Source organism: Bacteroidota bacterium (genome assembly GCA_013360915.1).
Taxonomy (GTDB): domain Bacteria; phylum Bacteroidota; class JABWAT01; order JABWAT01; family JABWAT01; genus JABWAT01.
Genome location: JABWAT010000010.1, coordinates 1 through 56709, shown reverse-complemented (window position 1 = coordinate 56709; position 56709 = coordinate 1). Strand labels below are relative to the sequence as shown.

61 protein-coding genes (1 of these 61 only partly in view) are annotated in these 56709 nt (G+C 49.9%); 15 read left to right on the top strand and 46 right to left on the bottom strand.

The genetic code is table 11. From position 1 onward, the window contains the following. The 5 genes from HUU10_11300 to HUU10_11280 all read left to right on the top strand — a co-directional run. On the top strand, positions 1–1847 hold the 3' portion of the coding sequence (locus HUU10_11300; GenBank protein NUQ82184.1) for a cation:proton antiporter. It extends 28 nt beyond the left edge of the window; the window shows 1847 of its 1875 coding nt (coding positions 29–1875); its start codon lies off the left edge, out of view; it ends in the stop codon at positions 1845–1847. Positions 1848–1949: 102 nt separating this feature from the next. Continuing rightward, the gene (locus HUU10_11295) at positions 1950–3140 is read left to right on the top strand and encodes a mannosyl-3-phosphoglycerate synthase (protein NUQ82183.1); all 1191 of its coding nucleotides are present in this window, start codon (positions 1950–1952) and stop codon (positions 3138–3140) included. After that, complete coding sequence (locus tag HUU10_11290; GenBank protein ID NUQ82182.1) at positions 3130–3945, top strand: HAD-IIB family hydrolase; 816 nt, start codon at positions 3130–3132, stop codon at positions 3943–3945. Before HUU10_11295 ends, HUU10_11290 begins: the two co-directional genes overlap by 11 nt. A 26-nt stretch (positions 3946–3971) precedes the next feature. After that, complete coding sequence (locus HUU10_11285; protein NUQ82181.1) at positions 3972–4469, top strand: nuclear transport factor 2 family protein; 498 nt, start codon at positions 3972–3974, stop codon at positions 4467–4469. A 112-nt stretch (positions 4470–4581) separates the two neighbouring features. Further along, positions 4582–6213: a HAMP domain-containing histidine kinase gene (locus HUU10_11280; protein ID NUQ82180.1), complete on the top strand. Its 1632-nt coding sequence runs from the start codon at positions 4582–4584 to the stop codon at positions 6211–6213. 9 nt (positions 6214–6222) lie between these two features. On the opposite strand, the gene HUU10_11275 is transcribed toward HUU10_11280, so the two are convergent. Next, the gene (locus HUU10_11275) at positions 6223–8508 is read right to left on the bottom strand and encodes a TonB-dependent receptor (GenBank protein ID NUQ82179.1); all 2286 of its coding nucleotides are present in this window, start codon (positions 8506–8508) and stop codon (positions 6223–6225) included. A 151-nt stretch (positions 8509–8659) separates the two neighbouring features. Between HUU10_11275 and HUU10_11270 the strand changes: the two genes are divergently transcribed. After that, a complete protein-coding gene (locus HUU10_11270; GenBank protein ID NUQ82178.1) occupies positions 8660–9745 on the top strand; it encodes a hypothetical protein in 1086 nt (361 codons plus the stop codon). Positions 9746–9852: 107 nt separating this feature from the next. On the opposite strand, the gene HUU10_11265 is transcribed toward HUU10_11270, so the two are convergent. Continuing rightward, the gene (locus tag HUU10_11265) at positions 9853–11328 is read right to left on the bottom strand and encodes a potassium/proton antiporter (GenBank protein ID NUQ82177.1); all 1476 of its coding nucleotides are present in this window, start codon (positions 11326–11328) and stop codon (positions 9853–9855) included. 116 nt (positions 11329–11444) lie between these two features. Continuing rightward, entirely contained in the window at positions 11445–12308 is an 864-nt protein-coding gene (locus HUU10_11260; protein ID NUQ82176.1) for an SPFH/Band 7/PHB domain protein, read from the bottom strand. A gap of 104 nt (positions 12309–12412) precedes the next feature. On the opposite strand from HUU10_11260, the gene bshB1 reads away from it, so the two are divergent. Next, positions 12413–13147, top strand: a complete 735-nt coding sequence (gene bshB1 / locus HUU10_11255) for a bacillithiol biosynthesis deacetylase BshB1 (protein NUQ82175.1) — start codon at positions 12413–12415, stop codon at positions 13145–13147. 77 nt (positions 13148–13224) lie between these two features. Next, on the top strand, positions 13225–13995 hold the full coding sequence (locus tag HUU10_11250) for an inositol monophosphatase family protein (GenBank protein ID NUQ82174.1): 771 nt from the start codon (positions 13225–13227) through the stop codon (positions 13993–13995). Between the two features lie 3 nt (positions 13996–13998). Here the strand turns inward: HUU10_11250 and HUU10_11245 are convergent, their stop codons facing one another. Next, positions 13999–14301 carry an ATP-dependent Clp protease adaptor ClpS gene (locus HUU10_11245; protein NUQ82173.1) on the bottom strand — a complete coding sequence of 101 codons (303 nt, stop codon included), beginning with the start codon at positions 14299–14301 and terminating at the stop codon, positions 13999–14001. 165 nt (positions 14302–14466) lie between these two features. On the opposite strand from HUU10_11245, the gene HUU10_11240 reads away from it, so the two are divergent. Then, entirely contained in the window at positions 14467–16425 is a 1959-nt protein-coding gene (locus HUU10_11240) for an ABC-F family ATP-binding cassette domain-containing protein (protein NUQ82172.1), read from the top strand. A 72-nt stretch (positions 16426–16497) separates the two neighbouring features. On the opposite strand, the gene HUU10_11235 is transcribed toward HUU10_11240, so the two are convergent. The 4 genes from HUU10_11235 to HUU10_11220 form a co-directional block, all read right to left on the bottom strand. Then, on the bottom strand, positions 16498–18045 hold the full coding sequence (locus HUU10_11235; GenBank protein NUQ82171.1) for a hypothetical protein: 1548 nt from the start codon (positions 18043–18045) through the stop codon (positions 16498–16500). Between the two features lie 18 nt (positions 18046–18063). Next, entirely contained in the window at positions 18064–19269 is a 1206-nt protein-coding gene (locus HUU10_11230; protein NUQ82170.1) for an outer membrane protein transport protein, read from the bottom strand. 117 nt (positions 19270–19386) lie between these two features. Beyond that, positions 19387–19962, bottom strand: a complete 576-nt coding sequence (locus tag HUU10_11225) for a PepSY-associated TM helix domain-containing protein (GenBank protein ID NUQ82169.1) — start codon at positions 19960–19962, stop codon at positions 19387–19389. Then, positions 19952–20419 carry a DUF4920 domain-containing protein gene (locus HUU10_11220; GenBank protein NUQ82168.1) on the bottom strand — a complete coding sequence of 156 codons (468 nt, stop codon included), beginning with the start codon at positions 20417–20419 and terminating at the stop codon, positions 19952–19954. Before HUU10_11220 ends, HUU10_11225 begins: the two co-directional genes overlap by 11 nt. A 291-nt stretch (positions 20420–20710) precedes the next feature. Between HUU10_11220 and HUU10_11215 the strand changes: the two genes are divergently transcribed. The 3 genes from HUU10_11215 (at position 20711) to HUU10_11205 (ending at position 25413) form a co-directional block, all read left to right on the top strand. Then, complete coding sequence (locus HUU10_11215; GenBank protein NUQ82167.1) at positions 20711–21814, top strand: CapA family protein; 1104 nt, start codon at positions 20711–20713, stop codon at positions 21812–21814. Positions 21815–21961: 147 nt separating this feature from the next. Beyond that, positions 21962–24427 carry a glycogen/starch/alpha-glucan phosphorylase gene (locus HUU10_11210; protein ID NUQ82166.1) on the top strand — a complete coding sequence of 822 codons (2466 nt, stop codon included), beginning with the start codon at positions 21962–21964 and terminating at the stop codon, positions 24425–24427. 260 nt (positions 24428–24687) lie between these two features. Then, positions 24688–25413, top strand: a complete 726-nt coding sequence (locus tag HUU10_11205; protein ID NUQ82165.1) for a hypothetical protein — start codon at positions 24688–24690, stop codon at positions 25411–25413. Between the two features lie 42 nt (positions 25414–25455). Here the strand turns inward: HUU10_11205 and HUU10_11200 are convergent, their stop codons facing one another. Beyond that, positions 25456–25821: a helix-turn-helix transcriptional regulator gene (locus HUU10_11200; protein ID NUQ82164.1), complete on the bottom strand. Its 366-nt coding sequence runs from the start codon at positions 25819–25821 to the stop codon at positions 25456–25458. A gap of 131 nt (positions 25822–25952) precedes the next feature. Between HUU10_11200 and HUU10_11195 the strand changes: the two genes are divergently transcribed. Both HUU10_11195 and HUU10_11190 read left to right on the top strand, forming a co-directional pair. Further along, positions 25953–26570 carry an NAD(P)-binding domain-containing protein gene (locus HUU10_11195; GenBank protein ID NUQ82163.1) on the top strand — a complete coding sequence of 206 codons (618 nt, stop codon included), beginning with the start codon at positions 25953–25955 and terminating at the stop codon, positions 26568–26570. Then, a complete protein-coding gene (locus HUU10_11190; protein NUQ82162.1) occupies positions 26567–27292 on the top strand; it encodes an SDR family oxidoreductase in 726 nt (241 codons plus the stop codon). Before HUU10_11195 ends, HUU10_11190 begins: the two co-directional genes overlap by 4 nt. A 33-nt stretch (positions 27293–27325) precedes the next feature. On the opposite strand, the gene HUU10_11185 is transcribed toward HUU10_11190, so the two are convergent. From HUU10_11185 to HUU10_11010, 36 genes are all read right to left on the bottom strand, one after another. Beyond that, complete coding sequence (locus HUU10_11185) at positions 27326–27757, bottom strand: VOC family protein (GenBank protein NUQ82161.1); 432 nt, start codon at positions 27755–27757, stop codon at positions 27326–27328. Between the two features lie 60 nt (positions 27758–27817). Then, positions 27818–28192, bottom strand: coding sequence for a DoxX family protein (locus tag HUU10_11180; GenBank protein ID NUQ82160.1), 375 nt, complete (start codon positions 28190–28192; stop codon positions 27818–27820). Then, positions 28189–29160 carry an SRPBCC domain-containing protein gene (locus HUU10_11175; protein ID NUQ82159.1) on the bottom strand — a complete coding sequence of 324 codons (972 nt, stop codon included), beginning with the start codon at positions 29158–29160 and terminating at the stop codon, positions 28189–28191. Before HUU10_11175 ends, HUU10_11180 begins: the two co-directional genes overlap by 4 nt. After that, entirely contained in the window at positions 29157–29477 is a 321-nt protein-coding gene (locus HUU10_11170) for a winged helix-turn-helix transcriptional regulator (GenBank protein NUQ82158.1), read from the bottom strand. Before HUU10_11170 ends, HUU10_11175 begins: the two co-directional genes overlap by 4 nt. Positions 29478–29574: 97 nt before the next feature. Next, a complete protein-coding gene (locus tag HUU10_11165) occupies positions 29575–30231 on the bottom strand; it encodes a DNA alkylation repair protein (protein NUQ82157.1) in 657 nt (218 codons plus the stop codon). Between the two features lie 10 nt (positions 30232–30241). Further along, positions 30242–31171: an NAD(P)-dependent alcohol dehydrogenase gene (locus HUU10_11160; protein NUQ82156.1), complete on the bottom strand. Its 930-nt coding sequence runs from the start codon at positions 31169–31171 to the stop codon at positions 30242–30244. A gap of 114 nt (positions 31172–31285) precedes the next feature. Further along, entirely contained in the window at positions 31286–31822 is a 537-nt protein-coding gene (locus HUU10_11155) for a hypothetical protein (protein NUQ82155.1), read from the bottom strand. Beyond that, positions 31819–32898, bottom strand: coding sequence for a ribosome small subunit-dependent GTPase A (gene rsgA, locus HUU10_11150; protein ID NUQ82154.1), 1080 nt, complete (start codon positions 32896–32898; stop codon positions 31819–31821). The genes HUU10_11155 and rsgA overlap by 4 nt, the downstream gene beginning before the upstream one ends. Positions 32899–32940: 42 nt before the next feature. Next, entirely contained in the window at positions 32941–33411 is a 471-nt protein-coding gene (locus tag HUU10_11145; protein ID NUQ82153.1) for a hypothetical protein, read from the bottom strand. 178 nt (positions 33412–33589) lie between these two features. Beyond that, entirely contained in the window at positions 33590–34633 is a 1044-nt protein-coding gene (locus HUU10_11140; protein ID NUQ82152.1) for a hypothetical protein, read from the bottom strand. Between the two features lie 38 nt (positions 34634–34671). Further along, positions 34672–35034: a nuclear transport factor 2 family protein gene (locus tag HUU10_11135; GenBank protein ID NUQ82151.1), complete on the bottom strand. Its 363-nt coding sequence runs from the start codon at positions 35032–35034 to the stop codon at positions 34672–34674. Continuing rightward, positions 35031–35705: a class I SAM-dependent methyltransferase gene (locus HUU10_11130; GenBank protein ID NUQ82150.1), complete on the bottom strand. Its 675-nt coding sequence runs from the start codon at positions 35703–35705 to the stop codon at positions 35031–35033. The genes HUU10_11135 and HUU10_11130 overlap by 4 nt, the downstream gene beginning before the upstream one ends. 3 nt (positions 35706–35708) lie before the next feature. Then, positions 35709–36443: a class I SAM-dependent methyltransferase gene (locus HUU10_11125; GenBank protein ID NUQ82149.1), complete on the bottom strand. Its 735-nt coding sequence runs from the start codon at positions 36441–36443 to the stop codon at positions 35709–35711. A gap of 89 nt (positions 36444–36532) precedes the next feature. Beyond that, complete coding sequence (locus HUU10_11120; protein ID NUQ82148.1) at positions 36533–37120, bottom strand: M23 family metallopeptidase; 588 nt, start codon at positions 37118–37120, stop codon at positions 36533–36535. Positions 37121–37173: 53 nt separating this feature from the next. Then, positions 37174–37791 carry a DUF2238 domain-containing protein gene (locus HUU10_11115; protein ID NUQ82147.1) on the bottom strand — a complete coding sequence of 206 codons (618 nt, stop codon included), beginning with the start codon at positions 37789–37791 and terminating at the stop codon, positions 37174–37176. 75 nt (positions 37792–37866) lie between these two features. After that, the gene (locus tag HUU10_11110) at positions 37867–38364 is read right to left on the bottom strand and encodes a hypothetical protein (GenBank protein NUQ82146.1); all 498 of its coding nucleotides are present in this window, start codon (positions 38362–38364) and stop codon (positions 37867–37869) included. Between the two features lie 30 nt (positions 38365–38394). Beyond that, on the bottom strand, positions 38395–39510 hold the full coding sequence (locus tag HUU10_11105; GenBank protein NUQ82145.1) for a hypothetical protein: 1116 nt from the start codon (positions 39508–39510) through the stop codon (positions 38395–38397). 18 nt (positions 39511–39528) lie between these two features. Then, complete coding sequence (locus HUU10_11100) at positions 39529–40971, bottom strand: SDR family oxidoreductase (protein NUQ82144.1); 1443 nt, start codon at positions 40969–40971, stop codon at positions 39529–39531. A gap of 223 nt (positions 40972–41194) precedes the next feature. Further along, positions 41195–42130 carry a GGDEF domain-containing protein gene (locus HUU10_11095; protein NUQ82143.1) on the bottom strand — a complete coding sequence of 312 codons (936 nt, stop codon included), beginning with the start codon at positions 42128–42130 and terminating at the stop codon, positions 41195–41197. A gap of 210 nt (positions 42131–42340) precedes the next feature. Further along, complete coding sequence (locus HUU10_11090; GenBank protein NUQ82142.1) at positions 42341–42730, bottom strand: VOC family protein; 390 nt, start codon at positions 42728–42730, stop codon at positions 42341–42343. Next, positions 42727–43308, bottom strand: coding sequence for a dihydrofolate reductase family protein (locus HUU10_11085; GenBank protein NUQ82141.1), 582 nt, complete (start codon positions 43306–43308; stop codon positions 42727–42729). The genes HUU10_11090 and HUU10_11085 overlap by 4 nt, the downstream gene beginning before the upstream one ends. Next, positions 43305–43790: a DUF2975 domain-containing protein gene (locus tag HUU10_11080; protein ID NUQ82140.1), complete on the bottom strand. Its 486-nt coding sequence runs from the start codon at positions 43788–43790 to the stop codon at positions 43305–43307. The genes HUU10_11085 and HUU10_11080 overlap by 4 nt, the downstream gene beginning before the upstream one ends. 57 nt (positions 43791–43847) lie before the next feature. After that, positions 43848–44984, bottom strand: a complete 1137-nt coding sequence (locus tag HUU10_11075) for a glycosyltransferase family 4 protein (protein ID NUQ82139.1) — start codon at positions 44982–44984, stop codon at positions 43848–43850. 388 nt (positions 44985–45372) lie between these two features. After that, positions 45373–45945, bottom strand: coding sequence for a dihydrofolate reductase family protein (locus HUU10_11070; protein ID NUQ82138.1), 573 nt, complete (start codon positions 45943–45945; stop codon positions 45373–45375). Positions 45946–46180: 235 nt separating this feature from the next. Continuing rightward, complete coding sequence (locus tag HUU10_11065) at positions 46181–46981, bottom strand: DUF4349 domain-containing protein (GenBank protein ID NUQ82137.1); 801 nt, start codon at positions 46979–46981, stop codon at positions 46181–46183. A 240-nt stretch (positions 46982–47221) separates the two neighbouring features. Continuing rightward, entirely contained in the window at positions 47222–47563 is a 342-nt protein-coding gene (locus tag HUU10_11060) for an alkylphosphonate utilization protein (GenBank protein ID NUQ82136.1), read from the bottom strand. Positions 47564–47621: 58 nt separating this feature from the next. Then, positions 47622–48506, bottom strand: coding sequence for a hypothetical protein (locus HUU10_11055; protein ID NUQ82135.1), 885 nt, complete (start codon positions 48504–48506; stop codon positions 47622–47624). Between the two features lie 85 nt (positions 48507–48591). Then, the gene (locus HUU10_11050; GenBank protein ID NUQ82134.1) at positions 48592–49149 is read right to left on the bottom strand and encodes a nuclear transport factor 2 family protein; all 558 of its coding nucleotides are present in this window, start codon (positions 49147–49149) and stop codon (positions 48592–48594) included. 81 nt (positions 49150–49230) lie between these two features. Then, entirely contained in the window at positions 49231–49716 is a 486-nt protein-coding gene (locus tag HUU10_11045; GenBank protein NUQ82133.1) for a hypothetical protein, read from the bottom strand. A 5-nt stretch (positions 49717–49721) separates the two neighbouring features. Further along, on the bottom strand, positions 49722–50090 hold the full coding sequence (locus HUU10_11040) for a VOC family protein (protein NUQ82132.1): 369 nt from the start codon (positions 50088–50090) through the stop codon (positions 49722–49724). Between the two features lie 88 nt (positions 50091–50178). Beyond that, positions 50179–50994 carry an AraC family transcriptional regulator gene (locus HUU10_11035; GenBank protein ID NUQ82131.1) on the bottom strand — a complete coding sequence of 272 codons (816 nt, stop codon included), beginning with the start codon at positions 50992–50994 and terminating at the stop codon, positions 50179–50181. Between the two features lie 90 nt (positions 50995–51084). Further along, entirely contained in the window at positions 51085–51513 is a 429-nt protein-coding gene (locus HUU10_11030; GenBank protein NUQ82130.1) for a VOC family protein, read from the bottom strand. Between the two features lie 104 nt (positions 51514–51617). Further along, positions 51618–52367 (bottom strand): hypothetical protein, encoded by a 750-nt coding sequence (locus HUU10_11025; GenBank protein NUQ82129.1) that lies wholly within the window; start codon positions 52365–52367, stop codon positions 51618–51620. A 20-nt stretch (positions 52368–52387) separates the two neighbouring features. Then, a complete protein-coding gene (locus HUU10_11020) occupies positions 52388–52534 on the bottom strand; it encodes a glycine zipper family protein (GenBank protein ID NUQ82128.1) in 147 nt (48 codons plus the stop codon). A gap of 504 nt (positions 52535–53038) precedes the next feature. Continuing rightward, the gene (locus HUU10_11015) at positions 53039–53659 is read right to left on the bottom strand and encodes a DUF2306 domain-containing protein (protein NUQ82127.1); all 621 of its coding nucleotides are present in this window, start codon (positions 53657–53659) and stop codon (positions 53039–53041) included. Between the two features lie 264 nt (positions 53660–53923). Continuing rightward, the gene (locus HUU10_11010) at positions 53924–54289 is read right to left on the bottom strand and encodes a hypothetical protein (protein NUQ82126.1); all 366 of its coding nucleotides are present in this window, start codon (positions 54287–54289) and stop codon (positions 53924–53926) included. 231 nt (positions 54290–54520) lie between these two features. Here HUU10_11010 and HUU10_11005 point away from each other — a divergent pair, with 231 nt between their 5' ends. Continuing rightward, a complete protein-coding gene (locus HUU10_11005) occupies positions 54521–56149 on the top strand; it encodes an IS1182 family transposase (GenBank protein ID NUQ82125.1) in 1629 nt (542 codons plus the stop codon). A gap of 274 nt (positions 56150–56423) precedes the next feature. On the opposite strand, the gene HUU10_11000 is transcribed toward HUU10_11005, so the two are convergent. Further along, a partial coding sequence (locus tag HUU10_11000) for a cation-transporting P-type ATPase (protein ID NUQ82124.1) occupies positions 56424–56709 on the bottom strand: 286 nt, incomplete at its 5' end.

Sequence of the window (56709 nt, the reverse complement as noted above, 5' to 3'; positions counted from 1 at the left end):
TCTATCTGGCAGCGGCTGTTCTGTCGGTACCCATTGCCCACCGTCTGGGTCTGGGCTCGGTTCTGGGTTATCTCATTGCCGGAATGATCATTGGACCCTCGGTCCTGTCACTGGTGGGCGGAGATGGGCATGATGTGATGCATGTGGCCGAGTTCGGTGTGGTCATGATGCTGTTTATCATTGGTCTGGAACTCGAACCGCGGCTTTTGTGGAGAATGCGCGCTTCCATTGCCGGTCTGGGTGGTTTGCAGGTTCTGGTCACCATGCTGGTTGTGGCAGCCGGATGCATACTGCTCGGTCTGGACTGGAAACCGGCACTTGCCATCGGGATGACGCTGGCCATGTCCTCAACAGCGATTGTTCTGCAGACCATGAATGAAAAGGGGCTGATGAAAACGGCCGCGGGTCAGAGCAGTTTTTCCGTCCTGCTGTTTCAGGATATTGCCGTCATTCCCATTCTCGCCGTTTTTCCGCTTCTGGCAACGGGTGAACCGGCCGGAGCGGGTCATTCCAGCCTCATTGCCCATTGGCCGGCCTGGTTGCAAACGCTTACTGTAATCGGAGCCGTGTCTGTGATCGTACTCGGAGGCCGGTTTCTGGTTCAGCCCGCCTTCAGGTTTATTGCAAAGACCCGGTTGCAGGAGCTCTTCACAGCATCAGCTCTTTTTCTGGTGATTGCCATCGCCATGCTCATGAGTCTGGTGGGCCTCAGTCCGGCACTCGGGACCTTTCTGGCGGGAGTGGTGCTGGCAACCAGCGAATACCGCCATGAACTCATCAGCGATCTGGAACCCTTCAAAGGGTTGTTGCTGGGTCTGTTTTTCATTTCGGTGGGTGCCTCCATCGACTTTGAACTGATTGCCAGCTCGCCGGGCCTCATTTTTGGACTGGTGATCCTGCTCATGGTGGTCAAAGGATTGATTTTGTTTGCACTTGGCCGGTTGTTCGGAATGACAACCAGTCAGAATCTGGTCTTTGCTGTTGGTCTGTCACAGGTGGGCGAGTTTGCCTTTGTTCTGATTTCCTTTGCCATGCAGAGTTCCATTTTCACTTCAGACCTGGCAGGGACGCTGATTGCCATTGTGGCCATCAGCATGGCACTGACTCCGCTCGCCATCCTTCTGAACGAGAAGGTGATTCTGCCCAGGTTCGGAACCACCGAAACACCCTCACGGGAAGCCGATATGGTTCATGGGGAAACCCCGGTGATCATTGCCGGCTACGATCAGTTTGGAAATACCGTCGGGCGCCTGCTGAAGGCCAATGGAATCGATCTGACCGTTCTTGATGATGATGCGGACCGGGTTGATCTGATCAGACGACTGGGGTTGCAGGTGTTTTATGGCGATGCGACCCGTCTGGAACTGCTCCATGCGGCCGGTGCCCATCATGCATCGGTGATCATTATTGCATTTGACGATGCCGATAAAAACCAATCGTTGGTACATACGGTTCAGCAGCATTTTCCTCACCTGAAAATTCTGGTCAGAGCCATTGACAGGCCCGATGCATACCACTTTATCAACGCCGGTATAGACGGTGTTTACCGCGATACCCTCGATACGTCCCTTCGGATGGGTGTAGATGCATTGCGTCTGCTCGGATTCAGAGCCCATAAGGCTCACCGGGCGGCACAAACGTTTCTTCGGCATGATGAGATTTACCTTCGGGAACTGGCTGCCGGATCGAAAGATCAGGTCGGATATATTCGGGCCGCCCGTGAGAAAATTGCAGCGCTGGAACGGATCATTCAGGCCGATGGCCAGATAGAAACCACCGACGCGGGTTGGGATCCCGATAGTCTGCGCGATGAGGTTACCCGGGGAGATTTCAGGATTCACCGGTAAATTAATTTTCACAAATCCCATTTCCTGTTTTTCTTCCTCCAATTGAATTGGAAAGTCCCTCTGGTTACATTCTTTAAGAATCAATGACCAGAGGAGGCTTTCATGCTGATCGAACTTCCCCGATCATTTGAGCGGGTGGGAAACGCCCTGATCTACGATACCCAGAAAATTTACGGATTCGACTCTTCCCCCATTCCTTCCCGCCGGGCCATCGACCGGTATTTTGTTGTTAAATCGGTTGACTATGAACGCCTGAGGTCTGTGGAAGAGACCATGGCCATTGTGATACCGGTAAAAAACGAACGACTTCGTTTGCTCGAGGGTGTTCTTTGCGGCCTCCCCCAGCACTGCCTTCCCATCATAATTTCTGCCAGTGCACACGAACCCATCAACCGGTTTCAGATGGAGTGTAACACGGTGGATAATTTCTGCCAGTTTTCAAAACGACCCTATCTGATGATTCACCAGACCGATCCGCACCTGGCTGAATTATTCACCCTGATGGGATATCACGAGGTGGTTAGCGGTCAGGGGTCTCTGCGGATGGGCAAGGCAGAAGGAATGCTTGCAGGAATTCTGCTGGCACAGTTACTCGGTAAATCACACATCGGATTTATTGATGCAGACAATTATTTCCCGGGTGCCGTCATGGAGTATGTCAGAATCTACTCGGCTTCCTTTAACATGAGCAAGTCGCCCTTTCACATGTCACGGATATTATGGCATTCGAAACCAAAAGCCATTGACTCCTCACTGGTTTTTTCCAAATGGGGAAGGGCCAGCCGGCATACCAATCAGGTGCTGAACCGGTTAATCAGCCTGATCACCGGTTTCGAAACCGATATTATCAAAACGGGAAATGCAGGGGAACATGCGATGAGCATGAATCTGGCAACCCGGATCGGGATTGCATCGGGCTTTGCAGTGGAAACGTATAATTTTATCGGAATTTTCGAAAAATTCGGGGGAATTCAGGGTTTAAATCTTCCGGCAGAATCGTTACAGGATCCCATCGAAATCTTTCAGGTTGAATCCAGAAATCCACACCTCCACGAATCAAAGGGGTCTGAACATGTCCGTGATATGATTCATCAGTCCATGAGCGTCATTTATCACAGTCCGGTTACCTCGTCTACCCTGAAAACTGAAATCACGGGACTTTTGAGAAAGGAACGGATTCTAAAGAAAGATCAGGAACCCGACCGGCCTCGTATTTATCCGGCCCTGATACAGTATCCAATGGAAAAAGCAAAGGTTATTTTTCAGCAGGATCGGTACCTTCATGACTTCTGAGGTCCCCATCCTGCTGACCGATCTGGATGGTACCGTGTTAAACCGGTTTACGTACCAGTGGGATGGTAATGATGCATGCCTCCGGTCTTTAATCCGGGCCGGAATTCCAGTTGTTTTTTCTTCTTCAAAAACCGCAGCAGAACAGCAGGCATTGTGTGAGGGCCTTGCTCTTCCCGTTCCCTTCTTTTCCGAAAATGGCAGCGCCTTTCACGTTCCGGATAGATGGACGATTCTGTCGCCCGATGCGGGTGAATTTGAGTGGAAGGAAATCCCGCTGGTTCCGGCTGGATTTTCCATCCAGCCCGTCAGAGAAGCATTGATCAGCCGGTTACCTGCCGATATCAGACTGATGACCAGATGTTCTGCAGAGGAGCTGGCTTCAGCAACAGGATTAACCTTGGGAATGGCAGAAAGAGCCCGCCAGAAAAAATATTCCGAAACGTTGTTGTTCCCTTCCGGTGATGTTAACAGGTCTTTGCCTGAAGAATGGCTCAGATCAATGAAAATGATTGCAGATCCGGGAACCCGATACATCACCCTCCGGCATGAATCGGCCGGAAAAGAAAAGGCCCTTGAGTTTCTGCGGGTCTGGCTGGAGCAAAACAGGGTAAAATCGTTTTTTCTGGTTGCGGCAGGTGATGGAGAAAATGATCTGGGTATGCTGGCATCCGCTGATGAAGGCTGGTGGCTGGGTGGGGAACCGGTTCCTCCAGGGCTCGCTTCCACCACGGAGGAGGGGCCGGCTGGTTTTTCTGAGGTGACCGGTCGTCTGCTGAATTGGCGGGGAACAAACCCGGCCTCCTGACTGTTTTCTTCAGCAGGAGGTGTAAAATGAAACTGTATATTCTTTCCGGTTTACTGGTATTAACGGCATGCACGGCTCCCGAAACCCCCGTTCAATCCGATGAAGAACTGAAAGCAGGAGTCACCGCCACTTTTACTCAATACTTCAGGTATCTGAATGATGCAAACTACGATTCCGCCTTTACCTACCTGGCCGATGATAAACGTTTTCATTGGATCGAGGATGGCCGGATCCGTTACGTGGCCCCTGAGGGGATGAAAAGGGCATACTCGCAATATAAAACCCGCTATCAGTATCAGCGGCTGACCATCGATACACTTGATGTTCAGTTGCTCGACCCCAAAACCGCAGCAGTCACCGTCGAGTATGATCATCTGTACCGGCTTAATACCGGTGACAGCCTGTATGATCACGGAACGCTGTCACTCACCATGAAACAGTACCCCGCCGGCTGGCGGATTCTCCATGGACATTCGTCGATTGAAAGAAAGCCGCTACCCTCAACATTAAGACCACCGAAATAACCAGGGGTTCAATCACGGAATCTATTGGAAAACTAGATTGGGCTTACTACCTTACCTGCCGGAATGGATCGGTTCATGATCCATCCCGGACAGGCAGGGAAAGGTCATCAATTTGGAATCCTTCTTTCTTGATTTCTCTGTTGCCAATCATCTGAGCGAGGCCATGCTCCTGATTGGACCAGGCAATCAGATTCTGGCAGCTAATCACGAAGCGGACCGGCTGTTCGATACTCCTCCCGGTGGTCTCCCCGGTCACTCCATCGGTCAGTTTCTGGTGGCAGGTTCACCGATGAATCTGGCTCTTCCCGATCTTGTTTCTCTCGAAAATGTACCTTGGTTTGGTACATTAAAAATCAAAGCCCGTTCCGGTTCGCCGGTAACGGTCATGGTGACCGTGGTTTCTTCAGGCCACCAACACCTGTCTGTAAAAAGAGCATGTCTCATTGCCCGGAAAATTCATTTTGAAAAGCCTGAGGAAGAGTCCCTTCAGGACCGGATCCGGTATGAAACAGCCATCAGTCAGGCAGCGTTTCAATTATCCCACGATACACCCGATGCTGTGAATAAAACCCTCATGAGTATGCTCATGATTTCCAAAGCTCATCGGGCTTATATTTTCGAAAATTTTTCCGACGAGGATGGGGACCTGTTGTGCAGACAGACGTTTGAACAGTGCGTGCCCGGGGTTGAACCTCAGATTGACAACGAGATTCTTCAGAAACTATCCTATGAAAAGTCCGGACTTGGCCGGTTAAGGGACCAGCTTTCCTCTCATCAGGTTATGAGCGGACATGTACGCGATTTCCCGCAAATGGAACGGGAAATTCTGGAACCACAGGGTATTAAAACCATTTTGATTTTCCCCATTTTTCTTCAGAATGAGTGGTTTGGGTATATCGGATTTGACTATCTTTTCTCTGAAACTCTCCTGCCCGAAACCGATGTGGTTCTGCTTAGCACCGCAGCCGAATTGCTGGGTAATTATTTCCAGAAAAAACGTCAGTTTCTTTCCATTCAACAAAAAAACGAAGAACTCATCCGGCTCAATCAGGATAAGGACCGGATCATGAAAATGTTGTCGCATGACCTCAAAGGTCCGGCAGGAAGCCTCATGGCTCATCTGGATCTGATCATGACTCATTTGGGAGAGTATGACACGGCTCATCTGAAAAAACAAATGAGTAAGGTTTATGCGGCCGCACAGGCAGGACATCAATTACTGACTGATCTGCTTTTATGGACACAATCCCAATCGGGCGGTCTGACTTTCAAACCCGGCACGGTTGATCTGAGGGGAATTGTTGATGCTGCTCTGAAGGATGTGAACGGAAGCCTGATCACCAAATCCATCGACATGGATGTGCAGATAGATCCTGACCTGTTGGTAGTGGCCGATCAGAATACGCTGAGGATTGTTTTCCGGAACCTGCTCAGCAACGCCATCAAGTATTCCTGGCTCGGAGGAACCATCCGTGTGGCAGCAGTCAAAAAGACTGATGCAATACAGGTGGTGTTTGAGGATAACGGTACCGGCATGTCACCCGATACGTTGCAGAGCCTGTGGAGCGAAGAAGGGTCTCTTCAAAAACCCGGGACCGGTAACGAACCGGGCACCGGAATCGGACTCATTCTGTGCCGCGAACTGGTGATGAAAAACCGTGGTACTATCCGCGCTGAAAGTGAACCCGGAAAGGGCAGCCGGTTTTTTGTCACTTTGCCGGCCGCCATAAATGAATTAAACTGATCCCGTTTCTCAGAATTCTGCTGAAATGCCGATTACAGGCAGGATTCCAATACCGGCGGAACGGGACACTTCATTTTTCTCAATATCCCAGCTTGCAGAAAATTCATTATTCCGGTTGTACAGATTCTGCACATCCAGATAGGTGATCAGATTCCATCCCGTGAAATTCCACCGGCGGTCCACCCGCACATCGAGCTGATGGGTGACAGCCAGCTGATCCTGATTGTACCGGGCCACATCACGGGTTCCATCCGGATTAAACGGTGTGTAAGGAAGTCCGCTGGCCGCCCTGAATTTCAGCGCCACCTCCCAGTGATTGTCGATCTGGTATCCGCCGGAAAGATTGAACAGAATCGGTTGCATATATGAACTCTTATACTCCTTCCCGTTGACCGCTGTAAAGTAAGCCTCGCTGATGGTAAGAGAAGCAATTCCGTAACACCGGACCTCGCTCAGTTTTTTCTGGACGGAAAATTCAATTCCCTGTGAGTAGCCTTTCCCTTCACTCACCAATGGCTCAAAACCAAAATTGCTGAATCCATCCTCACCGCCACCAAATCCGGCACCTGCATTCGACAACACCAGGTATGGACGGACGGTGCTGGCAGGATAGTTCCGGTAATTTTTCTGGAAAACTTCCACCCGCAAACGGGTATCGAACCGAAGCATCCGTTCAAAACCAAAAACAGTCTGAACCACACGGATCTGATCCAACTGACGATTGGTTGGATTATTGGCCAGCCAGGTCAGCTGCGGGGTCTGATGGTACAATCCGACCGATCCGGTAAAGCGGGTCAGTTCGTTCATGTTGAAACCGGCTGCCAACCTGGGAGAAAGGGACCACTCATTGCGCAATTCCGAAAAGTAATCGGTTCTGAGTCCGACGGTGTAATCAAACTGGTTGCTCCATTCATGCGCTGTTTGAAAGTAACCGGCCCATTTCCATCCGGTAAGGGTGTTGTCCGAATTAATACCGTTAAAGGCCGTTCCGAACCGGTCGGAGAAATTGTTCAGAAACAGTTTCGAATTGGTTTCGACCCGTTTGATCTGGCTTCCCACCGTAAGTTCCACCACGGGTGTCAGCCGGGTGATGTACTCTCCGCGGAGGGAAGTCTCAGCTTCAAAGGACTGGTTGTCAAAGAAGATGGCACCGGTGGTATCGGCCTGCTGTGAGGAAAAATCAACGTACGTGCGACCGCCGGTCAGTGTGAATAGTCCCGAGGACGACACACGGCGCCAGGTAAGACCCGTGACGTACTGATTCTGATCACTTCCCAGAATCTGACTGTTGGATAGACGCTTCTCCCGCGTATCACTGTTAAAAATCACATCATCCAGTGCGCCGATTGCAAAGAAATCGAGCCGGTCGGTATTTGAAATCGGGTAAACCACTTTGGTCTGAAAGTCCCAGTATTGGGGAATGAATCCGAACCCGGCCGCTTTGAATATCCAGTCAAGGTAGGAACGGCGGACACTCAGGTGCATGTTGCTGCCGGCTGTCCCAAGCGGACCTTCTGCATTTGCCCCAAACTGAGAGCCCGAAATAGTTGCCTTGCCACCCCACCGGTCGGTCCGTGCTTCCCGAAGAGAAATGGAAGTCACCGAAGACAGCCGGTCACCGTACCGGACACCAAATCCGCCGGTGGAGAAGTCGGTTCCATCTACAAAATCCAGATTGATCAGCGACAAGGGTCCGCCGGTGGCACCCTGCGTCCCAAAGTGGTTGATGTTCGGGACTTCGAGTCCATCGATCAGAAACAGGTTTTCGGTCGGACCTCCGCCGCGGACGACCAGGTCATTGCGGCCGTTAGCCTGTGCGGCGACTCCCGGTACCACCGAGATAGCGCGGATCACATCCTCATTTCCACCTGGTGCACGACGGATTTCTTCATAGGAAAAATTCTGAAGGCTGGTAACAGCATCGGTGCTGGTCCGGTAATAGGATGAGGTGATTTCGACGGCTTCCAGTTCCAGATCCTGCGGTTCCAGATCAATCGTCAATTTCGTAAAGGAAACATTGCTGACCACAATGTCGGTTCGGGTGACCGACTGATACCCCAGATAGGACACCCGGATGGAATAGATGCCTGGTTCCAGACCCGAGATGGTAAATGTCCCGCTGGCATCGGTGGCATCTCCGGTGCCGGTTTCAACCACCAGAATGTTGGCACCCAGAATCGGCTGCCGGGTGATTTTATCGGTTACCTGCCCGGTAATGATCCCTCCTGCATTTAAGGCAAGGGTGGTCAGCGGAACAGCAGTCAGAAGCAGCAATGGCAAAAGTCTTTTTAACATGGTTTTCCTGTAAAGTTTGATGCTATAACAAACAAGTCGGGTCTCCGGGTTCGGATTTCTAATGATTGGAACCGGTTTTTGTACGGCGCTACTCTTGTGTGTCAGATTAAATCCGTCTTATCTTGTTCGGAATTATTCACAGGAGGTACACATGAAGCTCGTGGTTGGTTTATTGGTGATGTTGGTTTCCGTAACCGGGTGGGCGCAGGAGGATGATTGTGATCCCTCCATTTCGCACAATGTGATGTTTCAATCCGATCGGGAAGAGTTTGGTCCGCGGTGTATGCAGTATGCGATTAACCGGTCCATGTCTCTTGATTATAATTCTGCGCTGGTTCTCGATGACGGAACCCAGTTACCGGCCTATCTGGCAGAACCAGCCGATTCGCCGCTTCCCGGAGGTGCGTGGAATGTGGTGATTGCGGCCACTTACGGGTGGGAAGGGGCGAAAGACGGGCAAATCCGGTACTACAAACGACCGGGTTCCATTATGAATCTGGGTCCGATGATTACCATGGAATTTTTCACGCTCGAAGCCGATACGCTCATCAAACCGGCAGATCCTGAAAAACTGACCAAAACGATCCGCGATGAGTTCGATAAATTCGAAGACCTGGATGTAAAGGCTGAAAAATACTATGAAGAGGGAAAACTCTATCTGAAAGTGACTGGTAACGTTTTATTTGCCGGTAATGAAATGACGGCTTCTGATCTGGGTGAGCGGATTGCCTATTTCTTTGTTACGCTTGGTTGGAATTACAACTACTACCTCAAGTGGGAAGAACTGGAAACCAAAAAGAAACTGATGAAGAACAAGCAAAGCACCTGGAATAAACCGCAATTTGCGTATGTGATGCAACTGGAAGGGTATGAGGCGAAGGACGATAAATCGGCTGGCGGGCGTTGGAACTGGAGCCAGAACGAAGGCACCAAATCGGTCCAGCTCGACAATTTCGGAACCACGTGCGTGGTATCCATTCAGGTGAAAAACACCAGCGATGCCAACCGGCAGAAAGTGGTGGATGAACTGAATAAATGGGTGGCGAAAAAGAAACCATCCAAATCGGAATCGGCCGCAGTAAAATTGTTTGGAAACACTCCCTGGGTTGAGGTGAAAATTCCCATCGGTGGAATGGATGGGGAAGATGTGTACGACCTGGTTTATGAAGACATCATCAAGGATTGGGGAAATGATTTCGTCGATGAAGCTCAGGATGTGGTAAAGTCTGCGAAATAAGTACCAGTTTTCAAAAAGGAATCTGGCCGGCCTGAACTTGAAGAAGAACCGATTCCGAAAATATGTGGGGACTGTCTGATTGGCAGTCCCTTTTTTTTGAAATGGGTTCAGGAAGCGGGAGGATTATACCCAAGACAATCGAATACATTTAAGAGTGATTCTTCATTTTCGGCCAGAATAAAAAGTTTGTCATGTGGCTGAAGCACGGTGTTCCCGCCAGGTGTCAGATAGTGGTTATTCCGCTGGATGATGGAAATGGTGGTGGTCTTCGGGAGCCCCAGCTGGACAACCTGCTTTCCCACGGCCAGACATCCTTCCGGCAGACTGATTTCAGTAAGGGTATTCATCACCCCCTCATTCATCACCAGATCGGTCTGTGTACGTTGTTTAAGCTTGACCGGTAATGTAAGACGCAGCCATCGGGCAACCATGGGCAGGGTGGTTCCCTGAATCAGTACCGATGTGATGGAAATAAAAAAGACGATATTAAAAATCATCGATGCTTTATCGGCACCCGCAATCATCGGGTACGTGGCAAATACGATGGGCACAGCGCCACGCAATCCCACCCAGGAGACCAGCAACCGGCTGCGGAGCTGAAGGTTGAACGGCGCGAGTGACAGAAAAACGCTGAGTGGCCTGGCCACCAGAATCAGAAATACTGATAGAAGCAACCCGATTCCGATAACGGGAATGATCTGCTTGGGAAATACCAGCAGACCCAGTGTCAGAAATAGAATAATCTGCATCAGCCAGGCAAAACTATCGAAGGATTTCAGGATTTTTTTCTTGTGGATTAATTCCTGGTTTCCCAGATACACTGCAGCGATGTACACAGCCAGAAATCCGTTGCCGCCAATGAAATCAGTTGCTGAAAAACTGAAGAACATCAGTGCAATAACCAGAACGATGTACAATCCTTCATAATCCAGTGTGATTTTGTTGATAACAAGTGTGCTTACTTTTCCAAAAAGAAATCCAAGTAACGCCCCGATCAGCAACTGCCGGATAAACATGGGAAGGATGGAAATAAATGACGAGTCCTGATTGATCACCAATCCGGTAAAAACGATGGTCAGAATATAGGCCATCGGGTCGTTGCTTCCGCTTTCCAGTTCCAGGGTGGGACGCAGGTTTCCCTTTAGTGCCAGGTTTTTTGATCGAAGAATGGAGAAGACGGCGGCCGAGTCGGTCGAAGAAACAATCGATCCGAGCAGAAGGCCTTCATAAATGGTGAAATCGGTGATGGCCCAGACGAAAATTCCCACAAAAGTGGCTGTGAGGACAACACCAACGGTGGAAAGCGACAGTCCTTGCCACAAGATGGGTTTGACTGTTTGCCAGTCGGTGTCCAATCCACCCGAGAAAAGAATAAATGTCAGGGCTACAATACCGATAAACTGGGCGGTTTTTGGATTATCAAAATGAATTCCTCCGATCCCATCTGATCCGGCCAGCATGCCGATTCCGATAAAGAGAATCAGCACAGGAACGCCGAACCGGGATGTGGTTTTTCCTGCCAGTAGCGAAAGGAACAGCAGGATAGAACCAATCAGGAGAATGTTTTCGGTTGTCAGCGTCATTGGGTTGTCGGTAAAGCAGGTTGAAAAACCACTAAGAACGATAACCGGAAGTCATTCCGGCTATCGCCTTTGATAGAGGAAAACAAGCAGGTGGTTACCGGAATTCCCTTCCGGTGTTACCGACCCACCTTGTCGAGCGGTAAAACTCCGGCCATGTCACCAATGACATTGACCAGTTCGGTGTTCGAAGGAACCACTACCTTCGAATTGGTCTTCAGCGAATTTTCGACTGTTTCGAGACGCTTGAGTAACTGAGCGTTGCCAATAAAGTACCGGTCTGCAGCTTCATTGACCAGTCGGATGGCCTCTGCTTCCCCTTCAGCTGCTAATATCCGGGCTTGACGAATCCCTTCTGCTTTCTTGATTGCTGCCCGCTTTTCACCATCGGCTTCGGTTTCCATGGCTGTTGCATAATCAATGGCTGAAATTTTCTCGTTCTCAGCCTTCACGATTTTATTCATGGTTTCCTGAACGTCCTTTGGCGGATCGATCTGTTTCAGTTCTGCACGAACGATATCGATTCCCCAGTTGTGGGTTTCTTTCATCAGCACCGACACCAGTTCGTTGTTGATGCGTCCACGTTCGCTGTTGGCCGATTTCAGGGTCATGGTTCCGATGATATTCCGCAGAGTGGTGCGCGCCAGCGATACAATCTGGACATTCACATTACTTACATTGTACTGTGAGTTTTTCACACTCACTTCGTCAATTTTGATCTTGTAATAAATCTGTGCATCCACCATGGCATTCAGATTGTCATTGGTAATGATTTCCTGTGGCTGTGCATCAACCATCTGCTCGGTAATGTTGACCCGGTACATGGTATCAATCATCGGTATAATCCAGTTAAAACCCGGATGCGCAAACCGGTGATATTTTCCAAGCCGCTCGACCAGGGCCCGGTGAGTCGGGCGAACCAGACGAATCCCGATCAGGAAAATAAAGACAACAATCCCGGTGATAATCCATGTCAGTGTCATAACGACTCCTTTTGTGATAAACCGAAAAAATACCGTAAAGTCTGTTAAAAGACCAGCCGTGTGTCGCTTTGGAATTCAAACGGCCATGTGGTTGTTTTGCAGGCATGATACAAAAAACAGACGTTTTATTTTTCGGGGCACACCCCGATGATGTGGAACTGGGTTGCGGGGGAACGGTTCATAAGCTGTCCTCATCCGGATTAAAAGTGGGTATTGTCGACCTGACTCGTGGCGAGCTGGGAACCCGGGGAACGCCCGCCATCCGTAAAGCCGAAGCTGAAGAGGCTGCCCGTATTCTCGGACTGACGGTACGCGACAATTGCGACATCAGCGATGGACATATCGACATCAGCCGGGAAAATAAAGCCCGGGTGATTCAGAAAATCAGACAGTATCAGCCAGACCTGGTCATATTACCTTACTTCAGCGACCGGCACCCCGATCATGTGAATGCCTCGAAACTGGTGAAGGAATGTATTTACTACGCAGGTACAGAAAAATGGCCGGTAGGCATTCCGGTGGCCGATCTGCCGGCCTGGCGACCAAAATTTTACCTCTACTACATGCTGGCCGAACCGTTCGAACCCAATGTGATTGTCGATATTACCGGACATGAAGAAGCCCGTCTGCAAGCCTTCCGGGCGTATAAAAGTCAGTTTTTTGTTCCGGGTCATGACAGCAACGAGAAGGAAACCTGGATTTCCCGTCCCGAATTTTCCGAGCAGCTTCAGGCCCGGTTGCGGTTTTACGGGTACCAGATCGGGACTGCCTTTGCCGAGCCCTTTTTCTCAGATCAGCCCATTCCCCTTGCCGACCTGATGGCGCTGACCCGTCGTTAAATTGGTGTTAGAAGCGACGGGCCGGGTCGGAATTTCCTGCCCGGTCACCGACCTTTGTGTTTTTTGCAGGAAACCTCATGACACCCACACTCCCCGATCTGGTCGATTTTGCGGTCCGGTTAGCCGATACCGCAGGTAAACGGACCCTCGCCTATTATCAGACCGATCTGCAGGTCGATTCCAAGGCCGATGAGTCCCCCGTCACCATCGCCGACCGTGAAGCCGAAATGATGATCCGGCAAGCCATTCAGGCACGTTTTCCCGGCCATCGCATCATCGGAGAAGAATTCGGTGATGATGGCCGTGACAGTCCGTATAAATGGATCATTGATCCCATCGATGGCACCAAAAGCTTTATCACCGGGGTTCCGTTTTACGCGAATCTGATCGGTCTGGAAATCGAAGGGGAAGTGGTTCTGGGAATCTCCAATTTCCCTGCACTGGGCGAAATGATGGTGGCCGCCAAAGGAATGGGGACCTGGATCAACGGATGCCGGGTTCGGGTGTCATCGGTTAACCGGCTGAAGGATGCCCGGGTCATGATCACCGACCTGCGTCATGCGTCTGCTGTGCCGCAGGCTGCCGGGGCCTCCAGGCTTTTGCAGGAATGCAAGTTTTACCGCACCTGGGGCGATGCCTATGGTCATTACCTCGTCGCGGCTGGCCGTGCCGATGTGGCGCTCGATCCGCTCATGAATCCGTGGGATTGTGCTCCCTTCGGGATTATTCTGAAAGAAGCCGGTGGATGGTTTGGAGATTGGGATGGAAAGGACACGATTTACGGTCCCAATGCCGTATCGGCCAATCCCGACCTGATTGGTGAAGTGTTAACGGTTCTGAAGGGGTAAAAATCAGGAATTCTTTTCCTGGCTGATGGGTTCAATTTCCACCAGAAGGTCAATTTCCTGAAGTACGGCTGCCACTTCCTGGCAGGTTTGGAAAGAACTGGTGATCACCGTGGCTTTTCCCTTGAAATGGACGATGAGTGAAATCTGCTCGGCGCGTTCGGGGGAATAATTGCAAGCCTTCATAATCTGAATGATCACTTCATCAAACGTGTGGTAGTCGTCGTTGAACAGTACAACACGCGCCTCGGGCTCTTCCTGACCTGTCAGGGTCTCAATCTCAAGATCAATCTGGGTGAATGTGCTCATATCGGTCCCTGCTTTCCACTCACAAAAATAACCATCAAAGTCCGGTTTGTCAGCCGGTGAGTCGGTTCTGCTGCTGTTAAACCGGATCGGTTGGCTGTTGAGTTCCCGGCTGGTGACTGGTTCCGCATTCTGTTTTCACACGCTGTCCGTCTATTTTTGCACCCCATGATTACTCTTTCCGGTATAAAACTCCAGTTCCACCATCAGGTTGTCTTCGACGGTGTATCCACTCAGATCAACGTCAAAGACCGAATTGCCATTGTCGGCGCCAACGGTCGCGGAAAATCGACCCTGATGAAAATTATCCTCGGTGAAGTCCAGCCCGATTCGGGTGAGGTACACCGGGCAAAAAACATTGAACTGGGATATCTGGCACAGGATTTCTCAGTCGAGGCCGGGGACCGGTCTCTGCTCGATTCTGTTCTTGATGCCTTTCAATCGGTGCTTTCTATCGAGGGACAGCTGAGGGAACTTGAACATGAAATTGCAAGGTTAAGCGCCGCCGGAGATCCCGATCTCGACGATGTGCTTCACCATTACGGAACCCTTCAGCAGCGTTTCGAGCAGTCGGATGGTTTCACACTTAAATCACGTGCAGAATCGATTCTGATGGGGCTCGGTTTTTCAGTGGCCGATTTCTCGCGGCCGGTCCGGGAGTTTTCGGGTGGATGGCGGATGCGGATGGCCATGGCCCGGTTGCTTTGTGCCGAACCTGACTACCTGCTGCTGGATGAGCCGACCAACCACCTCGATCTGGAAACGCTCGACTGGCTCGAAAACCACCTGAAATCGTACTCGGGCGCGCTGATCCTGGTTTCACACGACCGAACCTTTCTGGATGCCATCGTGGGCCGGGTTCTTGAACTCGACAATGGCAAACTGACCGAGTATGCAGGAAATTACACCGCTTATGAGGCACAAAAGGTCGCCCGCGAAGAACAACTCATGGCCCAGTATGCCAATCAGCAGCGACAACTGGCCCAGCTGAACCGGTTTATTGAACGGTTCCGTTTCAAGGCATCAAAAGCCCGTCAGGTCCAGTCCCGGATTAAACAGGTCGAAAAAATTGATAAAATCCAGCTGGCGTCGGGTGAGAAACGCATTCACTTCGAATTTCCGGAAGCTCCCCGCAGCGGCCGGACCGTGGTGGAAGGCAAGCATCTCGGGAAACGGTTCGGATCCAATTGCCTGTTCGAAAACGCCGACCTGATGGTCGAAAGAGGGGATCGGGTGGCGCTGGCCGGACTGAATGGATCGGGAAAATCCACATTGGTGAAAATGATTCTCGGCAGGGAAACCGTGACAGAAGGAGAACTGAAAATCGGCAGCCAGGTTAAGGTTGGCTTTTATGCACAGCATCAGGTCGAGGAATTGAATCTTCGCAACACCATCATCGATGAAGTGCTGGCCGAATCACCGGCGGCGTTCCGCCCGAAAGTCCGGAATCTGCTGGGATGTTTTTTGTTCGAAGGCGATGATGTTTTTAAAAACATTGGCGTTCTCTCTGGTGGAGAAAAAGCCCGGGTGGCGCTGGCCAAACTGCTGGTGAATCAGCATAACCTGATTATCATGGATGAGCCAACCAACCACCTGGATATGGAATCAAAGGAACTTCTCATGGAAGCCCTTCAGGATTTCGATGGCACCCTCATCATCATTTCCCACGACCGGTACTTTCTCGATCAGGTTTGCAACAAGGTGGTCTTTATTCACAACAAAGTGATGAAGACCTACATGGATGGCTATCTCGATTTCTACGAACGGGTCTGGAAACCAGCCATCAGTCAGCCAGTGGAAAAAACAGCGAGAGAGGAAAAAGTCGTTTCGCCTTCCACAACGGCCGGATACAAGACGAAAGAGCAAAAACGGCTCGAAGCCGAAGAACGCGCAAAGCGTTCAGCAGGTGAACGGGGACACCGCGAAGCCATCCGGAAGGTGGAAGTGCAGATCGAAAAGGCGGAAAAACAGATGAAGGAACTGGAAGCTGAGATGGCCTCACCCGGGTTCACCAAAAAAACCACCAGGGAAATGATGGATCACTCGAAGCAGTATGACGACCTGCAGAAAACCATCGCCAGACTGTACGTCGACTGGGAAAAACTGTCGGCCAGCATGCCAGACTGATTTATCAGGAATTCTGTAAACAAAAAACCCCGGCATAACCGGGGTTTTTTGTGAAACGGATTGGTACAAACCTCAGAACGCACCAACCGCACGAAGCATGTTATCGAGACTGCCTTCAGGCATCACCACATTCAGGTGGGTGTTGGGTGCAGCCTTTCCAAAACGGACGCCTGCCAAACCCTGCAACTGAATTTCCTTAATGGAGGCACCGAACTTGGCGTTGATGGATTGAATAAACATGTTGGCGATCAACCCATGTCCGAGATCGGATGGATGCACACCATCATAGGAGAACAATCCGCCGGTGATGAAAGCAGTGGTAACCGGAATGCCCTGAAAGGCAACCGAAGAACCGGCTGCCGTGGCGTTGGCCACCCGGGTGAATTCTGCATTGACATCCACCACTGCCACGCGCGATGAGCGGGCTGAAGCAGCTGCAATGGATTTGATTTTTCCATTCAGCATGGCCACCGCAGTTGCAGCCTTCACAATTTCATCCTCATCCAGAATCAGATAATTGGGAAGCGGATTCTGGGGATGAAGACCGAAAGCCTGAGTGGTATCCACACCTGCAGGTGCCAGTACAGCGGCATAAAACTGAGCCACGGTCAGGTTCTGTGAATCAGCCAGCCGTTTGATCCAGCCACCGTAAGGCTGACCCAGTTTGCCGAGCTGACTGCTGGCCAGCAAGGTAACCATGTGTTTATAGGCACGCAGTTCAGCCGCTGTGGCGGTTCCAGATCCAACCGCAGTCGATTCGGTACTCTTCTGGAAACGAAGCGATACTCCGGAAGGAAGGCTGGAAGCCAGACCGGGATTAACTGTGGTGAAGAACGGAATTGTGACCACGTTCGGAATGGTGGCAACTGCAACTTTGGGTGCGGAGGACAGATTGAGGACATGATCCAGAATGGCAGCATACTTGGCTTCAAAAACCGTCTCATCGGTGGGGGCAGACGGGCTGGTTCCGCCATTGGTGGCATAACCAAGCACATCGTTATTTCCGAGCCACAGAGTCACAAAGGTGGGCTTCAGGCTGTCAACGGCAGCAGACACACTGGTTCCCTTTGTACCGTTACGCAGAACCACATTGAAATAGGGATTTCCACGCGATCCGCCCACGCCGCCTGGTCCGACCAGTGCATCCGATCCTGTGTTATTGACATTCACATCAAAGTAATCGGTGGCATTACCGAGCGCGGATGTGCCGGGAATTACCGTAATCATTCCGGGAATACCAAGATTGTTGTAATTGGCAGTGGCATAATATCCGGCATTGTTGGGGGCGCCGCCAGCAAGAGGCGCGTAGGTAAATGCAGGAGAGGACCCGACAAAGGAGCCATTCCATTTGATCCGTCCGCCAATTCCATCACCGGCCACGGTCGGGATGGCAAAATTGGTTCCGACCTGGGAAGCGATCAGTTTCGGATAGGCTCTCAGCTGGGCTGCTTCGAACAGTGAGCTGGACTGATAACCGGCTGTGATGCTGTTCCCGATGGAAACGTATTTTGTGAAATTGGCAGAACCCGTGGTTTGTGTCTTTGAATCATCATCAAAGTCGGCGCATCCGGCCGCAAAGGCACCGAGCACCAGAACAGAAAGTAGTTTAATTGTTTTCATAACTGATTGGGCTCCCGATTAAAAATTAATACTGACGCTGGCACCAAAAAGGGTGGCGTAGGTCTGATAAGTTCCGTTGAAATTGAACTCGTTATCATTGACTTCCTTCTTATCCCAGAAAAGGAACAGAGTGTAGGCGTCAACCGATACATTTTCGAACAACCGGTATCCGGCACCCAGCGTATAACCAGTCCGCCCGGCATCGGGAAGCGATGGTTCAGAATACTTGGTTTCAACCGGATCTTCGTCACGTAAAAAGCCACCACGAAGGTCCAGGGTTTCCCATAGGGTGTATTGGGCACCAAAGCGGTAGGTGGAGGTGTTTTTCCAGTTACGCGGAGAAGAGCTGAGAACCCGGTTCTGGTCGGTGTTTTCAATTTCCAGTTTTTCATAAGCCGACCAGCCGTTGTAGTTGTAATCGGCGGTCAGAATCAATTCGGGCAAGGCCTGGACAGCCACCCCGATGTTCAGGGTCTGAGGCAAAGGAAGGACCACTTTACCTTTTCCTTCGTTGGCGCTGGCAGCAGGGGTTTTTTCTCCGGAGATTTCAATGTCCCCGGTCATTTCCAGCTCAGTTCCGGCCCGGTAACTGACACCGATCGATAACAGGTCAAGTGGTTTGTAAAGGGCAGAAACACCCCAGTGAAGGCCCGATCCGGTTCCTTCCAGACCGACATCACCTGCCAGACCGGCAGATTCTGCTTTGCGCTCCAGAGTGGCCTTGGCCGTTGACCATGCAAAACTGCCGGCCACCGACAGGTTTTCCATCACCTGATACGAGACCACGCCGGCAAAATGAATGTTTTCCAGGTGGATTTCCCGGCTGAGATTATCTCCGGGCCAGCCGGCTTCCCATTCGGTACCAAGACCGTATGGTGCATAGACACCCGCTCCGAACGTCAGGCCATATTCCCATTCCATGGTGAAAAAGACTTGAGGAACAACAAAGAACAATTCCTTCTGCTTGTGAAGTGTATTGGACACATCAACTGCCTGAAACTGACTGGCAGGGGATACGAAAGTGGATCCGATCAGAATATTGATTCCCTTCTGAAAGGAAATACCTGCCGGATTGAAATAAATGGCTGAAGGGTCGTTTGCCAGACCGGTAAATGCGCCGGCAAGGGCAGATGGTTTGGCTCCCTGTTCGGGAATCATGAATCCTCCGGCCATGGCGCCGAATGGCAGAGTCATGGCCAGCAGGAGTGCGGCTGTCTTTTTCACAAGTAACCTCCGGTTTGTGAGTAGTTGTCGATTGCGATCTGCGATTTTAGGTGGTTGCCGGGGTAATGTCAATAGTTTCAGGACATCCCGCTGACAGAAAATGAAAAGAATGACTTATTAATTATAATAAATCCATGCAATCACCAGCGGAACCAGAATACCCAACAGGGTCAGCCAGGCACCCCGACCCCTGATTCCCTTAGGTCCCTTGATCATGAAAAGACCCGATATGGCCAGAAAAATCAGAACCAGCGCAAACAGGTCTGCAATCCACGTCCAGATTTCCTTGGCGTGATTCAGGTGAAGAAAATTGAAGAAGTGAAGTAAGAAACGCGGCTGCTCCAGTTCGGCCTGCCAGTTGCCGGTGGTCAGATTGATGTCGATGGTATAATGCCGCAAAAACAGTCTGAATTCCTGGGGTGAAGGGCGGTAGGTGTTTTTAAGTGGACTGTCGAACCCGGTTTCCTTAAGAATAATGGATGCCAGTGAATCATCCTGCGTGACGGTCAGCAGGGACGGATCCAGTCGGCCCTGCTGAACATCCTGATAGTAGTTCGGATTCCAGTCGGAAACGTGGTTCACCGCAATCCCGGAAACCGAATAAATGATTGTAAGCCCGACAGCCAGATAACCCAGATCGCGGTGAAGAATCCGGTTCCACTTCCGCCAGGCAAATCCTCCCTCAGCGGACAACGGCACCCAATCCCTTCAGCTGATAAATCACCGTATCCTGAACTGCGGCCGGGTCAAAGGGTTTTCCATATTCTTCGGCCTGATGTTTGGCTCTTTCGAGTGCCTGTTCTTTCGTCAGTTTAATCTCGGTAAGCTCACCTTCGACGACGGCTTCCTGACCCTTGGCACTGACCGGGAACACAATTTCCCCATCCTCAACTTTGACCCGAAGCTTGGTGTAGGGTTTGTCTCCGGATATTTCCATCCAGCAGCCACGTTTGCTGCAGACATCCACGATGATTCCTTTGACCTGAACCACTTTCCCGACATAGGCTTTGGGATTGGCCAGAATCGCAGAAACCAGGGTGGGCTCCTTCAGGGTCAGTTTCGATCCGTAGGTCTTTCCCGATTGGGAAAAGGCGGTGGCCGGAATCAACAGAAATGCAAAAAGCAGGGTAAGTAAAGGGCGTGGTCTCATGGTTTTTCCTGTTACTGAGTTTTTTGGATGTCAAATGTAATACTTGGTGTCAATAATTTCCGCTTAAAAAGGAAAAAGATGACGGACAATTGGCTCAAAATACCCATCGGCTGATTGAGCAGGCCCATCAGAAAACCGCAGTCAGTGGTTCAGTCAGGCAAAAATCTGACCCTGCCCGTGTTTCGTTTGTATTTTGTCCGGGGCAGAAAGGCCTGCGATCTTTGACCATTTAACGGGAAGAATGAGATTTTATTTGTGCAGATATACAACTTCAGGCTGATGTTATATAGAATGAAAGCGGCTTCCTTAGTCCTTCCTGGGTTCCTTTTTTTCTGGTTCACAGATGCTGCATCACCACCGGTACCCGCCGAATCGGTACCCGCGGTTCCCGATACCCTGCACCTGGTGCTTGCCGGCGACCTGATGGTTCATGACGAACAGTTAAAGTCTGCCAGACAGACTGATGGAACCTGGCGTTTTGATCCGGTTTTTACAGAAATTGCTCCCTTGCTTGCCGGAAAAACCGCCTGGGCCAATCTTGAAACGGTGTTGTGGGAAACCCCTGCGGTTTTCCATGGCTATCCCAGATTCCGTACACCGGTTGCGTTTGCCGAAGCGGTTCACCGCGCCGGTTTCTCTGGTGTGTGGACCTCCAACAACCACAGCCTCGACTGGGGAGTAAAGGGAATCAGAGAAACCCGACGCCTCCTGGCCCAGACCAGCCTTACCCAGCAGGGTGTCCGGGCCGATACGTCCGAGGCGCAGGGCTTTCGCCTGTTTCAGTTCGGTCAGGGCCTGCTGGCCACTGCTGCCTATACCTATGGCATCAACGGAACCATTCCCGACTCAGTGGCCTGGATGATTCCGGTTATTGACACCGTCTCCATCCGGAAGGATCTCGCCGTTTTACAGACAGAACGTCCCCCGGATGTGCCCGTGTTTACCGTCGTGGCCCTGCATTGGGGAACGGAATACGACAGTTTACCCTCTCAATCCCAGATCAGGATTGCAGAACATCTGATCCGGTCAGGAGTCGATGTGGTGGCTGGTCACCATCCGCATGTCATTCAGCCCGCCAGGTGGGTGAAGAGGGAATCCGGGGATTCCGGATTGGTCTTATTCAGTCTGGGAAACCTGATTTCTGCACAGCGAACGTTCCCGAGAGCGATCGGCGGATTGGCGGATATTCAGATCCTGAACCACCACGGCCGGTTTACAATGGCCGGATTCCGGTTTTGGCCAACCTGGGTCGACTCCCGTGGTCCGGTACCCTGGCTTATCCGGCGGGCCGATCTGTCTGCAATTTCGGCTGAACCCTCTCCAAACCGCCGGAAATCACTCATTCTGGCACGAAAACACGTGGCTGGCATTCTCGGGGATGCCAATGTCCGTTGATCAGCATTAGGCAATAAAAGAATTGGAAGCGCTTTTTTTCTTTTTTCTTTTTGCCTTTCCTCCTATTTTTACGGTTTGCCTTCACCTGTTCAGGAGATAGTCATGGCAGCAAAGACTGCAACGCCAAAGAAAACCAAACTGACTACCATGAATAACGAATTACTCGATAATTCGACGGATAGTCTTAAAAAGTCCATTATCGATCATCTGGAGTTCAGTCTGGGAAAAGATGAATTCCGGGCGACTCAGCTGGATAAGCTGAAAGCGCTGGCCATGGCCACCCGTGACCGGCTGATTGAACGCTGGCTGGTCACACAGCGGACCTATCATAAAAAAGATGCCAAACGGGTTTATTATCTGTCCCTGGAATTCCTCATCGGCCGGACTCTCGGCAATGCCCTGCTGAATCTGGGTCTGTATGACGAGGTGAATAAAGCCTGTAAGGAACTGGGTTATTCTCTGGCCGATCTGGAAGAAGCCGAAGTGGATGCCGGACTGGGTAACGGGGGTCTCGGCCGTCTGGCTGCCTGTTTTCTCGATTCCATGGCGACCCTTCAGCTTCCCGCCTACGGATATGGAATCCGGTATGAATACGGCATTTTCTATCAGAAAATAAAGGACGGCTTTCAGGCCGAACAACCTGACAACTGGCTGCGTTATGGGAATCCCTGGGAGTTTGAACATCCCGAAGATTTATATCCGGTCCACTTCTATGGTCGTGTTGACACCATTCACGAACCCAACGGACACATTCATTACACCTGGGCCGACACTGAGGAAGTGGTGGCCGTGGCCTATGATATTCTGATTCCCGGTTATAAGAATGACACCGTGAACAACCTGCGTCTCTGGTCAGCCAAATCTTCCCGTGAATTCCTGTTCGATGAATTCAACGCCGGAGACTATGAAAAGGCTGTTGCACACAAAAACAATTCCGAAGTGATTTCGAAGGTTCTGTACCCGAACGATCAGCGCTACACCGGTAAGGAATTGCGGTTAAAACAGCAATACTTCTTTGTCTGTGCCACCATTCAGGATGCCGTTCGCCGGTATAAAAACGACCATCCGAATGATCATTTTAAGGCCTTCACCAAAAAGGTCTTCTTCCAGCTGAATGATACCCATCCTTCCATTGCCATTCCCGAACTGATGCGTGTGCTGATGGATGAAAATGGTATTTCATGGGAAGATGCCTGGGAAATCACCATCAACAGCTTTGGCTACACCAACCACACCGTTCTGCCCGAAGCCCTCGAGAAATGGTCGGTTCACCTGATTGAACATGTGTTGCCGCGCCATATGCAGATCATTTATGAGATCAACCGTCGGTTTGTCGAGTTTGTGAAGGCAAACTATCCGAATGATGTTTACCGCTTACGGCGCATGTCCATCATTGAGGAAGCTCAGGAGAAAATGGTCCGGATGAGCCACCTGGCCATTGTCGGAAGTAAAAAGGTGAATGGAGTGGCTGCCCTTCATACCAAAATTCTCAAGAATGAAGTCTTCCGTGATTTCTATGAACTCTGGCCCGAAAAGTTTAACAACAAAACCAACGGGATCACCTATCGCCGGTTCCTGCTGCGCTGCAACCCCGAACTGACCGCGCTGGTCGATAAGAAAATCGGGACGGATTGGCATTTCACCCTCGACAAGCTGAAAGCCCTGTCTGCCTTTGCCAAGGATGAAGCGTTCCAGAAAGCCTGGCTGAAAAACAAACTCGAAGCCAAAGTCAGGTTTGCTGCCTACATTAAGAGCCGGTTCGGTTTCGATGCCAATCCGGAATCGATGTTTGATTTTCAGGTGAAACGGATTCATGAGTACAAACGCCAGCTCATGAACATCATGCACGTGATCGCCCTCTATAACCGGATCAAGAAAAACCCATCTCAGAAAATGGTTCCCCGGACTGTTTTCTTTGGTGGCAAAGCCGCTCCCGGTTATTTCATGGCCAAACTGATCATCAAACTGATCAATTCAGTGGCCGATGTGGTCAACAACGATCCCGATGTAAAGGGTCGCCTGAAAGTCTTCTTCCTGCCGAACTATTCGGTTTCCCTGATGGAAAAAATTCTGCCTGCTTCCGAACTGTCCGAGCAGATTTCCACCGCCGGAATGGAAGCGTCCGGTACCGGTAACATGAAGTTTGCCCTCAATGGGGCCCTGACCATCGGAACCCTTGACGGGGCCAATATTGAGATCATGGAAGAAGTCGGCAAGAAAAACATCTTCATTTTCGGACATACCGATGCCGAAATTGCAGAGATTAAGAAGGCAGGCTATAACCCCATGACCTACTATCAGGCCAATGCCGAACTGCGTGGAGTGGTCGATTCCATTGCCCACGGTGTCTTCTCACCCGAGCAGGCTGACCTGTTCATGCCGGTGGTTTCTTATCTGCTGTATGAAGGAGACCGTTTCTTCCTCATGGCCGATTTCGAAGATTACATCCGTTGCCAGGATCAGGTGGATAAAGCCTATTCCAATCCGGCAAAATGGGCCGAAATGTCCATCCTCAATGTGGCCAACATGGCCAAGTTCTCGAGTGACCGGACCATTCGTGAATACGCAGAGGAAATCTGGGATGTGAAACCGGTGAATATCGACCTGAAGTAACATTCCTGACACTGATCATCCGTAAGGGTCATCCGGTTAACCGGGTGACCCTTTTTTTTATCGGACCGGCACCAAACCGGAGGGTATCGCTTCATCCTTTCACTTTTTCCCGCTATCCTTACACTAATCATCAGAACAGATTAAACCTATCGTAAACACCATCAATAAGATAGAAGATTGGCATGCCGTTTGGATTGCAGAAAGGGAACGGCATTAATGCCGGAAACAATTAAAAAAAGATGCAGAAAAGGAGATAACGGATGAAATGGTGGCCATTAACCTTACTGATTGCTTTCCTGACGGGCGTGACAGGAACCGGTTGCAACAAGGAAGACGATGAACTGACGGGTTTGGAAGAAGAGGCGGCCGAAGCAGTGGCAGGAGCGTTGGGTGGTGAAAAATCCACGCAGGGGATTTCGGGGCAAAGCCAGGATGTCGTGGAATTGACCCGTGGTGCCGCGGCTGGTTTTTCGAAATCGGCCGGATTTGACACAACCGTTTACCGTCAGGGCAATCTGACAGGCGGATATGTGTGGGATTATACCTTCCACTTTTCCTGGGAGTACGGCGCCCGGTTTACAGTAAACTTTACCTATGACATGAAGGGGACCTATGACACCCCGCGGCTGTCTTCCTCTGACAGCTCGGATGCCTCCTGGACGGTGACCGGGCTGCTGCCGGCCGACACCAGTCTGGTAATCAATGGAACCTATGAGAGAAACGGTTCCCAGGCTTCGAAAATCGGACAGAAACGATCTTTTACCTCGAAAGTCGTCATTGGCCTTAAAGACATGACCGTTGGCAAAGTATCGAAAAGAATCACAGGCGGAACCGCCGATTGCACGGTGTCAGGCAGTTCATCTGACGGAAAGTCTTTCAGTTATGTGGGGTCGGTTCTTTTTCATGGCAACCAGAAGGCCACACTGACCCTGAATGGAAGTACGTATGAGCTCAATCTGACAACCGGGAACGCGGCGCTCAAATAGTCCGGCCTGAAGGTATTTCTCTCCTGAATGACCAGCCACCGGTTAACGTGGCTGGTTGCTTTCGGGATGTCCGACACCAAATTCCTCCATCAGTTCCATTCCATACTCCCTGATCTGCTGAATCATCAGAATGGCCCGTTTACCCCGATCGGTCAGTGAATATTCGACTTTGGGCGGCACCACAGGAAACACCTCGCGCCGGATAAATCCTTCCTGTTCCAATGCACGCAACTGACTGGTGAGCATTTTATGGGTGATGTGCGGAATGACCTTCTTTAACTCACTGTATCGCCGGATCCGGTCCTTCAAACGCCAAAGAATCGGCATTTTCCATGTACCTCCGATCCGGTCCATGGCAAACTCGACCGGATTGTAATACAGCTTGTTGTTATACATGAATTCGGGCATGGGTGACTCCTGTCGCGGGTGATACTTTCCTATAAGTGTGTATCGTATTTCATGGGAAGTATATTGAGCAAAATACCACAAACGGGGATCTTTGTCACCATACAGTTTACAGGTAAAAGGAGTATCAGATTATGATGATTGCAGTGATCGGATCGGGAAATGTGGGAGGTGCACTTGCCACTAAATGGGCCGGAAAAGGTCATCAGGTGATTCTTGGTGTGCGCGATATGAACACATTCAAGGGCAAGCATCTGCTTGCAGTTCCCGGAATCACGGCTGCGCCGGTTGCTGAGGCTGTCCGGCAATCGGAGGTGATCCTGATTTCCACACCAGCCACGCAGACCCTCCCGGTGGTCAGAAGCCTTGGTGATACCACCGGAAAAGTCATCATTGATGCCATGAACACGGTAATGGGAAAAGGGGCCGAAGGGTTTGCCAATACAACCGAGGCCATTCTTGCGAACACCCAAACCCGCGATGTGGTGAAGTGTTTCAATACGACCGGATTCAACAACATGGTCAATCCGGTGTATCAGTGCGTTGCCATTGATCTGTTTGTGGCCGGTGACAGTGCGCGGGGACGAGACACGGCCATTCAGCTGGCAAAAGACGCCGGGTTTGCCGACTGCTACTCCATTGGTGGCAATGACAAATTCACTTTGATGGAACAGTTTGCGTGGTTCTGGATCAACCTGGCCATGTTTCAGGGACAGGGTCGTGAAATTGCCTTTAAGCTGCTGAAGCGATGAAAACGGCGGTTGTAACGGGCGCCTCCAAAGGACTCGGTCTGGAATGGTGCCGTCAATTGGCTGCCATGAATTACCGGGTGATTCTCACTGCGCGTGATGCTGAAAAAGCCAGTCAGGCAGCAGCAAAAATCGAAGCACGAGAGGTCCATCCCTATCCGCTTGAGGTGACACGGGAAGATCAGATTGCCGGAATGGCGGGTTGGATCGGTCAGCAGTTCGGACAGGTGGATCTGCTGGTGAACAATGCCGGAATCAATCCGAAGGATTATCCTGATCAATCGAGAATGGCCAAGGCCTTTTATCTGAAGGATCTGGATCCGGAAGAAATGATGGAGGTCTTCAGGGTAAACAGTCTGGCTCCGCTGCTGATGACCAAACATCTGCGGCCTTTGCTGAATAAAAGTGACCGGCCGGTCGTTCTGAGCATATCCAGCTGGCTGGGATCGGTTTCAAGCCTGTCCTTCGGTGGCCATTATGGGTATGTGGGAAGTAAAAACCTGCTGAATGTACTGAACCGGTCCATGGCTTTTGAGCTCCGGGAAGAGGGCATCATTTGTGTGACGGTTAATCCTGGATGGGTTCAGACCGACATGGGCGGTTCACGGGCCCGATTCACCACCAGCCAGTCGGTTTCAAACCTGATCACGCAGGTCGTTGACCGGCTAACCCTTGCCGATTCGGGTCGGTTCATCAATTATGACGGGACCGACCACCCGTGGTGAACCCTTGTCACATGGAATAAGAAATCCCGGTTGTTATTTGGTGGTCTCACCACCCATTTGGGTAAAGACGTGATCGACGGGCTCCCATAATTCGATCTTGTTTCCCTCGGGATCCAAAATGTGGACAAACTTACCATAATCGTAAACAGCCACTTCGTCGAGAATGGTCACCCCGGCAGACTTCAGTTTCTCCAGCAAACCGGTCAGATTCTGTACGCGGTAATTGATCATGAAAGGCTTGACTGAGGGGGAAAAGTAAGTGGTATCCGAGGGGAACGGACTCCACTGCAGATAGTTGATTTCATCGGGACTGTTGGCGTTTCTGAATTCAAAACTGGATCCGTAATCGTTAACCGCCAGTCCCAGCTGCTTTCCATACCATTCCCGCAATTCAGCCGGTTTTTCAGAGAAAAAGAAGACTCCCCCGATTCCGGTGACTTTTGGTGTATCTGATGATTGTCCCATGCCAACCTCCCGTTCTGTCTGATTTGTTTGTTCGGAAAGTCGGCAGGAACCCGTGGGAAATCAACCCACCGGCTTGCTGGCTCTGAGCTGGCTCTGCCAGTAAGACAAAGTGAAAAGGCCAAAAACCGGAATCATCATCAACATTCCAGTATCCCATCCGAACACCATCAGGTTGGAATAAACGGCACCGATGAGATCAAACGCCAGTCCGGCATAGGCCCATTCTTTGACCCGATTCAGAAATGGCATCAGGATGGCCAGACAGCCCAGCAATTTGGCAACGCCAATGAACGGTATGAAATAGACAGGGTATCCCAGTTTCGTGATAAAGTCGACGGCCTCGGGAACCATCATCACATCAGGAATGGCTGAAAAGGCCATGAATCCGGCAAAAAGCCCGGTGGAAACCCAGTAAAGTGTCGGTCGGTAGGTCATTGGTTCTCCTTTGTCTGATGGTTCACCATCCAGTTGATTCCGAACCGGTCGGTCAGACTTCCGAAATAGGCACCCCAGAACATGTCCTGAATCGGCATGGAAATGGACCCACCTTCGGCAAGTGCGTGGAAAATCCGGTTGGCTTCTTCACGTGAATCGGGTTCCAGATTGATGTGCATGTTGTTTCCCGGGGTAACGGTAAATCCCATTTCCTTCGGTGCATCGGTTCCCATCAGTACATGCCCGCCCAGCAGCGGCAGTTCCACATGAAGAACCAGGTTTTTGACCTTATCAGACATGGGAGGCTGTCCGGGATCGGCGGGAATATCCCCAAACCGTTGAATACCGTGGATAAATGCGGTACCGAATACCGATTGATAGAACCGGAATGCTTCCTCGGTGTTTCCGGGGAAGTTGACGTAGGTAGAGACTCTGGGTGAGACAGTTGTCTTCTTTTGCCGGCGTAGATAAAACTGGGCAGCAATGTACTCGTCCAGGTTTTCCATCCCCATGGTAAAACCTTCTTTAAAGCCCATCTGAATGATGGTTTCCAGGTCGGCCAGCGACTGAAATTGCAAATGCATGGTGACCATGGTCGAATCGGGGCCGGTTGAAGCAAACTCATTGTTCCAGTCGACCCTCGGCTTGGTCTGGTTAATGGCTCCGGTTTCATCACAGAAGGCATCGTAACCGCTGTAGCGTTTTTGCTGCTCGATGGATTCATAGTTAAATAAACACCAATGACGGTCCCCTTCAGGTCCGATCATGCAATACAGCCACTGCCCGCCCACAGAAAAGTTCATTGATCGGGTTTCAGCCCGGTATGGTTTGGGGGCCCACCAGCGGTCCAGCAGGTCGGCTTCGGTCCATGCTGACCATACCAGATCAAGCGGAGCATTAAATGATCGTTCCACCCGGATCCGGTTTGAAGGTTTGTCGGTGATGAAGTTAAATACAGCCTGACTCATACTGGTTTCTCTTTCAGTTGGATTAATACATCGTCGAGTTGATTAAATCGCTGACCAAGCAGGTGCCGGAACTGACTCAGCCACTGATCCAGTTCCGCAAGCCGGTCCGGATTCAGTTGATAGTGAATCTCGCGACCCTGCTGAACGGGAGACACCACCTGGCACTCCGTCATAATCTGAAGGTGCTTCGAAACAGCCTGCCGGCTGACCGCAAAGTGATCAGCAATGCCCCCGGCCGTCATGGTATTGACAGCCAGCAGCATCAGGATCGCACGGCGGGTCGGATCGGCAATGGCCTGAAACGGATCTCGGCGCATGGAACTCCTTGTTCAGCTCAACCAAAGACAAAGATATATGCAACCATTCGGTTGCGCAACTAATCAGTAGATTGAACCGGTTGCTGTGAAATTGGGGTCAGTCCGGGAGAAGGTAGTTTCTGACGTCCCGTCCGATCCACCGGGAGGTGGGGTCGTTGCTGGCGAGCAGATCACCGGCCAGTTGGATGATGGAGGGAACCAGAGCAGATCGTTTACGGCCGGTTTGTCGCAATGCCCAGGAAATGGCCTTTTTCACGAAATTCCGGGGATCGGTTGCATAAGTCCGGCAGTAGGGAAGCGAGCGGATAAATCCGTCATCCGGTGCTTTAAGATCCTTGACGGCCAGAACGGCAATCATGACAAAACCGGCACGGCGGATAAACTCCCGGTCGTCTTCCATCCAGGAAAATGGCACCAGCCAGCGGTCAGGAGAGGTGGCAAAGGCATTCAGGCAGACCTGATCACAAACATCCCAGCTGTCGAAGCAGGTGACCCAATCCTGCATCAGTTCCTGGGTCATGCGTTTCGGCTCGGCCATCATGGATGCCAGAATTCTGGCCTCATGGTAACCAGACTGATACAACTCCAGTGCTGCCTCGTGATTCCGCTTATTGGAACGGGCCAGTTCCCTCAGGCGCGGAATGGAAATACCGAGTGTCCCTGCCGGATTGATGCCAAAACGGGCCATTCCCTCCCGGTTCACCGGGTTGGTTTCAGAAATGAGAATGCTGAGTAGTTCTCTGGCCGTTTGCATGCAGACCGGCTTACATCCGGATCACCACTTTGCCGGCAGCATGTCCGTGACGGATCCGTTCAAAACCTTCTGCTGTTTTTTCAAGGGGAAGGATGGTATCGATGACTGGTTTCAGGTGACCGGATCCAGCAAGATTGGAGAGAAAATCCAGATCTTCTGCATTGGGTTTGGCCATATGAGGCCTGATAGCCCGGGAACCGAAGGACCAGAGCCATCCGAACAGAAGGGATCGGAAAATCTGTGAATAGGAACCACCGATCACCACGCAGGTACCGCCTGGTTTCAGGTGACGGTAATAGGTCCGGAGGGGGTGATTGCCATTCACAGCCAGAATCACATCATAACGGGTTTTGGTGGTCGTCCAGTCGGTGGTGGAGTAATCAAACACCTTGCTTGCACCCAGATCTGAAACGGTCTGAACGTGACGGGTGCTGCAGACCGCTGAAACGATGGCTCCGGAATGCCGCGCAATCTGAATGGCCAGCGTCCCGACGCCACCCGAGGCACCGACGATCAGTACCGAGCTTCCGGGCTCAAGGTGTGCCTTGTCGCGAAGGGCCTGCAGGGCGGTGACGCCCGCAAGCGGCAGGCAGGCGGCCTGTTCGGGTGGTAGAGTGGATGGACGGAAGGATACCAGAGATTCAGAAACAGCCACCAGATTGCCCAGGCCGCCAAATCCTGCTCCCGAAAGGTCTGCCATCACCGCATCCCCCTCTTTAAACCGTGTACAGCCGGGACCCACGCCAATGACCAGGCCCGTGACATCAGCACCGAAAATCCCATGTTTTGGGATGGAACCCAGTTGCATGGTTCGGTAGTCGGCTGCATTCAGGGAGACAGCTTCAACCCGTATCAGGAGTTGGTTGTCTGCAGGGACGGGATCGGGCAGGGTTTTGAGGGAGAAGGTTTTATCTGATTTCTGATAAACGATGGCCTGCATCGGTAAGCATCTTTCAATATTTATTAAACATTAATATGTACAGACCTTCCGTCCGATGAAAGCAGGAGAGGTCACACAGGTCTGACTTCGTGATCTCACCCACAAGGTAGCCGGTCAGCCTGGACCAGAGAGCTTTTTTTTCAGTAAAGGGGCGGTCATGATTTCAAAGGACCGCCGGGCGCCCGGTGTCAGGGTGTCGGTGTACCTGTCTTCAAAGACAGGACCCAGTTCGGAAATCAGTTCCGGATAGTGTTTTGCCATCTTCAGGATCAGTTTCAGGGCATTCAGCCGCACCGAAGGCTGTTTATCGATTTCCTCCCAGACAGTCAGGCAGAAATCAAAAACACGGCCTTCCAGCTTGTCCGGAATGGTCAACCGCTGCATAACCATCAGCCATTCCCTGATCAGGTTATCAGGCAGGGAGGGCAGGCGTTTGATCATGGAGGAAAGGTGGGGAATCACGCGTGGGTCATCGGGTTCCATGGCATCCCACAGCACCCAGGCCGCGCGCCAGGAGAGATGTCCCTGGTCACCAGAGGCCAATCGGATCAGAACCGGCATGGAATCCGGCGTCCGGCGGACCCACCGGACCATTTCTGGTTTCCTTCGTGTGGTCAGGATTTCTGAGAGTTTTTCCTCGATCGTTTTCATGACCGGCGTTTGGGAGATTCCTTATAAAAATTCTTAACCAGTTTGCCAATGATCTTTTCCTTGCGTTTACGGTCGGCGGCAGAGGTTTCATAATACCGACGCTCCCGGTCCAGCTTCAGATAATGATCGTAAATGTCCCGTTCCAGTTCACCCGTGCCGACTGCACCGATAACTGCACATCCCGATTCGTGGGTATGAGTACAATCTGAGAACCGGCAACCGGAGGCCAGACGGCTGATCTGGTCGAAGGTGATTGCCAGTCCGCCTCCATCGGCCAATCCGAGTTCCCTCATGCCGGGCGTGTCGATCAGTAACGCCCCGGAAGGAAGGCGGATCAGTTCACGGTGACTGGTGGTGTGTCTGCCCTTTCCGGTGATCTCACTGATCGTTTGGGTTTCAAGCCGCTTCTCTCCGGTAAGAGTATTGATCAGCGTGGATTTTCCCACACCCGAGGAACCCAGACACGCATACGTTTTGTGGGGTTCCAGCAGATGAAGCAGATCGGGTAGTCCTTCCCCTGTTTCATTGCTGATGGCCACCACGTTCAACCCCGGAAACCGCCGTGTTACCGAGGTAAGCATGGACTGAAGATCAGCGGGAGAGACCAGGTCGGTTTTTGTTAGAATCATGACGGCGGGAACCGGTGCGTCGTTGCAGATGGTCAGATATCGTTCCAGCCGGTTCAGATTAAAATCCCGGTCAGCCGCCTGAACCAGAAGTGCCAGATCCAGATTGGCAACCAATGGCTGCGCTTCAGACTCCCGTCCTGGATCCCTGCGCTTCAGAAGCGACCGTCTGGGTAAAACCGAATGAATCAGCGCCAGATCCGGATCGGGAATCCGGATGGCCACCCAGTCACCAACCACGGGGAAATCTTCCCTGCTGTTGGCCGAGAAGCGCAGATTTCCGGTCAATTCGGCTTCTTTTTCGCCCTCTCCGCATACGATGATAAACCGGTCGCGGTGAACGGCCACCACGCGTCCGGGGAAGAGACCATCCTGAGGGTGCTGACTGAACCAGGCTTCTTGTTCCGGACCAAATCCATATCCGGACAGATCAGGGGAAAGGGATTGCATGTGATTTTGACTGAATTGGTGACAGAAAATCCGATGACCTGCTCAGGGAGCAACCATCATGGCCATGGGAAGAACAAAAAGCAGAAGGAGTATGTAAAAACCGATGACCACGATGGAAAGGATTCCCAAAAAGCGGAACAGTGTTTTCAGATGGCTGAATCCTTCGGTGAACCGGTCCTGCAGGTTCATTTCCACAGCCTCACGAATGGATGCAGAAAACAGATATAACTGATGAACAGGCACAAAATACAGCGCCGCGAAAACCAGATAGATCAGACCAAACAACGAGGTCGGAAGAGCCGATCCGGTTCCGGGGATCAGGGATCCGAGAAACATCATCACGAGTGCGGCACAAATCATAATACCAAGTCCGATATAGCCAAGGATCGCCAGAAATTTTCCCCATTTTGAAGTCTCCACCAGGAAGCCCCTGATGGCGGAGTCTGCAAAAAGAACCGGTTCGGGCGGCGTAACGGATTCCTGTGCGGAGATGGGTTCAAGTGAGTCTGTCATAAGGTGTTCCTTAAAATGAAGATTGTGGAAATAAAGGAACTGAATATCGGAAAAAGGAATGAAATCTGAAGTCGGGTTGAAGGAAAAATAAGACCGGGTGTCTGGGAAACCTGTTCAGGAATTTGTGACAGATCAACGGACCCGGTGAGCATGGAAGGGGAAGGAAACCCTGAATAATTCAGGCTGCAAAGTAAAACAGACTGAAAAGGAAGACCAGCGGAAAAACAATCCGGGCATACCGGTTGATCCGTTCGACCAGCACGAGGGAGGATGCATCTCTTTTGCGGTCAAGATAATAGCTCCAGAGGGATACGGTCATGGAAACAGCAATTAGGAAATAACACGTATAGAAGACCTTGTCCACATAGATGATATATCCGATCTGAGGAAGGTCGCTGTTCACGGCCAGCTGAAAGGCAATGGCGCTCAGAAGCGAGGTAACCGTCAATCCGGCAGCAATGTCAATTTTCTCGGCCGGGATGAAGAAAAGCAGATAGACAAGAAACAGAATAATAGCCAGCGGAATAATCAGTTTGGCGATATACGGAACAAAGGATCGTTCGATCAGAATGGTGATTTTCATCCGGCTGTATTCAGAAGCAGGAGGAAATTCAGGATCACCGAAATCGGTATTGTAAATGCCGTTGTTGGTGGAAAAACGGGTTCCCTTAATCTTAAAATTCACCGACTCATTTCTAAGCATATCGGATGAAAGTCCAAAAAAGCCGGGCATCTGACCCGATTTGAGAAAAGAAACGGTATCGGTGATAAAACGAAATCCGGGAACCGGTATCAGGACATTTTCCATCATGATATTAAATTCCTGATTGTCGAAGGGATACCGGGTATAGTCAGGATCAAAATAGAAACTACCCTGATGGTAGCCTGAATAGTAAAAGTGGTTGGGGGACAATTCCTTGATTTCCTGAATCTCGGTGAGAATGCCACCCACTTTCGCCTGATGGGCATTGATGTATTCGAGGTTTACAATGTCTTCATTGGACCAGCCGGTGACCAGACTGTCATTGGTGAATTTCATCCACCAGTAAAACTCGGCGTAGAATTTACCATCGGCGAAATCGGGAACGATTTTTTTCAGGTGAAGCCCGTAAACGGTTTCAATGACGGGTTCCGGTTCAGAAGCATGACCGATCGGAGCAACCATCAGCATGCTGAGCAGAGGTAAAAAGAGTCTGATTCCGGACAGAAAACGAAACATCATGGACTGAATATACGCTATCAGTTGGCAGAGCAACAAAATCAGAACAGACCGTGCTGATTGGGTGACTCTTTTACAAGTTCCTGCGACGCTTCCCAGGCTTCGGCGATCAGGCCATCCTGAAAACGAAAAATGTGGATCACCGAATAGATTGAATCACCAAAAACCACTTTTCCATGAACCGTGGTCAGGGCTCCATCTTCCAAAGCACGCAACACGTCATACGACTTATCCGGGAATTGCCGGGCATGATCGGCCATGGCCTGCCGGAAGGATTGCTGATCGCCGGAAAAATAGGGATTGTGATGAATAAATTGCGGATGAATAAAAGATTGAAACGCTTCATCCACTTTTCCTGCCGAGGCAAGGGTGAGAAAGGCAACCGATTTTTCTTTAATTGTCATGGCATCTGTGAGGCTGGTTTTCTGGTCAGTAAAATCTGATGAGTCTCGGTGCCAGATCCCGGTCGCTCCCAATGAAGGGACTGTAAATCAGGTTTTTCGAATCCGGCTTCCAGCATCCAATCTGAAATAACTTCAGCCTGATAGTAATAAAAGTACACACGGTCACCCCGTTTGTTGCTCTGAAATCCGGAACGCTCCGGGTTTCCTTCCACCAGACTCAGGTAGAACAGTCCATCAGGCAGAAGCAGGTCAAAGCTGTCCCTGATCAGACGTTTTCCATCCTCCGGCGATAAATAAGGCAAACAAAAACCCCCCATCACGCCATGAAACCGTTCCTGCAGCGTGCCGATGTGCCGGATATCCATAACCTGGAACCGGGCACCGGGCACGCGTTGGCTGGCAAGGGAAACCATCGCCGGGGCATAGTCAGTCCCCAGAACCGACAGATCGGGACGCATTTTTAACAAATAGCCGGCAATGGTTCCCGGACCGCATCCGACATCAAGAATGCGGGCTCCCGGAACCTGAATCTGCCCGAGGAACCGGTCATACCCGGGTTGGTAGATGGTGAGCGACCCAATGCGGGTTTCATAGTCCGCCGCTACCCGGTTCCAGGTAGAAGCCGTTTCGTTATCTTCCGGACGGTGAAAATGAGGTGTTGGCTCCGTCATCGGTCACTCCCGGTTCTGCATGACAAAAAAACCATAGCTGTAAAAGGCCTGATATCTGATGAACAATTCCCGTTCCTGTTGGTCCTCGCCTGCGACTGCCTGTGCCGCCTCAGAATGATGATGCCGGTTTAAAAATCCGGGGATTCTGTCTCTCGTTGGAAGGTAATACTCTTCCATCCAGCAGGAAGGAGGCAGAATGAAATGGGCTGCCGGCGTATAACCAGCCTGCTCAATTTCTCTGACCTTGTCCGAAACCGTCTTCATTTGTTGGTAAGATGCTGACCAGAATCGGTCGATTTCATGTGGACGCGAACCGGTGGTCCAGCAGATGTCGCTGACGGCCAGCCAGCCATCCGGTTTCAGAAATGGTTTCCAGGCTGCTAACCCCTCCCGGAAACCCATCTGATAAATGGCTCCCTCCGACCAGATCAGATCAAAAGTGCCCGGCTGAAACGGCAGCTGGTCCATGGAAGCTTCAACGGGAGAAACCCGATGAGAAAAACCAGCCTGTGTCATCCTGCCAGACAAGTGCTGAAGCAGAACAGCCGATAAATCAATGGCTGCAATGGTTCCCGTTGTTTCACCGGCAAGAACCAACGTGGAAGCCCCGGTACCGCAACCGATATCGGCTATTTGCGGAGTGGGTCTGGTGGCCACATCGGTAAACTGCAGCGCCAGCCGTGTGTGAAAATCACTGCCCGGACCCTGACGGTGCCCGTTTTTGTGCAGATCAATCAAAAGGTCCAGAGGGTTCATATGAAGGCTGATTGGCAAGCTTGAAAAAATATTGAATTACCGACTGCCATGGAGGGTTTAGTTAAAGGACTTCAGTTGCAAATAGCACCGGCCCTGTACGGCATGGCTTCAAACACATGCCCGTGATGCAAGCCGACGGGTCTGGGTTCGGTGTTCAGAAAATCGAACGGAATGGTCTGATCGGACCGTTCGGAAAAAGACTGTGTCACATCAAAATGAAGGTGCGGATACCGGCTCTGCCCCGAATTTCCGCTGAGTCCGATGGTATCACCCGGCTGAACCCACTCGTTAATGGAAACCAGCACACCCTTTTGCGTGAGATGAACGTACCGGGCAAAGGTGGAATCGGCATGACGGATGATGATCACATTCTCATGACCAATGGCGTGGTCGTTATCAGAAAAGGAAGCATTGGTATGTACCACCTGTCCGGCTCTGGAAGCGGTAATCACCGACCCAACAGGCATGATAAAGTCGACAGAATACCTGAAACTGCCATGGTGAGAAAAGTCGGAATTAAATCCCTGTGAACAGTAATACGCCCGGCCTACAGGGAAGGGGAGAACAAATCCGGCCTCAGGAATGGGTGCAAGATCAGGGTCCTCCGTCCAGTTGTCGCAGGAAAAGGACAGAAGCGATAAGAAAAGAATCCGGATCATTCGCATTTGATCAGTTCTTGTTTTGGTTAACAGGTTACCCATTTCTGGATGGATCAGCCAACTGGTTTTGTTTCTGTCAATTTTTCAATCTGCCGGTTCTGAATCCGGGAAAACAAAACGAGCATGCAGATGGCACCAATGGTTGCATACAGCATGTCCGATTGGGTATCCCACACGTAGCCCTGAGTTCCGAGAAACGCCTCGGCCGATTCCCCCGACAGTTCCGCGACCATCCACTCGATAAATTCATACACCGCACTGATACTCAGACAAACCGTCACCACGAGCACCGGCATCCATTTTTTACTTTGTATCACCGCATGCCGGATGAACAATTCCCGCACGATCATGGCCGGAACAAATCCCTGTGCAAAATGACCCACCTTGTCGTAATTATTCCGGCTCTGGTGAAACGTATCTCTGATCCAATCGAACAAAGGCACCTCGGCGTAGGTGTAATGCCCGCCGACAAACAGAATGTAGCAATGGATCAGAATAAACCCATAGGTCAGGTCGGTGAAGCGGAATTGCCGGTATGTGGCCAGCAAAATCACCAGACCGATCACGGCAGGGACAATCTCGAGAAACCAGGTGAAATAGTCGTGAGGCTGAATGCCCGACCAGATCAGTCCGGCCAGAAACAGAACGAGGAGGAAAAGGTGTTTGTTCATTGGGGTCTCAATTTCTCAGAAAAAACAATTTGAAAAGGTAGGTAATCACTTCATTGTAAAAAAACAAAAAGGATTTCAATTTTGGGCGCCTGATTGTTTCCCGCCTTTTTTAATGGCAGTCTCCAAAGCCTTCATAAACTTTGTTTTTAACGGAGAATGGGTGTTTGCATTCATGATCCTCCTTTTGATTTGATGCAAATCGAATCCATCGTAAATCGGGCTTTCAACCATCCCAAGAATAATCCTGATAGTGGATTCAGAAACATGTGAATCGATCAGTCTGATTAATTCTTCAGGATACAGAGCCAGCAGCTGTAGAAACATTTCTCCGGAATGTTCTGTAAACTCGACATTTTTTCTACATGATGGATCCAAAGTATACAGAAAACTCACAAGGGCCTGATCGGTAAGATTGGCAAGTGAGTCCCCAGGAAATGTCCAGCAGGCGGCGTTGCATAAACAAGAATGTTTCAGTGAATCAGTCGGCGTTTTTACCGGCTGACCGATTCCTCCGATTGGAATTAAAACCAAAAGGATCCACATATATCTTATGAGGAAGGAGAATGTTATCATTGACATGTTCCTTTCTTGAATGAACTAGCCTCATACCATATTGTTTATCTTTGGACGACTTCTCAGCACCTCATATTCCAGCACCAGCGCAAGATAATACGCCTCACAATCGAACCGGATCTGAAAAAGCGGCCAATGGGCAAACCGGTTTAACAGAAAATGCGTGGTTCCTTTCAGCATCGGCGCAATGAAAAATCCGAGGGTTTTCATGTCGGCTTTCAGGGTGTCCATCGTCCAGGAAACGTCAGGAACTCCTGCCCCCATCCTGAGAAGCGAAGTGCTTAGTAAAATCCGCTTTAAACCCGAAGCGGTGCTTGCTGAGAGGTCCTGCAATCGCCGGATGATCAGGTCGCCCGGCAGATATTGTTCCGCATCGGGTAGTTCGGCGTACAACCGTGCAATGTGATAATACATCACCACCGGATCGGGATAGGTGTAACTGATGTGAAAAGGTCGCTGCTCAATGTCACCATTCTGGATGGCCAGCCGGATATATGCGAACGAATCCAGATCCTGCTCATTGAATTCAAACCGGTTTCGGATGACAAAACACAGAATATTGGTCAGGACACACAGATCAAACTCAACTGGCATTTTTCCCGATCCGAACCAGACGCTGTAAGCCTTCAGATTCTGATAGACGGGAAGGCTGGATTGAATACATTTCCGTTTCTGGTTGGAAAATTCAATCAACTGTTCTCTGATCTGCTCAACATCATTGGAATTTAACTGCCCAACCCGCTGCAAAACCAGACTGAGCATGCACGTATCATCGGCATCATCGGCCAGTTCGAAATGCTTCAGTTTTGAAAGAAAAAATCCGTTGGGATAATGCGCTGGCGGATTCCGCTGATAAAAGTTATACAGCGAAGGATGACGGGTACTCCGGAAACGGGGAAAAAGAGTGGTCACACGGCCGGTCAGTTTTAAAATCCGCTGCTGTTGCGGTCCGGTCAGATGGGGCAATAAATCGAGAAGAGTCAGTGCAATCAGGGCGGAAAAATAAATATTGGAATCATGCCGTTGATAACCCAGCAAGCCATTGGACCGGATGGTTGGAAACAACCCGGCGGGATAGTATCGGTTTGAGTCGGTTACCTGCCGGCTCTCAATGTCGGCGAGCAGTGAATCGATGACGGAATTCATGGATGGCAGGTCAGGCTCTCACGTCTTTTTGACTTCTCTGATATCCGGATTGGAGATCGCGTCTATCATTCCCTGAAAAATAAAATGATGGAAGGGCAATACCGAATACCAGTACAACCGTCCTGCAAGTCCCAGGGGTCTGAATGTAGCGGTTTGGATCAGCTGGTTTGCTTCCAGCCTGAACTCCAGCCAGGCCTCGCCGGGTAATTTCATTTCTGCAAACAGCAGCAAACGCCCTTCCTCCCGGTTTGCATAGAGCACCCGCCAGAAATCGAGCGTATCACCGGGAGAGATGCTGTCCCGGTTGGTCCGCCCGCGTCGCAACCCGACACCACCAATCAGTTTATCGAGAAATCCGCGGATTTCCCACAAAAAATCGCCGTAATACCAACCGGTTTCTCCGCCAATGGACCAGATTCTGGCCAGGCTGACCGATCTGTCCTGAATGGATGCTACCCGGCGGTCGGTAAAACACCCATGGGTGGGAACCTGAATGAAATCAGAAATCCGGATCTTCAGGTTGCTGCTGATGCTTGAATCTTTCCAGCTGGACTCAATTTCATTGTTCTCGATTTTGGTAAACGCCCGCTTCAGCGCTTCCCGGTAACCGATTGGCTTCATATCCAGAATGGAATTGATCCGGGTGTCCCGGCAAACCACTTCGACCGACATGCTGTCCACCAGATTTCTGGCCAGATTAAACGAGGTGGACGTCACAAAATACAACCAGTAAGAAGAGAGCCTCGGTGAAAGTACCGGGACGGTCCAGATGTGTCGTTTTAATTGTCTGGAATCGGCATATCCCAGCAACATGTCCCGGTAAGTGAGTATGTCGGTTCCTCCGATATCAAACACCTGATCGAACGTGTTTTCATTCATCAGGGAACCGGTGAGAATGCTGATCACATCTGCAATGGCGATTGGCTGGCAGCGGGTATTCAGCCATTTCGGTGCAATCATCACAGGCAATACCTCCACCAGATCCCGGATGATTTCGAAGGAGGCACTGCCGGACCCGATGATAATGCCCGCACGGAAGGCAGTGAAATGATAAGGACCCCTGGCCAGTTCCTGTTCGACGGTTAAACGGGATCCAAGGTGGTCAGATAAAGTCTCCTCATTTGCAATTCCACCCAGATACATCACATGCTTTACAGAGGTACGGGCCAGGGCATCCCTGAAATGAATGGCCGATTGCTGCTCGGTCTGACGGTAATCAGTGCTGGCCGACATGGAATGTACCAGATAGTACGCGGCATCGATGTCTTTTGGCAGACCATCCAGAGCTCCGGCAGTGGACAGGTCGGCTTCGTAGAGCGTGATAAACGGTTGAAGGGAAGCTGGCGGAGAAAACCGTGCCCGGTCCCTGACGCAGCAAATGACGTGATGTCCGTTCCTGATCAGGGCAGAAAGCAGTCGTTTTCCAATGTATCCGGTGGCGCCGGTGAGCAGAATGGTCATGAAAACCTCACGGTAAAAAATTACAAAAGGACAGGATCGGAATCATTCTGTATTCCGTTTATAGTCTGACCACATGGTTGAGAATAAACACTCATGGTCAGCCGTGTGGTTTCATCAATGAGACCAGAAATACCATGTTGCAAAGCGGAGGTGATTGATTGCGTATTCTTTGTACCGCTCTGATGGTGTAAGGACCCTGTCTGCCTTTTTAAAACGGCGGTCATCAGAGTGCTGGTTGCTTCCTTGAAAAAACGGTAACCCTGTTTTTGCCTTCATGTTTCGAAATATACAAGGCGTCATCTGCATTTTTTATCAGTTCAGTTTTTGTCATGGTTCCCGAATAGGTGGAAATTCCGATGCTGACGGTTACTTTCAATTGATCAGAAAAGGATGTCTCGATGCTTTCACGTATCCGGCCTGCAATTTCCTTTGCCAGATGAACCCGGGTATGCGGAAGTAAGACCATAAATTCCTCTCCACCAAATCGTGCACAAACATCCAGATCTCTCAGTGAAAGATTGATCAGATTAGACAGACGGACCAGTACCTCATCTCCTTTTTGATGCCCATACCGGTCATTGATGCGTTTAAAATCATCAATATCAATCAGAAGCAACGAAAATATGGTACGGTAGCGTTTGAACCTGCTGATTTCCTCTTCGATCTTGATAAAAAGATACTGCCGGTTATATAATTTTGTCAGCAGATCCACAGAGGTCATTTCAGCGATTTTTCCAATGAAACTTTCCCCGATTAATTTCGGATGCTGAATTTCACTTCTGATATTGGTCAGATAATCCAGCGTGGCAACGGTGATTTCTACATTCCTTCCAAGTACCCGGCACAGATTGGCTTTATGCTCAATGATCTCGTTCCACAAGGTTTTTGCCTCCCTGATGTCAAATACCTTATGGCAGATATAAAACAGTAATTTAACATAAAGATCACCCCCGGTTTCCTTCAGTAAGGAATCGTACAGTTCCTTTTCTTCAGGGGTCATCGATTTATCACCCGCAATTCCCGATATAAATTCAAACGTAAATATCTTGTTATTGATTATCTCAAATAATTTATTCTCATTGCTCAGATCACTCTTCATGGCTGCGAGCACTTTCTTCCGGTTTGATGAGGGTGTGTCCCATGAGTAAAACGTGGACATCAACTGGCAGATCCTGCTTTTGCGAATGACCCGACCTAACCATCGGCGGGTAACCAACCTGGCTGGTAAAATCGGAGAGCAGGCCTGATGTCAGGTTTTTAAACGTCATGAAGGGAAAAGGATTTTTTCAAAATGCACAAACAGGGTCCTTTGTCGAAAATTCCGGGTATACCGATAAAGATGTGATATTCCTGATTGTTTTACTCTCCCTCAGATCGTGATTTCAATCCGGTTGCCCTCGGGATCGGGTACCACACTTTCAAAATAACCATCTCCCGTGGTCCTCGGCTCTCCGATGATGGAAAAACCATCCTGTCTGAGGCGCTCCGTCAGTTCCGTCACCCGCTCCCGGCTTCCCACCGACAAAGCCAGATGAACCAGTCCCTGATAATGAAGGCCCGGATCCCGCGGCAATTCCTGAATGCCCGGCCGGGTCATCAGCTCCAGCCTGGACCCACTCTCAAATTCAAGAAAGTACGATTCAAATTCCGTAACCGGATTCCGGTACTTGCGTCCTGCTTTCGCACCGAAGTATGTTTCATAAAACGTTCTCATTTGCTCCAGATCCCGGGTCCAGATGGCAATGTGTTCAATTTTCATGGTTCAGTATTTTTACCGGAATCAGTTAACGGTTGACCGGGCTGATAAACAAGCAGAACCGCGCCCGACCCGAACGTACGGGTTCTAACCAATGTCAGGTTCCGGTGGCCACCCAGGTCCCTGAAAAGCGGCAATCCGCCTCCTGCCAGCACCGGATGGAGACAAATCTGATACTCATCAATCAGATCTGCCCCGGTCAGTTGAACGATCAGACCCGGACTGCCCACATACAGGTTTTTTCCCGGTTGCTGCCTGAGTGATTGAACCGTTTCTGTCAGCGGGGCAGTGGCAAGCGTCGCACTGGCCCAGCCGGTCTCTTTCAAGGTGCGGGAAAACACCAGCTTGGGCACCCGGTCGATGGCCCTGGCAAATGCATCCATCGAAGGTTCACCGGATGGATTCGATAAAAGAGTCTGCCAGTATTGCATCAGCTGATAGGTGGTCCGGCCGTACAGAAGAAGGCCGGCTTCATCGAGCAATCCGGCATAATACCGGTGGATCTCTTCATCCGGATCGACTGCTGTGTGGTCACAGTACCCATCCAGCGTCATGTTGATGGCCGCAATCAGTTTTCTCATCGCCCCTGATCTCCTGTCTCCTTGTCTGATTTTAACCGCACTCCTTCCCCAAGAGTCCCTTTCAGTACCGTGGCACCAGCCAGCAGGGTTGCTGCAAACAACGCGGAAAAAAGTCCCATTGCCACACCGCCTGCCCGGTCATCTGTTGTGTTCATCAGGATGATACCTTCCCCGGTTACGACGAAACAGAGCAGGAGGACGCCACAGACCTGAATGATCCGGATGGTCCTCAAAGCTTCCTTCGTGAAAACAGAACCGGTCCGGGCCTGGTTCAGCTGTCTCAGAATCTGATATCCGCCCACAAAAAACGGAATGGATCCGATATAGACGAAAGCCAGAAACGGATCCGTAAAGTAAATCTTAAAAACGGTTGAATGAACATGTCGTCCTTCCAGATGCGGTTCCCACAACAGGAAGACCAGGGTTCCGGCACAAATGATCAGAACAATCACTTGCAAAACGAGGAGAGACAGATTTTTCATTTAGCTTTCAGTAAAGTGTCTGGTGGTCCGATGGAGGTTCCGGTGGCGATTGATCTGTCACAGTTCACCCAGAATCTTCATGATTCGTTTTCCCGAAACGGACCAGTTTAACCGGTTTTGATACTCGCCAAAAGACGATAAACACAAGGAGCGGTATTCTGCCTTGTCAGAAAAAACAGCAGCAATATAATCACACAGGCACGTCATTTCTTCCGGCAGGGAGAACAGATGTCCGTTAATGTCGTTTCGGATGATGGTGGGAATTCCTCCGACCTTGGTGGAAATACAGGGAAGACCAAATGAGTTTGCCTCAGAATAGACAACGGGTGTGCAGTCAGCCAGGGTGGGAAGCAGCAGAAAATGACAGGTCCTGAATAACTGCTCCAGTTCACTGAGACCTGCACAGGTACATTTGCTGATGTATCCATGATTGATGATCGTATCGGGGTTGATAGTACAGGGAATTCGCTCGGACCCAACTGTGTGCAGAATGGTTCTGATCCCCGATGCATTTAACCGGTTGGTGATTTCAACGGCCTGATCGCCTCCCTTTCTTTCCCACTCCACGCCGATAAATAAAAGATCAAGCCGGTCCGTATTCCGTCTCTGAACCAGATCGGACACGTCGCTCAAAGTCCGGTTTCCGGGCAGATTGGATCCGAAGGGAACCACCTGAATTTTTTCGGGAGAAATTCCATAAGTGTGAATGGCGCTGTCTGCTGCCCACTGGGATGAATAAATAATCAGGGAGGCGGTCTCCAGGGAAATTTTTTCAAGCTGGTGACCATGCCGGATCGTTTCGCTGCTCAGATCTGAAAAGCTGCTGTAGAAATTGATCAGTGAGGCAAAGGTGGCGTCTGTGTAGATAACTTTTGGCAGATGCGTTTCCAATAAGGCTACCGGTATGGATCCGGGTGAAAAAACAAGATCCGTATCTGGCTTCAGCCGGTTCAGAATGTGGTGGGCGTATTGCCTGGCAACAAAGGGTTCGCGGTCTAAATCAAAATGCAGGGATGAAAGATGGCGGTAATATCTCAGTTTCAGTCTGATAAGCAGATTCAGACTGAAATGGAGATTACCAATGAAATCAAGGTCTGCCTCCTGCGATTCCAGCATCCGGGCAATGGAACAATCAAGACCAGACCAATGGCTGATGTCCAACGCATCATGGATGGTGGTATAGGCAATCTTCATGATTCAATGAATCCATTTTCGCTGACCGTAGGTGAAGTTCCCTTGACGGATTGGCGGGATAGCACTGGGTATTCTTTGCCCGTTGCAGGCAGGTTGCAAAGGAGGAGGGACTGAAAAATCGGATGAAACTGACTGAAGAATGCTCACCCTTCCCGTTCCGTCGGGATGATTACCGGCTGATGAAAATAATCCGTTTCTGAAAATAGGGTGTTTTCAGATGAATAGGGATCAGAAACCGAAGGACAGAAGGTTAACTTACGTTCACCAATTGCAAGTGGATGTATGGGGGTAGAGGCGCTGTCATTTTCCGGAAAAGGCGCGTTTATTCAGATTATCGGGAATCTGGTCAGACGATCCAAAGCCGGATCCGGGCCCGGAAAATGGGTCATCAGACTCTTTTTACCATGTAACTCAGTTCTGTCACCCCGCATGCAAACGGTTTGGTGGCAATCAGTGACAAAGTGGCTTTTGCGCTTTTACCGGTGAACAGCGGAATTCCCTGTCCCAGAATGATCGGATTCACAAACAGCCAGTATCCGTCAATCAGGTCTGCCTCAATAAGTGCGTGGGTGGCAGACGGACTCCCGAACACGAGTATTTCGGAACCCGGTTGATTTTTAATGGCCCGGATCTGCTCCGAAAGCCGGTCCCTGATCACCGTCGTATTCGTCAGTTCATCTGCTTTCAGTGTGGTGGAGAGAACCACCTTGTGAACGTCGCGGTACCATGCCGAATGTTCAATGTCGTGGCGGGTTGCATTGGGTTTTGTACCAGCCGTGGGCCAGTAACTTTCCATCATCTGCCAGGTGACCCGACCATACATTGAAGTGTCGGTTTGCCGGATCCGCTGACCCACATGATCAAAAATGTCCTGATTCACGGTGATCCAGTTCATTTCGCCATTGGGTCCGGCCACGAAGCCATCCAGAGAAATATGCATGAAAGAAATGAGAGGTCGCATGGTAGTGTCTTGTTGTTGAATTGAGTTTAAAGTGATTTGATTGATTCAAATCAAACTGATCTCGATCCGGTATTGGTCACTGATGAAATTGTCAGAAGTGATCTATTCATTTCAGAAATACAATTACCCAGATTAAGTCTTATTTTAGAAAGTGATAAAACACCAAACTGATTTTGAACTGGTCCCATAAAAAGTTTGATTCTGGAAGTATCTGAATAGAATAATTTGAACCACCCTATTTTTTGTCTTGTGTTCTTTTATAAAGCCGATATATAAATACTCCAACAAGAATAAGGAGGAATAGGGACCAAAGGTGTGCTAATCCGACCATAATCATTAGCAGGATGTCCCACCCTTTAGCGAATGCTTGAATGATTCCTGAATAAAATTCAAAGGTGGTATTGGAATGTTGGTAAAATTCGACAGTCAGGGTGCTGTAGGCAATAGAATCTTTAAGGTACCGGAGCCTCCCCTCGATTGAATCGATCTCCAACCGGATGGCGCCGATTTCCTTTTCGGTTTTCAAAATGTCTTCAACCGTGTTGGCCTTCTTTAAGATCTCTTTGAATCGGTTCTCAAGTTCTCTTTTTGATTGAAGTCGGGCTTCGATATCAACATATTCTTCTGTTACATCTAAAAGATTGATGTTCTTTCTATCCAGTTTATCTGCATGTTGTGAAAGTCGTGAAAGGAGAAAATCAAATCGGTTTGCAGGAACGCGAATGACCATTTTATATGATAATTTGCCGTCGTGGTCAAACTGATTTTCCTTCGAAACATAAGCGCCGGTCTCATTTACAGCCTGGCTTATCGCTTCTCTTGTTTCCCGAATGTCAGCAGTTCCAAAGCTGATTTCACCTTCTTTGATTATTTTCCTGTCTTCAGGCAGGTCGCCGAAGTCATCTTGAAGCTGAGAGTTGGTTGAAGATTGACTCTGAATAACATTGGCAGTAATTGGTTCATGATTTTCTTTTGTGCTGCATGCGCTCAAAGGCATCAGGAACAGCAGAGTTGGTAGCAGGAAATGTCGGTTCATGGCTTTCTTACAACTTTAATGATAAGTGATGAATATACACGATAAATATGTTGGTCAAAAAAGGCAGATTGGTTGTTTAACAGAACGGTCCCTGCTGAAATCTGCTTTCAAAATCCGAAGACGAGGAAGGCTTTTCAAAGTACAGAAATTTTAGAATACGCACAAGAACAACCGGTCAGTCAGTACCAGCTTGTTTCTCATGCCTCTCGGCATCCTAAATAGTTCCGGAGAAAAAGGATCTCATGTCGCCTTCTTTACAAACTCCGATTTGAGCGCCATCGATCCGAATCCATCTATTTTACAATCGATGTTATGATCTCCATCGCTGAGCCGGATGTTTTTCACTTTGGTCCCGGCCTTAATTGGTTTTGGAGCACCCTTTACCGGTAAATCTTTCACCACTACAACGGTATCTCCATCCTGCAGAACCGTCCCGTTTGCATCTTTGACCACCAGAGAATTTCCCTGGTTTTCTGCCGGATTCCATTCATGGTTACAATCCGGACAGGTGTACCGGTCATCGCCCGAGGCATAACCGTAGGGGCATTCACAATGAGGGCAGGGTTTTAAATCGTCTGACATGGTTTTTCAATCTGATGTGGTTAAAAAATAAACGATCATTTCCAATTCGGGTTCCGCGTCATTCCATCCCGGTTAACTGGTCGAATTCGATCAGATCGAACTCGGGCGAACAATTAAAAAAATACCGCAGAATGGAGATATGGCCCGAACCAAACAGAACCAGAATCCGGTCATTTTCGGTGTAATCAATGGATTTGATGTTTTTGAAAATCCGGAGATTCCGGTTCATCCAGAACATCGAAAGTGCATCCGGACCTTCGAACTGATCCGATTCAAATTGTCCGCCCGCAATATAGGATCCGAAACCGCGGTCCAATGCCTTTTCCGAATTCATCATTAAAAAATTTTCCAGCAGGGTGTGAGTCAGCCGGAAACGATCCTGAAACCGGTAATACTCGGTATAGCGTTTTGAAACGGGATCATCCCCGCCGAAATAATGTCTTTCCAGCAGGGCGTCTGTGTACTGGAACGGTCTCGTGGTATCCCTTGTATCACTCAGTTCAAGTAACAGGGGATAGGCATCGACACCGTACAACGTGTCCAGCGAAAACTGATCCATCAGCCGGAAGGCGATCTGATCAATTTCCGATGCTCTGAGCGGATGGGTGCCCTTCTTCCAGCGTTCATACCGGCGGATGAGATAACCACTGTTCTGGCCGCCTTCAACGGCAATTTTGGTGGGTCTGAACCGGGCGATATACTGCACCAATTCCTGCAATTCGGCCTGTCTTTTTTCCGAGAAAATATTCACCCGCTCCTGTTCGGTGGTGAGGTGGGCATCCAATCCGGGATAATCGAAATGCCAGGTTCCGACCAGCAGAACTTTGGGCAAGGTCCGGTTTCCAACCAGAATGGAATCGGGATCGAACGACCGGGCGGATTGTGCCAGGCTTCCGCTGGCTACCAGGGTGATGATGGCAAAAAGGGGGACCAATCGGGTCATGGGGTGCCTGTTTGGGTGGAATGATAGTGGATGGTCGGTGAGACCGATCGGGAATGGACCAACAATGGTTGATGAATGTATCCGGTCAAAACGGCTGCTCTTTCTGTTGCTGTCGGACTCCCGGATCCGGCAGCTCGGTTTGACCACCAGCATCCGTTTCAGTTTCCTGATGATCATAACTGAACCCACGGCTGAGTTTCCAGTCGCCGCCGGTTAATAGCCAGACATGGATAAACTGAGCCACACTCGTCAGGCGGTCCGGTTGATCGGGCCGTACGGCGTAAAACCGATGCTCCCCTTGCTGGATAGCTCCGTACAGGATGCCATTTTTTTTCAAAGGATAGACAACCAGACTGGATTCCACCAGTTCCCGGCGTGGTCGGTAATTGAGCTTGCACAACCCATCACGGATGCCATCAATAAAAGCGGATTTCGTGGCGGTGATCCCGGCCTGATCATGATAAAATTCAAAATCCGGATGTACCACTTGTTCAAACTGATGGATGTCGCAGGTATTAAACCCAACAGTGAACAACAGACTGTCTCTGGCTTTCAGGATTTGAAACAGGTCGGCGGATTGGGCGACCTGTGCGGTGAGTGTGCCTGCAAACAGGAGGCCGGTTATACAGAAAATGGTTCGCATCAGAGGAATCGGGTTGGTCCGGTTAAATTGCGAATATATTCCCGGACCGGTTCCCGAACAATGATAGGCTGAATTCCCTGATTACTTCTCCCGTGCCATGGGATAGGATTGCTTGCGAAGCTGACCCCCTGCCTCACCTGAAATGGTGGCAACGATGGAATCGGCAGCGATCCGCCGGTAAGCGATTCGTTGCGGAAAATCATGGGCCGGATTTTCGAAGGTCATCAGGGTATCAGACAGATGGGTGGAATAAAACCGGACCGGCTTTCCCTGATTCTGATTGAAAATGGTGGGTACGTAAAAAATCGTGTCCCGGATAGAAATGATCTGCATGGTTTCGAAAACAAGGGTGTCGCCGTTCTTCAGATAATAACTCCGGCCTGAAAGACTCGAGTCAGGTGACAGCATCCACTGCTCATACATCCGGCCCTTTTTGGTTTGGATTCCCCAGGTGCCGATCAGCCAGTTTGCCTGCACCGGTTGCTGAGAGATACTGCCGGTTTTTCCGCCAACCGGATACTGGATTGTAGCAAAACCCAGTGCCAACAGAATAAAAATGGTTTTCATTGTCCTCACCCAATCGAATGAATGGCAATCAGATTGCCTTCGGTGTCAATAAACTGACTAAAATACCCCATCTCCGGGGAAATCAGGGTTTTAGGAATCCGGATCGTTCCGCCATTGGCAACAATCCGGTCCAGAATGGGCTGCAAATCGGCACCTCCGTTCAGGTAAACAACCGTTCCGGTTGCCGATGGCTGATAACCCGGACCCTGAACAATGGCTCCGGATACGGCAAGTCCATCGGATGGGAAGAATCCCATCATGGTTCCATGCATATCGGCTTCGGTTATATCAATGCTCAGAATGGCCCGGTAAAATGTGACGGCGCGATTAAAATCGGCGGCCGGTATCTCAACCCAGTTGATCAGATTTTCCATTGGTGTCCTTTGTGTTTGGATAACTGCAAAGGTGCAACCAAACGGCAAACCGGAATTGTAAAAATGCGACAACGGAACCGGAGCGTCGTTATTGATGACCGTAGAAGAGAGCCGACAGAACCAGATGATCCTTGAAAAAGTCACCCGGTGTGGTGCCGGTGAACGCTTTAAAATCACGGATGAAATGGGCCTGATCATAATAGTTGTGCTCATGGGCCAGGGCTGTGAGGGGGCCCGCCTGATTGTTAAGCAGCAACTTGAGTGTCGCGTGAAACCGGATCAGTCTCGATAGTTGCTTCGGACTCAGTCCGATTGTGGTCGCAAACCGCCGCTCCAGTTGCCGTCGGTTGATTCTGGATTGTTCCGACAGATCGCTGATGGGCAATTGTCCGCTGGCTGCCATCATGAGTTCAATGGTGGCTTTGACCAGACGGTCAACGGATTGGCTTCCGGATAGCCGCGACCTCAGAAAGGAAACAGCCAGTGATTGCCGTTCCACATTGGATTGAGCAGATCGGATCTGATTGTCCAGGTGGGTTCCCTCGGGCCCGAACAATTCGTCCAGCGGAACGGCTCTGTTCTCAAGCTCCAAAAGAGGAAGGGAAGAAAAGGGAAGAAACCCGTCAGGCAGAAACCGTACCGCAAAAATGTGGGTCCGCCCCGTCGGTTCAATCCGGAGTGGTTTGGTCAATTGACCGAAAACGAAGGATCTGGGTTGGATAATACAGGTGGTCTCATCCAGGTACTGCCGGTACAGGTCGCCCAGATGAACAATCAGCTCCATGCACCCATCGGGAACAATGGTCTGAATGCCCGGTGGTTCACCGGCTTCATCCTCCAGCGTCCAGAAACAGGCCACAACCGGTTGCAGATCTTCCGGTGGATCAAATTGCTGGTATTTCACAGTCTGCCTTCCTGTATTGAACTCGCATATCCGTTTATTCTTTGCATCAGGAAAAATTCCGGTTCAGGTGCTGCGGTGGTCTGGTGCCGTTTAGCCTCGGGAAGGACCAAAATTCACCATCCATTCAATGCCGTATTTATCCCGGAACATGCCAAAACAGATACCCGACTCACTTTCATCATAAGGAACTTCAACGGTTCCACCCGCTGAAAGACCGTTAAACAGATGCCGGGCTTCCTCCTGGCTTTCTGCGATGACCGAGATTTTGCTCCGGTTTTCGTTTTCATTGGTCCGTCCCATCACTTCAGGCACGTCATTCCCCGATAGTAACACCGAACCAGCCGATAGCGAAATATTCATGAGTTTATCCGCCTCCCGTTCCGAAACCGGAAACTCCTCACTTGCCAGATCTTTGAACCGGACCATGTGGATGAGTTTTCCGCCAAAGACCGACTGGTAAAAGCGAAAGGCCTCTTCGGCGTTACCGTTAAAATTGATGTGCGGATGGATGGTGGCCATGGGGATTCCTGTGTGGTTTGAATTTAAAGTGGTTGGTTGATTTCAATCAATCTGATCTCGATCCGGCTTTGATCAATGTTGAAATAATCAAGTGAAATAAAACCTTAGGTGGTATTGAAGCAAGCAATCAGAGCAGTCGAACCAAGGTTGGTCATGGCGGTCGCCCGGACCTCGTGGCAGGGAAGCAATCCCAAGGCGGTGGATACCCGTTTTTCCCCGGTAATGCCATACCGGTAAGTTGCCTGTTGTTTGCCGGAGTACGCAACGATCCGGCTGTCTGACCATCGTTCGCTGATATCACCCAATGCCCAGGTCCAGGTTGTTTGCGGGTTGGGGGGTAATTTGATGTAGGGAAACGGACTGAATTGCAGAACCGACAGGTACTTGCCACGGAAGGGGTGAAACCAAACATTCAACGGGTTTTCGATCAGGCCGGTGGACCCTTCAAACAGTAATCGGGTAGCGGAATAATAGCGTTGTTCAAGGATGGTCTGGCTGTAAGTGGGAAACAGGGCATCCAACCCGCCATATCCTTCCAGAATCTTCATGCTTAAAAACTGAATAGTCAGACTGTCTGCTTCGCGGTGATTAACGAGCGTCCAATTGGATGTCTTTGTGTCACCAGACCTGGTCACCCGCACCAGCAACGTGTCATGCTGCTTCATGATGCGATAAGAAAATTTAAATTCCATTCCCGGTTTATAAATCCGGTTGTCCCTGTTAAAGAAATGCGGATTGTTGAGATCGGCTGAATCGGGAACTTCGAAAAACAGACTATCCTGATGTTGGTAGTGCTGTCCGACAACCGTCCTGAAAGCCATACATATACCAACGATGACGATGGTCCATTTCATTTCAACGGTTCGACGGTTTACTAGTCCTTTTTCTTGACTGCAAAGTCAAAAATTGCACCAATTGCGACGCCAATCGCAAGACCGATGGCAATACTCAGGGACATGTTCCCCGAGTGATAGCCGTATGCTGCGCCAAAAGCGACGCCAATTGCGGCTCCGATTCCAATCCCATTTCCTGGGTTTTTCTTTTTCTCAGACATATTGATTTTGCTTCCAAAGTAATGAGTTGTTAATTAACTGAATTCCAACCGGAGACAATAGAAGGAAACACCTGTCCGAAGGAAGAACACCATCAGACTGAATGACCGGCAGGGTAGAAATTGACGGTTACTCATCACCCAATCAGGCCAATAAATAAATCCACCACTGCCGTTTCGTGTTTTCCCTTGCCTATCCTGTAAGCAAAATTCCATGCCAGACAGGTTAACCAATTGTTTCAGACTTTCAAAACGTCGTGCAACACCCCGGTCGGTTAAAAGTAGGGACCGGTTGTAAGTCGTCCAAACGAATCAACGAAACATTCCATTATTCATTGAATCTGTCTTTCATGCATCATGATGGAGCAGCAATCGGATGGATACTGTTTTAGCTTGAAGATGCTGTTGGTACAAAACAAAATTTTATTTGCAATGATGCCACTAAACCAGGAACAAGTTGGTTAAAGATGACTGTTAGTGGGCCTGAGTCGAAATAACGTCTTGCCGTGTGATAACCCATGCCACCAGTATATTCGGAACCCAGCAAAGCCAGGCAACCAGTCGATAGGCCGTTTCAAAATCACCTGTCAGCCAGATGAGGAGCGGCAGTTCGATCCGCAGAGTCACCGCCGAAAAGCAGGCCGCATAGCTGACGATCATCAGGCGCTGATGCTGCACAACCTGCCGGTGCTGGATGGCCCGGTAAGCCAGGGTCGTGGTCAGAAACCAGATGAGTCCCAGGCTGATGAATCCCAGTGAACTGATCAGTCCGCCCGTTGCAAAAAAACCGATATAAATCCCCGCCAGTGAACTCATGCAAGCAGCGATCAGATAGGCCTTTCCGGTTTGTCTGTGCAGCTCCAGGTGGCGTGCGCGCCAACTGGCATGGAACTGGGTCCAGCCGATAAGCAGGGCCATACCGCCGGCGAGAATGTGTGTATAAAAGCCCAGTTTCCAAAGGGGATCGGCCAGCAATCCGGTGGATTTGGTGGTGAGCAGTCCGACCGGCTGGTCGATGAACAAATAAAACAGCGGATAAACGCCAATGGATATAGCAGCAAGAACGAAGATCACCCAGAATGCGTTGCGGGTCATGGGTCGATCCGGTCAGATGGCAACCGATGAGTCAACGGTCTGGATTGAAAAATCATACCCTGAAAAAACCGATGGTTGATGAAGCTGACGACTTGAATTGAACTGGTTTCTGATTGACATGTTAAAATGAACGTTTTGCAGCTACCCGAAGGGCGGGACTTTTACCACAAAACTTGATTTGAAAAACTAATGTTTGATTAACCACTAAACTGTCTTTGGAACACGAAATCCCGCCATTTGGGTAGGTGCTGTTATAGGCAGCTTTTATAGTCCGTGTAAAATTGTTTGCCATTTTGTCAATAGGTCTGATGGAAGTTTTACGGTCGATAAGTCAAGTTTTAATAATTGTTCAACTTTATAAGAATTAAAAAGAAATAAGCTCCATTGTGCATCTATGTCGTTTAGTAATTCCTCCAAATTGTCGTCAACAGGCTTTCCTTTGTCAAATGAGTCAATGCAAAACATGTGAAACTTACTAGCCCAATTTGAAAAGTCTTGATGCGTATAGGTTGTGTCATTGGAAATTAGTTTGTCAAGAAGTAGTTTTAAATTCTCTTTATTGAATTCAAGTGGAATTTCCTTTGCTCCAGTTTCTAGTAGTCCACCACCTTTTGTTATTATAAATGTCATTGTTTATTGTCTGTCTTTAAAGTTGCCTATAACGCGAAGGTGGCGATTTAACCACAAATGTTCATACGAAGCACACACTTCAAATTTACGAAAAACTGTCATACGAAGCACTGAACCGCCACTTTTGCCAAACGCCTGTGCCTGTTGCACAACTAGCTTAAGATGCCAAAAATGCCGGGAAAATCAAATACCCGGTCAGGGAAGGATGGGTGAAAAGCGGTATCTTTGCCTATGCAAGGAAAACATCACCACCAACCCCGGTTATTTGTTCCCGTCACGCTCGATTCTCTGGTCCCGGAAGATAACATTTATCGTCAGCTGGATTCAGCCCTGAATTTACAATTTCTCTACAAGGAAACTGAGTCGTTTTATGGTACCGAGGGACAGCCATCCATTGACCCAACTGTCTTTTTTAAAATTCTTCTGGTCGGTTATCTGAACAATCTGCAAAGTGACCGGAAACTCATTCAGTTTTGTGCCAATAGTCTTGATGTGCGCTGGTATCTGGGGTATGAATTAGATGAAGCGCTGCCATGGCATTCCACAATCTCCAGAACCCGTGCCTTATTTGGTGAGGAAATTTTTCTGAAATTATTTCGTCAGGTTTTAAGTCTGTGTGTTCAGAAAGGGATGGTGCGGGGAAAACGTCAGGCTGTGGATTCTGCATTTATCAAAGCGAACGCCAGTCTGGACAGTCTGAAGGAAAAGGAAATTGTTGGAGATGGTGAAGCCTGGGCGGATGAACTGGATTCCAACTCAGAATTTACGGTATCGCAACAACGAAAGAACCTTGTCGATAAGCATCATCAGTGGAAGAAGCAGGCCTACCGTGACATGCCCGGTCATTCGGCCGCGGCCAAACGGGAACGCCTGGAAGCTGCCTCAAAGGAAGAAACCGATGACAATGGCAACCGGATCCGGGGAAAATATCTGAGCAATCATACGCACTACAGCCCCACCGATCCGGATGCACGGATCAGCGTGAAGCCGGGCAAGGCCCGTCAGATGAACTATTTCGGGCAGTTGGCTGTGGATGATGCCCATCATGTCATTACCGGTGCCACGGCCGATTTTGCCGATCAGCGCGACAGCCAATGCCTGGAAAAGATTGTGGAACTGGCCACCTCCCATCTGGAGGAAAACGGACTGAAGGCAGAGCAGATTCTGGCGGATGCCGGTTATAGCAGCGGAGAAGCGCTTGAGTATCTGAACCGCAAGGAGTTGGATGCCTGGATACCGAATTTCGGGCAGTACGTTCCGCAGCGGGACGGATTTGAATATAACCGGGAACTGAACCGGTATGAATGCCGGAAACCGGGTGGCAAAGCCGCCAACCTTGAGTACAAGGGAGAACGGCCTGTCTCGAAAGGATATATCAAACGGACATACCGTGGCAGCGAAAGCGATTGCGGAAAATGTCCGTTACGGGCGGAATGTTGTGGAGCAGCCACCCGTTTCAAGAAGATAGATGACAGCATCCATAAGGAACTCTATGATGCCATGCACCGGAAATTGACGGGCAATCCGAAAACAGCCAGAAAAATGAGCCGGATACGGAGTAAAACGGTGGAGCCTGTGTTGGGTACCTTGCTGAATTTCACCTCGATGCGACGGGTACATACACGGGGAATTGAAGGAGCCACCAAGCATGTCTTAATGGCCGCGCTTACCTACAATCTGAAAAAATATCTGAAATGGGTGAGAAAAAATCCGGTGGTAAGTAAACCGGTTGAAAAGCTGGTTAAAAAAGGAGCTAAAATGAAGGAATTATTTTCATTTTCAAGGTATTCATCGATTATAAATACCTGTGGAAAGAACAGGACGATATATCAAAATAAGCAGATTAACTATTTAGTCTGATTATTTTCAGAAAACGGGTGAAAATCATGGATTTTTGAAGGTAGTTGTGCAACAGCTACCGCTGTTATCAGCTGCCCTTCTGTCTGTCAGAAGTGTTGTCGTTGTTGAATATACACTGAATTGTCCAAGTTGTTTACGGTCTGGTCTGTGGTAAACGGGTGCGGTTGCTTGCACTCTCTTTTGCTTTTGCTGCGTTTGCCTGTGCTTGGTGGCAAAAGCAAATGTGAGTGCAAATGCGTGGGCTTTGTATGCACTATCGTTACGATTGCAGGTTTCACTGTCCGCTTACAATTTTATTTTCAAACTTCATCAAATTCAAACTTGTCAAAATTACTATAAGTGTTACTCCAACGTCTGCTGCAATAGCGAAAACCAAATTGCTATAACCAACGAAAGCCAATGTTATGAATATCACTTTTACTGCTATTGCTCCGATGGTGTTGAATTTTATTCTGCGTAATGTTTTTTGTGAGAGGCGAATGAGAAACGGAATGAGTGAAAGTTTATCATTCATCAAAGCAATGTTAGCGGTTTCAATGGCAGTGTCGCTACCTGCTGCT

Excerpts from the sequence above, each read along its gene's own strand:
- HUU10_11110 (NUQ82146.1), bottom strand. The coding sequence starts at position 38,364 with ATGATAACATTCTCCTTCCTCATAAGATATATGTGGATCCTTTTGGTT.
- HUU10_11120 (NUQ82148.1), bottom strand. The coding sequence starts at position 37,120 with ATGATCCGGATTCTTTTCTTATCGCTTCTGTCCTTTTCCTGCGACAAC.
- HUU10_11145 (NUQ82153.1), bottom strand. The coding sequence starts at position 33,411 with ATGACAGACTCACTTGAACCCATCTCCGCACAGGAATCCGTTACGCCG.
- HUU10_11040 (NUQ82132.1), bottom strand. The coding sequence starts at position 50,090 with ATGGAAAATCTGATCAACTGGGTTGAGATACCGGCCGCCGATTTTAAT.
- HUU10_11140 (NUQ82152.1), bottom strand. The coding sequence starts at position 34,633 with ATGATGTTTCGTTTTCTGTCCGGAATCAGACTCTTTTTACCTCTGCTC.
- HUU10_11065 (NUQ82137.1), bottom strand. The coding sequence starts at position 46,981 with ATGAACCGACATTTCCTGCTACCAACTCTGCTGTTCCTGATGCCTTTG.
- HUU10_11220 (NUQ82168.1), bottom strand. The coding sequence starts at position 20,419 with ATGAGACCACGCCCTTTACTTACCCTGCTTTTTGCATTTCTGTTGATT.
- HUU10_11245 (NUQ82173.1), bottom strand. The coding sequence starts at position 14,301 with ATGAGCACATTCACCCAGATTGATCTTGAGATTGAGACCCTGACAGGT.
- HUU10_11045 (NUQ82133.1), bottom strand. The coding sequence starts at position 49,716 with ATGAAAACCATTTTTATTCTGTTGGCACTGGGTTTTGCTACAATCCAG.
- HUU10_11050 (NUQ82134.1), bottom strand. The coding sequence starts at position 49,149 with ATGCGAACCATTTTCTGTATAACCGGCCTCCTGTTTGCAGGCACACTC.
- HUU10_11200 (NUQ82164.1), bottom strand. The coding sequence starts at position 25,821 with ATGCCCGAATTCATGTATAACAACAAGCTGTATTACAATCCGGTCGAG.
- HUU10_11285 (NUQ82181.1), top strand. The coding sequence starts at position 3,972 with ATGAAACTGTATATTCTTTCCGGTTTACTGGTATTAACGGCATGCACG.
- HUU10_11270 (NUQ82178.1), top strand. The coding sequence starts at position 8,660 with ATGAAGCTCGTGGTTGGTTTATTGGTGATGTTGGTTTCCGTAACCGGG.
- HUU10_11075 (NUQ82139.1), bottom strand. The coding sequence starts at position 44,984 with ATGAAGATTGCCTATACCACCATCCATGATGCGTTGGACATCAGCCAT.
- rsgA (NUQ82154.1), bottom strand. The coding sequence starts at position 32,898 with ATGCAATCCCTTTCCCCTGATCTGTCCGGATATGGATTTGGTCCGGAA.
- HUU10_11250 (NUQ82174.1), top strand. The coding sequence starts at position 13,225 with ATGACACCCACACTCCCCGATCTGGTCGATTTTGCGGTCCGGTTAGCC.
- HUU10_11185 (NUQ82161.1), bottom strand. The coding sequence starts at position 27,757 with ATGGGACAATCATCAGATACACCAAAAGTCACCGGAATCGGGGGAGTC.
- HUU10_11290 (NUQ82182.1), top strand. The coding sequence starts at position 3,130 with ATGACTTCTGAGGTCCCCATCCTGCTGACCGATCTGGATGGTACCGTG.
- HUU10_11160 (NUQ82156.1), bottom strand. The coding sequence starts at position 31,171 with ATGCAGGCCATCGTTTATCAGAAATCAGATAAAACCTTCTCCCTCAAA.
- HUU10_11095 (NUQ82143.1), bottom strand. The coding sequence starts at position 42,130 with ATGTCCACGTTTTACTCATGGGACACACCCTCATCAAACCGGAAGAAA.
- HUU10_11030 (NUQ82130.1), bottom strand. The coding sequence starts at position 51,513 with ATGGCCACCATCCATCCGCACATCAATTTTAACGGTAACGCCGAAGAG.
- HUU10_11115 (NUQ82147.1), bottom strand. The coding sequence starts at position 37,791 with ATGAACAAACACCTTTTCCTCCTCGTTCTGTTTCTGGCCGGACTGATC.
- HUU10_11100 (NUQ82144.1), bottom strand. The coding sequence starts at position 40,971 with ATGACCATTCTGCTCACCGGCGCCACCGGATACATTGGAAAACGACTG.
- HUU10_11080 (NUQ82140.1), bottom strand. The coding sequence starts at position 43,790 with ATGAAAAATCTGTCTCTCCTCGTTTTGCAAGTGATTGTTCTGATCATT.
- HUU10_11130 (NUQ82150.1), bottom strand. The coding sequence starts at position 35,705 with ATGACGGAGCCAACACCTCATTTTCACCGTCCGGAAGATAACGAAACG.
- HUU10_11165 (NUQ82157.1), bottom strand. The coding sequence starts at position 30,231 with ATGCAAACGGCCAGAGAACTACTCAGCATTCTCATTTCTGAAACCAAC.
- bshB1 (NUQ82175.1), top strand. The coding sequence starts at position 12,413 with ATGATACAAAAAACAGACGTTTTATTTTTCGGGGCACACCCCGATGAT.
- HUU10_11155 (NUQ82155.1), bottom strand. The coding sequence starts at position 31,822 with ATGAAAACGATCGAGGAAAAACTCTCAGAAATCCTGACCACACGAAGG.
- HUU10_11265 (NUQ82177.1), bottom strand. The coding sequence starts at position 11,328 with ATGACGCTGACAACCGAAAACATTCTCCTGATTGGTTCTATCCTGCTG.
- HUU10_11055 (NUQ82135.1), bottom strand. The coding sequence starts at position 48,506 with ATGACCCGATTGGTCCCCCTTTTTGCCATCATCACCCTGGTAGCCAGC.
- HUU10_11015 (NUQ82127.1), bottom strand. The coding sequence starts at position 53,659 with ATGACCCGCAACGCATTCTGGGTGATCTTCGTTCTTGCTGCTATATCC.
- HUU10_11135 (NUQ82151.1), bottom strand. The coding sequence starts at position 35,034 with ATGACAATTAAAGAAAAATCGGTTGCCTTTCTCACCCTTGCCTCGGCA.
- HUU10_11010 (NUQ82126.1), bottom strand. The coding sequence starts at position 54,289 with ATGACATTTATAATAACAAAAGGTGGTGGACTACTAGAAACTGGAGCA.
- HUU10_11190 (NUQ82162.1), top strand. The coding sequence starts at position 26,567 with ATGAAAACGGCGGTTGTAACGGGCGCCTCCAAAGGACTCGGTCTGGAA.
- HUU10_11195 (NUQ82163.1), top strand. The coding sequence starts at position 25,953 with ATGATGATTGCAGTGATCGGATCGGGAAATGTGGGAGGTGCACTTGCC.
- HUU10_11060 (NUQ82136.1), bottom strand. The coding sequence starts at position 47,563 with ATGTCAGACGATTTAAAACCCTGCCCTCATTGTGAATGCCCCTACGGT.
- HUU10_11215 (NUQ82167.1), top strand. The coding sequence starts at position 20,711 with ATGAAAGCGGCTTCCTTAGTCCTTCCTGGGTTCCTTTTTTTCTGGTTC.
- HUU10_11275 (NUQ82179.1), bottom strand. The coding sequence starts at position 8,508 with ATGTTAAAAAGACTTTTGCCATTGCTGCTTCTGACTGCTGTTCCGCTG.
- HUU10_11260 (NUQ82176.1), bottom strand. The coding sequence starts at position 12,308 with ATGACACTGACATGGATTATCACCGGGATTGTTGTCTTTATTTTCCTG.
- HUU10_11175 (NUQ82159.1), bottom strand. The coding sequence starts at position 29,160 with ATGAGTCAGGCTGTATTTAACTTCATCACCGACAAACCTTCAAACCGG.
- HUU10_11085 (NUQ82141.1), bottom strand. The coding sequence starts at position 43,308 with ATGAGAAAACTGATTGCGGCCATCAACATGACGCTGGATGGGTACTGT.
- HUU10_11210 (NUQ82166.1), top strand. The coding sequence starts at position 21,962 with ATGAATAACGAATTACTCGATAATTCGACGGATAGTCTTAAAAAGTCC.
- HUU10_11170 (NUQ82158.1), bottom strand. The coding sequence starts at position 29,477 with ATGCGCCGAGATCCGTTTCAGGCCATTGCCGATCCGACCCGCCGTGCG.
- HUU10_11180 (NUQ82160.1), bottom strand. The coding sequence starts at position 28,192 with ATGACCTACCGACCGACACTTTACTGGGTTTCCACCGGGCTTTTTGCC.
- HUU10_11240 (NUQ82172.1), top strand. The coding sequence starts at position 14,467 with ATGATTACTCTTTCCGGTATAAAACTCCAGTTCCACCATCAGGTTGTC.
- HUU10_11070 (NUQ82138.1), bottom strand. The coding sequence starts at position 45,945 with ATGCGACCTCTCATTTCTTTCATGCATATTTCTCTGGATGGCTTCGTG.
- HUU10_11295 (NUQ82183.1), top strand. The coding sequence starts at position 1,950 with ATGCTGATCGAACTTCCCCGATCATTTGAGCGGGTGGGAAACGCCCTG.
- HUU10_11205 (NUQ82165.1), top strand. The coding sequence starts at position 24,688 with ATGAAATGGTGGCCATTAACCTTACTGATTGCTTTCCTGACGGGCGTG.
- HUU10_11090 (NUQ82142.1), bottom strand. The coding sequence starts at position 42,730 with ATGAAAATTGAACACATTGCCATCTGGACCCGGGATCTGGAGCAAATG.
- HUU10_11025 (NUQ82129.1), bottom strand. The coding sequence starts at position 52,367 with ATGAAATGGACCATCGTCATCGTTGGTATATGTATGGCTTTCAGGACG.
- HUU10_11105 (NUQ82145.1), bottom strand. The coding sequence starts at position 39,510 with ATGAATTCCGTCATCGATTCACTGCTCGCCGACATTGAGAGCCGGCAG.
- HUU10_11235 (NUQ82171.1), bottom strand. The coding sequence starts at position 18,045 with ATGAAAACAATTAAACTACTTTCTGTTCTGGTGCTCGGTGCCTTTGCG.
- HUU10_11005 (NUQ82125.1), top strand. The coding sequence starts at position 54,521 with ATGCAAGGAAAACATCACCACCAACCCCGGTTATTTGTTCCCGTCACG.